Annotated in this window: 49 protein-coding genes; all 49 read right to left on the bottom strand. The window is 38.7% G+C overall.

The annotated features are described in order from the left end of the window. Window positions 1-139 precede the first annotated feature (139 nt). The 49 genes from AC4BHA_RS05860 to AC4BHA_RS05620 all read right to left on the bottom strand — a co-directional run bounded on the left by AC4BHA_RS05860 (window position 140) and on the right by AC4BHA_RS05620 (window position 57,639). A complete protein-coding gene (locus AC4BHA_RS05860; protein ID WP_066100241.1) occupies window positions 140-1,318 on the bottom strand; it encodes a glycine C-acetyltransferase in 1,179 nt (392 codons plus the stop codon). Between the two features lie 112 nt (window positions 1,319-1,430). Beyond that, on the bottom strand, window positions 1,431-2,471 hold the full coding sequence (gene tdh, locus AC4BHA_RS05855) for an L-threonine 3-dehydrogenase (RefSeq protein ID WP_148629585.1): 1,041 nt from the start codon (window positions 2,469-2,471) through the stop codon (window positions 1,431-1,433). A 343-nt stretch (window positions 2,472-2,814) separates the two neighbouring features. Then, window positions 2,815-3,681 (bottom strand): 2-oxoacid:ferredoxin oxidoreductase subunit beta, encoded by an 867-nt coding sequence (locus AC4BHA_RS05850; protein WP_066100243.1) that lies wholly within the window; start codon window positions 3,679-3,681, stop codon window positions 2,815-2,817. Further along, window positions 3,682-5,418: a 2-oxoacid:acceptor oxidoreductase subunit alpha gene (locus AC4BHA_RS05845; protein WP_490558280.1), complete on the bottom strand. Its 1,737-nt coding sequence runs from the start codon at window positions 5,416-5,418 to the stop codon at window positions 3,682-3,684. Between the two features lie 171 nt (window positions 5,419-5,589). Continuing rightward, window positions 5,590-6,510 carry a dipeptidase gene (locus tag AC4BHA_RS05840; protein WP_066100249.1) on the bottom strand — a complete coding sequence of 307 codons (921 nt, stop codon included), beginning with the start codon at window positions 6,508-6,510 and terminating at the stop codon, window positions 5,590-5,592. Window positions 6,511-6,629: 119 nt separating this feature from the next. Next, window positions 6,630-6,890, bottom strand: coding sequence for a stage V sporulation protein SpoVS (gene spoVS / locus AC4BHA_RS05835; protein WP_066100252.1), 261 nt, complete (start codon window positions 6,888-6,890; stop codon window positions 6,630-6,632). A 135-nt stretch (window positions 6,891-7,025) separates the two neighbouring features. Beyond that, the gene (locus tag AC4BHA_RS05830; protein WP_066100255.1) at window positions 7,026-7,823 is read right to left on the bottom strand and encodes a TIGR00282 family metallophosphoesterase; all 798 of its coding nucleotides are present in this window, start codon (window positions 7,821-7,823) and stop codon (window positions 7,026-7,028) included. A 111-nt stretch (window positions 7,824-7,934) separates the two neighbouring features. Continuing rightward, a complete protein-coding gene (gene rny, locus AC4BHA_RS05825; RefSeq protein WP_066100258.1) occupies window positions 7,935-9,494 on the bottom strand; it encodes a ribonuclease Y in 1,560 nt (519 codons plus the stop codon). Between the two features lie 535 nt (window positions 9,495-10,029). Continuing rightward, window positions 10,030-11,073, bottom strand: a complete 1,044-nt coding sequence (gene recA, locus AC4BHA_RS05820; RefSeq protein WP_066100261.1) for a recombinase RecA — start codon at window positions 11,071-11,073, stop codon at window positions 10,030-10,032. Between the two features lie 258 nt (window positions 11,074-11,331). After that, window positions 11,332-12,579 (bottom strand): competence/damage-inducible protein A, encoded by a 1,248-nt coding sequence (locus tag AC4BHA_RS05815; protein WP_066100267.1) that lies wholly within the window; start codon window positions 12,577-12,579, stop codon window positions 11,332-11,334. Between the two features lie 43 nt (window positions 12,580-12,622). Continuing rightward, entirely contained in the window at window positions 12,623-13,201 is a 579-nt protein-coding gene (gene pgsA / locus AC4BHA_RS05810; protein ID WP_066100270.1) for a CDP-diacylglycerol--glycerol-3-phosphate 3-phosphatidyltransferase, read from the bottom strand. Between the two features lie 81 nt (window positions 13,202-13,282). Beyond that, window positions 13,283-14,170: a helix-turn-helix domain-containing protein gene (locus AC4BHA_RS05805; protein ID WP_140461289.1), complete on the bottom strand. Its 888-nt coding sequence runs from the start codon at window positions 14,168-14,170 to the stop codon at window positions 13,283-13,285. A gap of 18 nt (window positions 14,171-14,188) precedes the next feature. Continuing rightward, a complete protein-coding gene (locus AC4BHA_RS05800; protein WP_066100277.1) occupies window positions 14,189-14,983 on the bottom strand; it encodes a DUF3388 domain-containing protein in 795 nt (264 codons plus the stop codon). A 114-nt stretch (window positions 14,984-15,097) separates the two neighbouring features. Beyond that, on the bottom strand, window positions 15,098-15,823 hold the full coding sequence (gene ymfI / locus AC4BHA_RS05795; RefSeq protein ID WP_066100280.1) for an elongation factor P 5-aminopentanone reductase: 726 nt from the start codon (window positions 15,821-15,823) through the stop codon (window positions 15,098-15,100). A 244-nt stretch (window positions 15,824-16,067) separates the two neighbouring features. Beyond that, window positions 16,068-17,354: an EF-P 5-aminopentanol modification-associated protein YfmH gene (gene yfmH, locus AC4BHA_RS05790; RefSeq protein WP_066100283.1), complete on the bottom strand. Its 1,287-nt coding sequence runs from the start codon at window positions 17,352-17,354 to the stop codon at window positions 16,068-16,070. Further along, on the bottom strand, window positions 17,354-18,631 hold the full coding sequence (gene yfmF / locus AC4BHA_RS05785; RefSeq protein WP_066100285.1) for an EF-P 5-aminopentanol modification-associated protein YfmF: 1,278 nt from the start codon (window positions 18,629-18,631) through the stop codon (window positions 17,354-17,356). The genes yfmH and yfmF overlap by 1 nt, the downstream gene beginning before the upstream one ends. Before the next feature lie 262 nt (window positions 18,632-18,893). Next, window positions 18,894-19,853, bottom strand: coding sequence for an ABC transporter permease (locus AC4BHA_RS05780; RefSeq protein WP_066100288.1), 960 nt, complete (start codon window positions 19,851-19,853; stop codon window positions 18,894-18,896). After that, window positions 19,854-20,906, bottom strand: a complete 1,053-nt coding sequence (locus tag AC4BHA_RS05775; protein ID WP_066100291.1) for an ABC transporter permease — start codon at window positions 20,904-20,906, stop codon at window positions 19,854-19,856. It abuts the gene before it with no gap. Then, window positions 20,906-22,432 carry an ABC transporter ATP-binding protein gene (locus AC4BHA_RS05770; protein ID WP_066100293.1) on the bottom strand — a complete coding sequence of 509 codons (1,527 nt, stop codon included), beginning with the start codon at window positions 22,430-22,432 and terminating at the stop codon, window positions 20,906-20,908. The genes AC4BHA_RS05775 and AC4BHA_RS05770 overlap by 1 nt, the downstream gene beginning before the upstream one ends. A 180-nt stretch (window positions 22,433-22,612) precedes the next feature. After that, entirely contained in the window at window positions 22,613-23,698 is a 1,086-nt protein-coding gene (locus AC4BHA_RS05765; RefSeq protein ID WP_066100296.1) for a BMP family lipoprotein, read from the bottom strand. A gap of 53 nt (window positions 23,699-23,751) precedes the next feature. Continuing rightward, the gene (locus AC4BHA_RS05760) at window positions 23,752-24,477 is read right to left on the bottom strand and encodes a GntR family transcriptional regulator (RefSeq protein ID WP_066100299.1); all 726 of its coding nucleotides are present in this window, start codon (window positions 24,475-24,477) and stop codon (window positions 23,752-23,754) included. A gap of 477 nt (window positions 24,478-24,954) precedes the next feature. Further along, a complete protein-coding gene (locus AC4BHA_RS05755; RefSeq protein ID WP_066102259.1) occupies window positions 24,955-26,040 on the bottom strand; it encodes a BMP family lipoprotein in 1,086 nt (361 codons plus the stop codon). A 443-nt stretch (window positions 26,041-26,483) separates the two neighbouring features. Further along, entirely contained in the window at window positions 26,484-28,817 is a 2,334-nt protein-coding gene (locus AC4BHA_RS05750; protein ID WP_490558279.1) for a DNA translocase FtsK, read from the bottom strand. Window positions 28,818-28,927: 110 nt separating this feature from the next. After that, window positions 28,928-29,137 (bottom strand): YlzJ-like family protein, encoded by a 210-nt coding sequence (locus tag AC4BHA_RS05745; RefSeq protein WP_066100306.1) that lies wholly within the window; start codon window positions 29,135-29,137, stop codon window positions 28,928-28,930. Between the two features lie 2 nt (window positions 29,138-29,139). After that, the gene (locus AC4BHA_RS05740; RefSeq protein ID WP_490551797.1) at window positions 29,140-29,877 is read right to left on the bottom strand and encodes a ClpP family protease; all 738 of its coding nucleotides are present in this window, start codon (window positions 29,875-29,877) and stop codon (window positions 29,140-29,142) included. 723 nt (window positions 29,878-30,600) lie between these two features. After that, window positions 30,601-30,759 (bottom strand): hypothetical protein, encoded by a 159-nt coding sequence (locus AC4BHA_RS05735; RefSeq protein ID WP_490551798.1) that lies wholly within the window; start codon window positions 30,757-30,759, stop codon window positions 30,601-30,603. Between the two features lie 23 nt (window positions 30,760-30,782). Continuing rightward, a complete protein-coding gene (locus AC4BHA_RS05730; protein ID WP_490551799.1) occupies window positions 30,783-31,235 on the bottom strand; it encodes a GNAT family N-acetyltransferase in 453 nt (150 codons plus the stop codon). A 156-nt stretch (window positions 31,236-31,391) separates the two neighbouring features. After that, window positions 31,392-33,059: a ribonuclease J gene (locus AC4BHA_RS05725; RefSeq protein ID WP_066100314.1), complete on the bottom strand. Its 1,668-nt coding sequence runs from the start codon at window positions 33,057-33,059 to the stop codon at window positions 31,392-31,394. A gap of 336 nt (window positions 33,060-33,395) precedes the next feature. Then, window positions 33,396-34,271 (bottom strand): 4-hydroxy-tetrahydrodipicolinate synthase, encoded by an 876-nt coding sequence (gene dapA, locus AC4BHA_RS05720; protein WP_490558278.1) that lies wholly within the window; start codon window positions 34,269-34,271, stop codon window positions 33,396-33,398. A gap of 26 nt (window positions 34,272-34,297) precedes the next feature. Beyond that, entirely contained in the window at window positions 34,298-35,551 is a 1,254-nt protein-coding gene (dapG, locus tag AC4BHA_RS05715) for an aspartate kinase (RefSeq protein WP_066100319.1), read from the bottom strand. Between the two features lie 73 nt (window positions 35,552-35,624). Further along, complete coding sequence (gene asd / locus AC4BHA_RS05710; protein ID WP_066100321.1) at window positions 35,625-36,668, bottom strand: aspartate-semialdehyde dehydrogenase; 1,044 nt, start codon at window positions 36,666-36,668, stop codon at window positions 35,625-35,627. Window positions 36,669-36,849: 181 nt separating this feature from the next. Then, window positions 36,850-37,443: a dipicolinate synthase subunit B gene (locus tag AC4BHA_RS05705; RefSeq protein ID WP_490558371.1), complete on the bottom strand. Its 594-nt coding sequence runs from the start codon at window positions 37,441-37,443 to the stop codon at window positions 36,850-36,852. Beyond that, window positions 37,443-38,342, bottom strand: a complete 900-nt coding sequence (gene dpaA / locus AC4BHA_RS05700; protein WP_066100326.1) for a dipicolinic acid synthetase subunit A — start codon at window positions 38,340-38,342, stop codon at window positions 37,443-37,445. Before dpaA ends, AC4BHA_RS05705 begins: the two co-directional genes overlap by 1 nt. 119 nt (window positions 38,343-38,461) lie before the next feature. Next, window positions 38,462-38,719, bottom strand: coding sequence for a YlmC/YmxH family sporulation protein (locus AC4BHA_RS05695; protein ID WP_139891221.1), 258 nt, complete (start codon window positions 38,717-38,719; stop codon window positions 38,462-38,464). 148 nt (window positions 38,720-38,867) lie between these two features. Continuing rightward, entirely contained in the window at window positions 38,868-40,100 is a 1,233-nt protein-coding gene (locus AC4BHA_RS05690) for a M16 family metallopeptidase (protein ID WP_066100332.1), read from the bottom strand. Window positions 40,101-40,207: 107 nt separating this feature from the next. After that, a complete protein-coding gene (locus tag AC4BHA_RS05685) occupies window positions 40,208-41,167 on the bottom strand; it encodes a polysaccharide deacetylase family protein (RefSeq protein WP_490558277.1) in 960 nt (319 codons plus the stop codon). Window positions 41,168-41,293: 126 nt separating this feature from the next. Next, a complete protein-coding gene (pnp, locus tag AC4BHA_RS05680; protein ID WP_066100333.1) occupies window positions 41,294-43,408 on the bottom strand; it encodes a polyribonucleotide nucleotidyltransferase in 2,115 nt (704 codons plus the stop codon). Window positions 43,409-43,614: 206 nt separating this feature from the next. Then, window positions 43,615-43,884: a 30S ribosomal protein S15 gene (gene rpsO / locus AC4BHA_RS05675; RefSeq protein WP_066100335.1), complete on the bottom strand. Its 270-nt coding sequence runs from the start codon at window positions 43,882-43,884 to the stop codon at window positions 43,615-43,617. Window positions 43,885-44,012: 128 nt separating this feature from the next. Next, a complete protein-coding gene (gene ribF, locus AC4BHA_RS05670; RefSeq protein WP_490558276.1) occupies window positions 44,013-44,957 on the bottom strand; it encodes a bifunctional riboflavin kinase/FAD synthetase in 945 nt (314 codons plus the stop codon). Between the two features lie 39 nt (window positions 44,958-44,996). Further along, on the bottom strand, window positions 44,997-45,923 hold the full coding sequence (gene truB / locus AC4BHA_RS05665; RefSeq protein WP_490558370.1) for a tRNA pseudouridine(55) synthase TruB: 927 nt from the start codon (window positions 45,921-45,923) through the stop codon (window positions 44,997-44,999). Window positions 45,924-45,993: 70 nt separating this feature from the next. Continuing rightward, window positions 45,994-46,353 carry a 30S ribosome-binding factor RbfA gene (rbfA, locus tag AC4BHA_RS05660; RefSeq protein ID WP_490558275.1) on the bottom strand — a complete coding sequence of 120 codons (360 nt, stop codon included), beginning with the start codon at window positions 46,351-46,353 and terminating at the stop codon, window positions 45,994-45,996. 14 nt (window positions 46,354-46,367) lie between these two features. Continuing rightward, window positions 46,368-46,646, bottom strand: a complete 279-nt coding sequence (locus AC4BHA_RS05655) for a DUF503 domain-containing protein (protein ID WP_490558274.1) — start codon at window positions 46,644-46,646, stop codon at window positions 46,368-46,370. After that, the gene (gene infB, locus AC4BHA_RS05650) at window positions 46,643-48,946 is read right to left on the bottom strand and encodes a translation initiation factor IF-2 (RefSeq protein ID WP_490558273.1); all 2,304 of its coding nucleotides are present in this window, start codon (window positions 48,944-48,946) and stop codon (window positions 46,643-46,645) included. The genes AC4BHA_RS05655 and infB overlap by 4 nt, the downstream gene beginning before the upstream one ends. A gap of 19 nt (window positions 48,947-48,965) precedes the next feature. Continuing rightward, window positions 48,966-49,268 carry a YlxQ family RNA-binding protein gene (locus AC4BHA_RS05645; RefSeq protein WP_139891224.1) on the bottom strand — a complete coding sequence of 101 codons (303 nt, stop codon included), beginning with the start codon at window positions 49,266-49,268 and terminating at the stop codon, window positions 48,966-48,968. Further along, entirely contained in the window at window positions 49,265-49,552 is a 288-nt protein-coding gene (rnpM, locus tag AC4BHA_RS05640) for an RNase P modulator RnpM (protein ID WP_066102270.1), read from the bottom strand. The genes AC4BHA_RS05645 and rnpM overlap by 4 nt, the downstream gene beginning before the upstream one ends. 19 nt (window positions 49,553-49,571) lie before the next feature. Further along, window positions 49,572-50,708 carry a transcription termination factor NusA gene (nusA, locus tag AC4BHA_RS05635; protein WP_490551804.1) on the bottom strand — a complete coding sequence of 379 codons (1,137 nt, stop codon included), beginning with the start codon at window positions 50,706-50,708 and terminating at the stop codon, window positions 49,572-49,574. Between the two features lie 32 nt (window positions 50,709-50,740). Further along, window positions 50,741-51,214 (bottom strand): ribosome maturation factor RimP, encoded by a 474-nt coding sequence (gene rimP / locus AC4BHA_RS05630; protein ID WP_066100348.1) that lies wholly within the window; start codon window positions 51,212-51,214, stop codon window positions 50,741-50,743. Window positions 51,215-51,368: 154 nt separating this feature from the next. After that, the gene (locus AC4BHA_RS05625; protein WP_490552001.1) at window positions 51,369-55,688 is read right to left on the bottom strand and encodes a PolC-type DNA polymerase III; all 4,320 of its coding nucleotides are present in this window, start codon (window positions 55,686-55,688) and stop codon (window positions 51,369-51,371) included. A 250-nt stretch (window positions 55,689-55,938) separates the two neighbouring features. Further along, the gene (locus tag AC4BHA_RS05620; RefSeq protein ID WP_490558272.1) at window positions 55,939-57,639 is read right to left on the bottom strand and encodes a proline--tRNA ligase; all 1,701 of its coding nucleotides are present in this window, start codon (window positions 57,637-57,639) and stop codon (window positions 55,939-55,941) included. Window positions 57,640-57,671 lie beyond the last annotated feature (32 nt).

Raw genomic sequence — 57,671 nt, 5'->3', positions numbered from 1 at the left:
AAAAAAAGCATTAATTCACGTTCTTCATGAATTAATGCTTTTCTGTATTACTATTAACTTGTTAATTAGAGATATCTGAAGTTCCCTCTAAGTAGCCTATTATTTTAAATAACTATTTTCGAAAGACCATTCATACAGTTTATTTAATAATCCCCAGCTCTTTACCAGCCTTTTCAAATGCATTTAATGCTTTAGCCAGCTCCTCTTTGGAATGTTCTGCTGTTACAATGGTCCTGACACGTGCATGACCCTTTGCAACAGTTGGGAATGCAATCCCCTGAGCAAATACACCATATTCCATTAATTTATTAGACAGCTTATTTGTCAAAGCCTCATCCCCAACGATAATGGGAGTGATCGGTGTTTCGCTTTTTCCGGTATTAAAGCCCATAAATTCTAGTCCTTCTTTGAAAAACTTTGTATTCTCCCACAAACGCTCAATTAATTCCGGCTCTTCCAATAATACATCAATTGCTTCTATATTAGCCATTGTCACTGCTGGCGGGTGTGATGTACTAAATAAGAAAGGTCTGCCTTTATGAATTAAATAATCAACCAATGTACGGCTGCTTGCCACATATCCTCCAAGAACCCCTATAGCCTTGCTTAACGTACCTACCTGAATATGAACACGTCCATCCAAACCGAAGTGATTGACGGTTCCACGCCCATTTTGGCCAAGTACTCCTGAGGCATGCGCATCATCGACCATAATAAGTGCATCATATTTTTCTGCTAACTCCACAATCTCGGGTAGCGGTGCGATATTGCCATCCATGGAAAAGACACCATCTGTTACAACTAAGCGTTTACGATAGGATTGAGTCTCTTTCAGGACATCCTCCAAGCTGTTCATATCGACATGCTTATAAACACGGCGTGTAGCTTTTGTTAGTCTTATTCCATCGATTATGGAAGCATGGTTTAATTCATCCGATATAACCACATCTTCCTGTGTAAGAATCGCGGATAGAACTCCTTGATTCGTTGTAAATCCAGATTGAAATACTAAAGCCGCTTCCGTATGTTTAAATTTCGCCAACTTCTCTTCTAACTCTATATGCATATCCATGGTACCGGCAATTGTACGTACCGAACCTGTTCCCACTCCATATTCTTCAATGGCATCAAGCGCTGCATCCTTTAAACGAGGATGTGAAGTCAATCCAAGATAGTTGTTAGATGATAATTGAATCAAATTTTCCCCATTAATCTTAACTTTTGTACCTTGTTCTGATTCCAGAGGAATTAATGGATGGAACAAACCTGTTCCTTTCATTTCGTCTAATTCTGTTTGCAAGTATTCAAACCCCTTCAAATCGCTTCCTCCTCATCCAATTGTTTACCTTATATTCCTTCTATTCCCTATATTTTTGCATTATATCAATAGTATTGAATAAATTTATTACTCTTCCTCATTCAGCACCCTTTTACGGCAGTAATATCACTTTTCCACACTCACCTTTGATCATAAGGTCAAAGCCTTTTTCATACTCTTCTAAAGGGAAGTGATGGGTGATTAATGGTTTAACATCAACCTGCCCTGATTCCAGCAATCGGGAAACCTGCTGCCACGTTTTAAACATTTGTCTCCCTGTAATTCCTTGAACCGTTATCCCCTTAAAAACGATATCATCAGTAATATTGAGAGGCACAGGCTTAGAGGGTAAGCTTAAAATAGAAAACCTGCCTCCATTCGTAATCATTTTAAATCCTTGATCGATGGCTATAGGATGACCACTCATTTCACAAACAATATCAACCCCATTGCCACCCGTTAAATCATAAACTGCCTGAACAGGATCTGTCTTCGATGAATTAATCATCACAGTAGCGCCCAATTTACCCGCTAGCTCTAAACGGTAATCATTAAGATCTAACGCAATGACCTGTGAAGCCCCAGCTGCTTTTGCCACTCCCACTGCCATAATACCAATTGGACCGCAACCGATAATAGCGACCGTTTTCCCGACTACTTCACCTGACAATACGGTGTGGACCGCATTCCCCATAGGCTCCTGTATAGAAGCTACATCTATAGGCATATCTACAGGATTTTTCCAAAGATTAGATGCCGGTAAAGCTACATATTCAGCAAAACACCCCTGTGTATCAACCCCAATTATCTTTGTGTTTTTACATATATGATATTGTCCCGTCATACATTGAGGGCAGATTCCACAAACTAAATGTGTCTCAGCGGAAACATAATCACCTATCTGGAAATCCTGTACTTTATTTCCCACTTCAACAATCTCTCCTGAGAATTCATGCCCAAATGCATAAGGAGGATTAACCCTATGTTGAGACCATTCATCCCAAGTATAAATATGGACATCCGTCCCGCATATGGACGTCGCCTTTACTTTAATCAACACTTCATCCTCTTTGATAGAAGGAATATCAATCAATTGGAGTTCTGCTCCATAACCTCTTTTATGTTTTACAACCGCTTTCATTTTTCCATCCACCGTATACACACTCCTGTCTAAAAAAACCTGGTTTATACCAAAATTTTAAATTTTTAACTTAATTATGTAAATAGGCTATTCCTCGTATGGCGGACAGTTGATTATAAGAAGAATATTTTTTTAAAAAAGTATACTAAAGTGAATATTTTTTCCGGACTAAGACAACCTACATTGTCATCTAAGAATGAATCCCCATGTATAAGTCGTTATCAAAGGTATCTGCTAATCATAATAAAAACCCCTGATATATCAAGGGGTTCATTCTTCAAGAGATTTCTCCATGAATATACCTCACATTACATAAAAATAATACCGACCGATTACTCGGCCGGTGTTTATTCAATTACATAAATTCTGCTGTCAATTTATCAAAATGTTCCTGAGTCAATTTCAAATCAGCAGAAGATAAAGGTTTTTCAGCATACCCCTGAATTAATTCCTGATAGGAAGGCTGAGCAGTATTTTGATAAATTAAGCCGGTAACTAAGCCTTTATGCTCCATTAACGTCTGCATCGCTGCTTCTTTATTGGATGGATCGTAACCTTCAATTGTTGAAAGCTTTGTTAAATTACCCTTGAACCAATCATACGTATTCACTTTATTATAGGTCACGCATGGACTGAAAACATTAATTAAAGAAAAACCTTTATGACGAATACCTGCTTCAATCAATGCTGTCAAATCTTTTAAGTCGCTGGAAAAGCTTTGCGCCACAAAAGTCGCACCAACTGACAAGGCCATTTCCATTGGAGATATCGCCTGTTCAATCGAACCTCCAGGCGTAGATTTCGTCTTAAAACCGGCTGCAGAGCGCGGTGATGTCTGACCCTTCGTTAAACCGTATATTTGATTGTCCATAACAATATAGGTTATATCAATATTTCTCCTAATCGCATGTACTGTATGACCCATGCCAATTGCAAATCCATCACCATCTCCACCTGAGGCAAGGACGGTTAAATCACGATTCGCCATTTTGACACCCTGTGCGATTGGTAAAGAACGGCCATGTATACTGTGAAACCCATAGGATTGGATATAACCGGAAATACGGCCTGAACAGCCTATTCCGGAAATCACAGCAAGTTGATCCGGTTCCAGACCTACATTAGCTGCTGCCCTCTGGATAGCGGCCTGAACAGAGAAGTCACCACAGCCGGGACACCAGTTTGGTTTTACATTATTTCTAAAGTCTTTAAATGTAGCCATTTAAACCAACTCCCTGCATTTTGTATACACTTCGTACGGCAAAAATGGATTGCCGTCATATTTTAAAAGCTTCGTAATCTTCTCGGCATGGCCAATATTCATTTTCAGAATGTTGGCAAGTTGTCCTGTTGCATTATTCTCGATAACAACTACCTTTTTCGCATCCTGAACATAGGGCAGTAACTCATGGGCAGGGAATGGATGAAGAAGCCTTACATGTACATGGTTGACTTTAATCCCGTCATCAGCCAGGTTTTTCATCGTCTCTTCAATGACACCTCTAGTAGAAATAAATCCGACCAATAGCAAGTCTGGATTCTCATGGACAGCATTTATATGGATTGGATCTTTAAATCTTACAGACTCGATTTTGCGCATTCGTTTATCCATTTGAGCTACACGATTGGAAGCAACCTCTGAGGGTTTTCCCGTCTCATCATGTTCAACGCCTGTAACATGATGGATTCCATTTTTCATTCCTGGAAGAGGTCTTGGTGATATCCCGTCTTCCGTTACAGCATATCTCTTAAAATAACTTTTATCAGTAGGCTCAGGTAACTCCTCAGAAATTAATTTACCTCTCCTAATCTCAACCCTGCTAAAATCTAAAGGCTCAACGGTTTGTTTACCCAATGATAATTGTAAATCGGAAAGGATAATCACCGGAACCTGATATTCTTCAGCTAAATTAAAAGCTTCTACTGTATCGTAGAATGCTTCCTCCACTGTACTTGGTGCAAGAACGATTTTTGGAATTTCACCATGAGTTCCATAAATCATTGCCATCAAATCGGATTGTTCCTGTTTTGTAGGCATACCTGTCGAAGGGCCTCCACGTTGTGTGTCGACAATTACAAGCGGAGTTTCTGTAATACCCGACAATCCAATTGCCTCCATCATTAGCGATAAACCTGGACCAGCTGAAGCTGTTAAACTGCGTACACCTGCATAATTTGCGCCAATTGCCATCGTACAAGCAGCAATCTCATCTTCTGTCTGTATGACGGCTCCTCCAAACTTTGGCAGTTGCTTAATTAAATACTCCATTATCTCAGAGGCAGGCGTAATCGGATAGGCAGCCATAAAGCGAGTTCCACCAGCCAGAGCACCCATGGCAATCGCATCATTACCAATCATGAATAAACGTTTTTTTCCATCAGCTTCTACTAGCTGCAACACTCCAGCCTTGTTACCCATTTGTTCCATTAAAAAGTCATAGCCAGCTTGAATCGCTTCTAAATTCTTTTCAACGACAGCGGCTCCTTTTCTTCCAAATATTTCCTCAACCACTTCTGAAAATACCTGAATATTTAAACCAAGCACAGCACTAGAAGCGCCGATAGCTACCATGTTCTTCATCAAAGATGTCCCAAGCTGAGAGGCTATTTCTGTAAATGGGACGGAATAGAGTACTGCTTCGCTATCTAAAGGAGCTTTGGGATCAAACTTGGTGTCGGCCAAAATAATACCGTCTTTATGTAATTCTTTATAATTCACATCAATGGTTTCTTGGTCAAATGCCACTAACACATCCAAATCGTCGGCTATTGATCGAACCTGTGTTGTGCTTACTCGAATTTTATTATTTGTATGGCCCCCTTTAATACGGGAAGAAAAATGGCGATACCCATACAAGTAATATCCCAGACGATTTAATGCAATAGAAAAAATTTCTCCAGTACTTTCTATGCCTTCACCTTGCTGCCCTCCAACTTTCCATGAAAGTTGTTTATTCATTTCCTTTACACCCCTTCGATTCCCTTATATGAAATATTGGTTTTTCATGTCAGCTATAAAACTATTAACAATAATTTTATTATTTACTAGAATATACCATTATGTCTACAATATTAAGCTTAAGTTTCTAAAAAAACCATAAATAAAGAAATAGCGTATTCAATTCAACCCCTATTGGCCATATCTTGATGCAAAATTATCAAATAAGAAGTGACGGACATCCTCTTCCTTATAATACTTCAGCAGCTCGTTAACCAGATTACTATATTGTTCCACTCTGCTGAGAGAATGTACGCTTGTTGTCGTCCCATCAAAGTCAGATCCAAATCCTACATGACGGGCACCTCCAAGTGAACAAACATGTTCCAGATGCCTCAATACATCAGTCAAGTTTGCCTGATTGGTACCTGTTAAAAATTCAGGGACAAATGTAAGTCCCATAACCGATTTTTTTTGAATTAATGCTTTAATTTGTTCATCACTCAAATTTCTTGGATGATCAACTAGCGATCGGCAATTTGAGTGAGAAGCAATTGGTCTGCTATGTATTTCCATGCAATCCCAAAATGCTCTCTCCGATAAATGAGATACATCACACCAGTTGTTCGTAACATTCAACAATTCAACTACCTTTTTCCCAAAGGCGGTTAGACCGGCAGCGCGTTTTTCCAATGCACCATCAGCGACCAGATTAGCCCAGTTCCATGTCAACCCTACCACTGTAACACCAAGCCTCAGTAATAGCTTCAACTTCAACATGTCGTCGCCAATACAGTCACAACCCTCCAACATGAGAATCGCACCTGTCTCTCCCTCTTTAAGCCTGCCAATATCCTTATACTTTCGAATGAATTTTAACTTCCCTGTGCCAATTATTTGGTCATAAAAAATATCCACCATGGCAAGAGCTGCATCAAAGCGGATAGAAGGATGTACATTTTCCGGTATATAAATAGCGAAAACTTGTACTTGTATATTAGCTGCTTTCAAACCAAGATTTGTTACCTCTAGCTCCCTGCTATGATAAAAGTCCAATTTTGGATTAAGAAACAGCTTCATTAACACATCACAATGTGCATCAAATATTCTCATTTAAGCTAATCCCCCATGTTATGTTAGCTTCGGTTAACAAAAAGGAGCATCCTCCCGGTCGGAGAATACGCCTACCGATCCCTTATCAGAGTCAGCTCCAGTTTTACTGCAGTTTCATTTCACCGTGGTTCTATAATTAGTTTTATGGCGGTACGTTCCTCACCATCAATTAAGATATCTGTAAAAGCAGGAATGCATATAAGATCCATCCCGCTGGGTGCGACGAATCCTCTTGCAATCGCTACGGCTTTTACTGCTTGGTTTAATGCACCTGCACCTATTGCTTGGATTTCTGCTGCTCCTCTTTCTCTAAGTACTCCAGCCAGCGCTCCAGCCACAGAGTTGGGATTAGATTTTGCTGAAACCTTTAATATTTCCATTTCTGGTCCTCCTCATCTTATTCCAAGACATGTCCCCTAGTGAGTATGTTTTTTCTGTTAACTATATTCATAATGAACAAAAGATATACCATACAAAAAAGCCAACCCCTATAGGTTGGCTCCTCGCAATCGTTTTTAATAAAAGAATGGATGATCTTCATTAATTAAAATTCTCTCAGTTTTTTTCGCTTTGCCCGTTTTAGGATCTAAATCAATAATTAAACCACTAAGTACAGCTCTTCCCTCTTTTGGTACTTCAAATCTCACAGGCAGGCTTGTTAAGAATTTCTTGATGACAGCATCGCGTTCCATTCCTAGAATACCATCATAAGGCCCTGTCATTCCTACGTCAGACATGTAAGCAGTTCCTTTAGGCAGAATTCGGTTATCAGCTGTTTGGACATGTGTATGGGTCCCAACTACCGCTGACACTCGTCCATCCAGATACCATCCCATTGCCTGTTTTTCACTGGTTGCTTCAGCATGCATGTCAACAAATATAAATGGCGTTCGCTTACTGGCCTCTTCTACCAATTTATCTGCACATAAAAATGGATCATCAAGCGCAGGCATAAAGGTTCTGCCCTGCAGGTTAATAACAGCCAATTCAAACTGATTCATCTTAACAAAGGAAAGTCCCGTGCCCGGTGTTCCCTCCGGAAAATTCCCAGGGCGCACCAGATATTTTGCTTCTCCTATAAATTCAAAAATATCACGATTGTCCCAGGAATGATTACCAAGTGTAATGATATTAGCTCCGTACTCAAGTAATTCTTTATAAATTTTTTGGGTAATCCCTCTTCCAGCTGCAGCATTTTCTCCATTAATGATGACAAACTGCGGTCTATATTTTTCCTTTAACTTCCCTAAATATTCTTTCACCATTGCTCTTCCAGGTGATCCAACAATATCCCCTATAAATAATAACCTCATTTTCGCTTTCCTTTCTTTGAAACTAGGCCAAGATTATCTTTGGTATAGTTTAACTTTTTTGTTTAAAAAAGTTTCGATCTCCAAAAAAATAAAGCGGTGAGGAACACCGCTTTATTTTGCATATTCAACTGCTCTGGTCTCACGAATAACCGTCACTTTAATATGTCCCGGATAGTCCAGTTCATCTTCAATACGTTTTCTAATATCTCTGGCTAATCGGTGTGCCTCTAAATCATCAATACTTTCAGGCTTAACAATAATACGAACTTCTCGTCCTGCCTGGATTGCAAATGATTTTTCAACACCTTCATAGGATTCAGAAATATCCTCAAGTTTTTCAAGGCGACGAATATAGTTTTCAAGCGTTTCACTTCTAGCTCCAGGTCTAGCTGCAGATAATGCATCAGCAGCTGCTACCAGAATGGCAATTATAGATTTTGGTTCGGCGTCTCCATGGTGAGAAGCAATACTATTAATGACAACAGGATGTTCCTTGTACTTCGTAGCAAGTTCCACTCCTATTTCCACATGGCTTCCTTCTACTTCATGGTCAATCGCTTTACCGATATCATGCAATAGTCCAGCGCGCTTTGCCAATGTAATATCTTGACCAAGTTCTGCTGCCATCAAGCCGGATAAATAAGCTACTTCCATCGAATGTTTAAGCACATTCTGACCATAGCTTGTACGGTATCTTAAGCGGCCAAGAATTTTTATTAAATCTGGGTGTAAGCCATGAACCCCAACTTCAAATGTTGTTTGCTCACCGATTTCACGGATATGCTCATCGACTTCCCTTCTTGCTTTATCAACCATTTCTTCAATACGAGCCGGATGGATACGCCCATCCTGAACAAGCTTTTCAAGGGCAAGTCTTGCAGTTTCACGTCTAATTGGATCAAATCCAGATAAAATGACAGCTTCAGGTGTATCATCAATAATTAAATCGATTCCCGTCAACGTTTCTAGTGTTCGAATATTACGTCCTTCTCGACCGATAATTCGACCTTTCATTTCATCATTTGGAAGATTAACAACAGAAACGGTCGTTTCGGCCACATGATCTGCTGCACAACGTTGAATCGCAAGTGACAAGATTTCACGTGCCTTTTTGTCTGCTTCTTCCTTCGCTCGGTTATCGCTCTCTTTCATCATGATTGCAATATCATGTGATAGCTCTTTCTCAACACGATCAAGGATAATGGCTTTTGCTTCTTCTCTAGTCAGGCTAGAAATACGTTCAAGTTCAGAACTTTGAGCTTGAATTATCTCGTCCACTTTGCTTTCCATCTGTTCAATATGCTGTTGTCTTTGGTTCAGAGAATCTTCTTTCTTCTCCAATAAAGCCTCACGTTTATCTTGAGAGTCTGCTTTACGGTCCAGATTCTCTTCTTTTTGTAGAATTCGATTTTCCTGTCTCTGTAATTCAGTTCGTCGATCACGAACTTCCTTTTCAGCATCAGTCCGAAGCTTATGAATCTCATCCTTTGCTTCAAGAAGGGATTCCTTTTTCAAGGCGTCCGCTTCACGCTTTGCGTCCTCAATAATTTTTTCAGCTGCGTTCGTTGCGCCGGATATTTTAGATTCAGCTATAGATCTTCTTAACAAATAGCCAACAACTGCACCAACAATTAGGCCAAGCAAAATGGAGATGATAGCGATTGGATCCATCATTACACCTCCTCTTGCTATTAACTTTTTTAATCTCTTTTACTACATTGTTTTCAATTCTGGCATGTACATCATCTAAAAATATACAGCACAATCGCTTTTAGGCATGTCATAAAAAAAGATATTAATACATTTCTATTGTAAAGTTATGAAAATTTGTTGTCAAGAGCAAGTCCTGACGCTCTTTTAATCGTTTTTAGAAAATACAGACAGATATACAATTTTCGTGACCCTATCCACCTAGGTCATAGTTTCTAATAATACTCTCCACTTTAAGACAGCCGCTTCCCATTAAGTTGAGTAAAAGTACAAAAGCCGAAGAAATTATTTGTTTTTCGCATCTTTTCTAATAAAGTTATAGATTTTTCTCAAACAACACTTACTGATTGATCATACTCTGCCAGTCACAATACTACCTAAATATTATTTCTTTCATGATTCTCTTCAGAAACAGCTAAATTTATAATAAAACACACCCTGAGGCCCACCTATAGAAAGAGCAAACCCATAATCAGGTTTGCCCATTACAAACTACTTATTCAGGTAAATCAAATTTATCCATTTCCTCTGCTGCTTCAACCACTTTCGCTTCACCGTTTAATCCATAGGCTGAGCGGATTTTAATGGAAATTTCATCCCGAACATCTGGATTTTCTTTTAAGAAGAGCTTCGCATTCTCTCTTCCCTGTCCTAAGCGATCTCCATTATATGAGTACCAAGACCCACTCTTTTCAATAATATCCAATTCAGAACCAATGTCGATGATTTCTCCTTCTTTGGAAATACCCTCACCATACATAATATCAAGTTCTGCCACTTTGAAAGGTGGAGCCACTTTATTTTTAACAACCTTTACTTTAGTCCTGTTCCCTACAATATCATTTCCCTGTTTCAGTTGTTCTGCACGTCTTACTTCAAGGCGAACCGTAGAATAGAACTTAAGAGCACGACCACCTGGAGTTGTTTCTGGGTTACCAAACATAACACCAATCTTCTCACGGATTTGGTTGATAAAGATTGCTATGGTGTTAGATTTATTAATGGATCCAGAAAGTTTACGAAGAGCCTGAGACATTAAACGGGCTTGTAGACCCATATGAGAATCTCCCATTTCACCTTCAATCTCAGCTTTTGGTACTAAAGCAGCCACTGAGTCAACAACGATAATATCAATTGCACCACTTCGTACAAGCGCCTCAGCAATTTCCAATGCCTGTTCACCTGTATCTGGTTGGGAAAGTAATAATTCATCTATATTTACGCCAAGCTTTTGTGCATATGCCGGATCTAAAGCATGTTCTGCATCAATAAATGCTGCTTGTCCACCCTGTGCCTGTACTTCAGCAATTGCATGTAAAGCTACTGTCGTTTTACCGGAACTCTCCGGTCCATAAATCTCAATTATTCTACCTCTTGGATATCCACCCACACCGAGGGCTGAATCAAGAGCAAGCGAACCACTTGGAATGGTAGAAACCTTTCTGTCTGCTCTTTCCCCCAGCTTCATTACTGAACCTTTACCAAATTGCTTTTCAATTTGTTTTAGCGCCATATCGAGCGCAGCTTGACGTTCACTCACAGTTTATTTCCTCCCCATATCTATATAAAAACATTACATGTATAATTTAGAACTTATTTATACTATACCTCATCTGTCCCCATTTAACAAGTAAAAAAGCGAACGTTTATTCGTATTGTTTTAATGGTAATTTTGCTAATAAATTTAAAGAAACTCTCTAGCAAACAGAATGCTTTTAGCAGTAATTAAAGTAAAACAAAAATTATCTCAATTTTATAAACAATAGAAATCCCCAACCATATAAGTTGGGGTTTTCTATTATGCATATAACTCTCTCAACTTTCGGATAAGAAAATGACAGCCATACTTCATGCTTCTTACCCGATTAACCTCACGCATACCGCCTAAGTCCAATCTCTTTGCGTACGTTTTCTGACCGGAAATGGCTATACCGATATAAACAGTCCCTACCGGATGACCTTCCAATTCATCTGGTCCAGCTACTCCAGTAAAACTAATCCCAATATCAGATTGGAGCATGGCTTTAATATTATCAGCCATTTCCATAGCACATTGCTCACTGACAACTCCATATTGGTCGATGGTTGATTGTTCGACCTTCAAAAGCTTTTCCTTTGCTTCATTGGTATAAACAACAATACCGCCCTTAAGGATTAAACCGGCTCCCTGTATATCCGTCATTTTTTCCTGAAACATTCCGCCGGTTAAGCTTTCTGCTGCCGATATTGTAAGCTCATTTTCTTTTAAAAGATTGATAAGTTCAGTCATAATAGTCGCATCATCATATCCGTAAAAATATTCTCCCACACGCGAAAGAATTTTTTCTTCTGTCTCTTTTAATAGTTTGTCAGCTTCTTCAATAGATTCATGTTTAGCTGTAATACGAAGAGTTACCTCTCCATCTGAGGCAAGAGGCGCTATTGTCGGATTACTTTGCTGATCCAGTAAATCTTCTATTTCTGTTTCAAGCTGTGATTCCCCAATACCAAAGAAACGGAGGACTCGGGAATCTATACGCTCCACCCTGTCCATTAATCTCAAAAGATAAGGAACTGCAAAATTTTGATGCATTGGCTGCATTTCACTTGGAGGACCTGGTAATAAAATGTGAAGAATATCCCCATGAGACACAACCATTCCGGGAGCCATTCCATTTTGATTAGGGAATACTTCCGATCCTCCAATAACCAATGCTTGCTTCCGGTTGTTTTCTGTCATCACCCGTTTTATTTTCTTGAAATATTCTTCAATATTTTCCATAGCTTTTTGGTCTGTTATTAATGTTTTACCTATATGGGCAGCTACAACTTCTTTTGTTATATCATCCTTTGTTGGTCCCAACCCACCAGTGTATATTATGAGATTTGCTCGGGATTCTGCAATTTCAATAGCCTTTTTTAATCGTACAGGATTATCCCCAACTACTGTATGGTAATATACGTTAATACCTATCTCTGCCAGGCTTTTTGATATAAACTGAGCATTGGTATTTGCAATCTGTCCAAGTAATAACTCAGAGCCTACCGCTATTAATTCTGCATTCATTCTGTCACCCGCCATTTAACAAGTTATATTTAGAATGATACCCTTATTTAGAATTTAAAAACGCATGTTTATTCTTAGCAAAGTAATCCCAGCCAGACCATAGAGTAAAGAATAAGGCTACGTAAAGAGCTATATCAGCAAACGGGAAATTAATCCACGCAAATGGTAGATTATGCAATAGTAATGCAGCTATAGCTATGATTTGAGTCCATGTTTTAATTTTACCCAATTGATTCGCTGCAACCACTTCACCTTCACCGGCTAGAACCAGGCGAAGACCTGTTACCGCAAATTCACGGCTGATAATTAAAATAACAATCCAAGCAGGGGCCAACTCGTATCCTACAAGGATAATTAATGCTGCAGATACAAGAAGTTTATCTGCCAACGGATCAAGAAACTTTCCAAGGGTTGTGACCAGATTATGTTTTCTAGCATAATATCCATCAATCCAATCAGTAGTGGAAGCAATGATAAAAATGATAGCTCCAACAAAATGAGAGATAGGCAACTCCACATCGTTAATCACCCACGTTCCCCAATCAATGGATGGAAGCATGATAATCATAAACACAGGGATCATGCAAATTCTGGAAATCGTTATCTTGTTCGGTAAATTCACTTGATGTTCCTCACTTTACTTTTAAATTTTATTTATAAAAGGATAGACGAGAGAAGGCCATCCATTGATGACCTTCCAATCTTACTCCTTCGTGTAATCAATCGTTATGTTTTGAACAATCAGTTCACTTTCATACTCCAGTTTTTCATCATTAACAAAAATTTCAGTGTCTGGAGTTTTCCCTATATTCATGACTATTTGATTATCATCTGAAAGATCAAAATCCTGGCTTTCTCCATTTTGAATCACCCCATTGAAGAGATTTTCTCCCTTGGAGTTTTTAACAGATACCCATGTCTCGCCGGTAGATTTTACTGATACCTTAAATTCATCTGTATTACTTAATTCATATGTTGTATTTTTTCCATTCGCGGAGGTCACTTTCAGCTCAGCAGAACCTGCTTCTTCCGGCTCTTTAGATTCTTCCTCAGCATTCTCTGGATTACTTTCTTCTTCTGTTTCCGTTTCTTCTTTCTCATTGGTGTTTTCTTCTTGGTTTGTGGATTCACCCTGCTCAAGTCTTACAGGGTCACCGTTTTGATTAACTGTCCCTGTGTCATCATTATTACCAATGGCTTTTGCTACAAAGTAATAAATAATAGCCACTACTGCAACAAGGAACACAGCTATCAAAATTTTAGGAAGTACTTCCATCCACTTTGAATGCTGTACTGGCAATGTTTTTTTCGATTGCACTCTAGATAATTTTTGAGGAATCTCCTCCTGCTGAACTGCCGCAGGAATATCCGTTTGATGCTCCGCAAAAAGCTGTTCAGGATCTAATCCAACTGCTTCAGCATATTGTTTAATAAACGCTCTGACATAGAATTTGCCCGGCATCATTTCATAATTGCCTTCTTCTATACCAACAAGATAACGCTTTTGTATTTTGGTTATCTGTTGAAGGTCATCCAGGGTTAATCCTTTAGACTCTCTGGCTTCCTTTAATACTTTACCTAATTCCGTCATATAAACACCTTCTAATCACTAAAAATCAAACGATCCAAATTCGGATCCTCCAAATAAAGAGGACTGTTGGTCTACTGCTTCATATGTGATCTCTTCGTTCGGGTCATTACGTAGTTCAATAATATAATCAAAATCGTTCATTGTATACTCTGAATTTTGTACAAACACATCAGGATGTTCAACAACTTTAATTGAATCAAGTCTCATGATCTCACGCACAAGCTGCCAATGCCTTTCATTGGCTCTGCGAGTTGAAACAATCCCATCCAGAATAAATAAGTTATCTTCATTGTATTCATCTTCAATTAATTGATTTCGAACGGTTTGTTTTAATAAGGTGGAAGATACAAATAACCACCGCTTATTCGCACAAACACTTGCAGCAACAATCGATTCAGTTTTACCAACCCGGGGCATACCCCTGATTCCAATTAGTTTATGGCCTTCCTGTTTAAAAAGCTCGGCCATAAAATCAACTAGAAGCCCAAGATCTTCTCTTACAAATCGGAATGTTTTTCGATCATCTGCATCTCTTTGTATATAACGACCATGTCTGACTGCTAACCGATCTCTTAATTTCGGCTCTCTAAGTTTAGTTACTTTTATCGTATCCATTGTTTGCAGAATTGATTCCAGGCGTTCAATTTGACGATTATCCTTCGCCAAGAGAAGCATACCTCTTCTCCCCTCATCCACACCATTGATGGTTACGATATTTATGGAGAGCATTCCTAGCAAAGAAGAAATATCCCCTAACAAACCGGGACGGTTAATTTTAATTTCATATTCAAAATACCATTCCTTCTTGTCCATACCGTTCCCCCTAAGAGAAATATTTGACAAATTCCTTCAATATTTTCCCTATATCCTATCATATCTGATTTACTGACGAGTGGAAAGCAAAATACATAGTGTAGCATTAAATACTTATGTATTCCATCCGCCATTCACACTGATAATCTGCCCTGTTATATAACTGGAGTCTTCTGAGAGGACAAAGGAAACAACTCCAGAGATATCCTTCGGATGCCCCAGCCGCCCCATTGGGATTTCTTCTTCCAATTCTCTAAGCTCTTCAGAATCGAATCGATTGAGCATAGGTGTGGAAATTGCACCGGGTGATATAGCATTTACACGGATTCCAGAAGGTGCAAGCTCCTTCGCAAGTGCCTTGATAAAAGAATTCTGTCCACCTTTTACCATTGAATAAAGAACTTCACAGGAAGCACCCACTTCTCCCCAAATAGAAGTAATGGCAATGATACTGCCATCTTTTTTTTGTATTAACTTAGGAACTAGTCCTTTAGTCAATAAAAAGGGAGATGTAATATGTAATGAAACCATCTGTTTGGCTCGGTCATCGGTTATATCTGTTATTAAACCAAAATGACTGTCACCGCTATTTAGTATTATCGTATCAATTTGATTAATTTCGTCAATTATAACTTGATGTCCGCCATCTTTACTTAGATCAGCCTGAATTACTTTCACCTGTATTTGAAATGGTTTTAACTGATCTAAAAGCGAATTAATTCCGCTAAGATTACGGTTATAATGGAGATATAGATTCCAGCCCTCTGCAGCCAAACGTAATGCAATTGCTTGACCAATTCCTCCACTAGCACCCGTAATGAGTGCATATTTTCCATTCATAATAAAAACCCCTTGCCGTAAATAACACTTACAATACTTTTCATTATAAAGCTTGAAGATAAAAAGTAAAACCACCAATTGAAAATAGTCAATTGTTTCTAATATAAGCTTCTTTAATCCTACCAAATAGTTATCGTAAACCAGTGAATCAGTTAAGCTGGTTAATTGTCCGTTTACCTTGTATTATATAAACAAATTTAAATACAAAAAGAGCCAAAACCATTACGGCTTGGCTCTTACCCATTCAGGATGGAAGTATTTGAAATACTGACATTCTATCCTCATCTATAAATTCCTGTACTGCTTTATTCACTTCATCATAGGTCAAAGCTTCCAAAACAGTCACAACATCAAATAGCTTCATGTCATTAAAAGCATATCGTGTAAATTGATTGGCTATCGATTCAGGTGAATTCAATGACCTGAGGAAGGCACCAATTTTCTTCTTACGAATTGAATTTAATTTTTCCTCTGTTACAATTTTTCCTTCGCGGGCCGCAAAAAGAATATTTTTCAATTCTTCCTCTAAATGATCCGGCTTATCTGTATCACTGCCGACCATTCCAAATCCAAATCCATATTCCTGTGTATAATCATAAAAGAATGAATGGTCAATTAACCCTTCAGAATATAGTTTTTCATAATACTCGGAGCTTTTTCCAAAAGTCATATCCAGAAAGAGGTTGATAGATAGCTCTTGTTTTAATAAATCAATCCCCTGGAGAGTTGGATTATTTGCCTTCAATCCAACCACACACTTAGGCGTCTGGACATGCATATTGGTTGAGCGTTTTTTAGTAGCGACATTAGCCGGCTCTGCATCAAATTTCCGTTCGATTTCCCCACGTTTATCGAAGTTTTTCTTAGCCTGGTTGTCACGAACTTGCTGCATGATTGTTTCCGGATCCAATGGCCCTGTAATAAACAGAAGCATGTTGCTTGGATGATAAAATGCATTGTAGCACTTATAGAGCAGTTCTTTTGTTATTCCTGAAATCGACTCAATGGTACCAGCTATATCAATTTTCACAGGATGATTATGATATAGATTTTCAATAATACCGAAATATAATCTCCAATCTGCATTATCATCATACATGGTAATTTCCTGGCCAATAATCCCTTTTTCTTTTTCCACACTCTTATCCGAGAAATATGGTTCCTGGACAAAATCAACTAATGTTTCTAAATTTTTCTCTACATCCGTTGTACTGGAAAAAAGGTACGCTGTTCGAGTAAAGGATGTAAAAGCATTGGCCGCTGCACCTTGTTTACTGAACTGCTGGAATACATCACCATCTTCTTTTTCGAACAATTTATGCTCTAGGAAGTGCGCAATTCCATCCGGGACCCTGGAATATTCATCTGCACCGGGCTCTTTAAAATGATTATCGATTGATCCATATTTAGTTGTAAAAGTGGCATAGGTCTTATTAAATCCTTTTTTCGGAAGGATGTACACAGACAAACCATTATCCATTTTTTCGAAATATAATTCTTCCTGAAGCTGGTCAAATAGTATTTTCTCCATTACTCAGTCACCTCATCTCCACTTAAAAAATAGATCGTATCCATTTGAATTTTTTCTCCACAAGCCACAATTTCATCCTTTGTTACTCTATCAATCGAAGACAACCAATCATCCAATGGTTTATCAACAGCGGCAACCACATTATGATATAGAACTTCTGTTAGACCACGGGAGGTGTCGATCGTTTCGAGCAATTGATTTTTAATGATTGCTTTTGTTTGTTCCATTTCTTGATCCGAAAATTCGCCCTTTTTCATAGCTTCCATTTGTTCTTTTATGATCGTTACTGCCTGATTATAATTTTTATTATCAATGCCGGACATAACCATTAAAAGACCTTTATGACTTTCAAGTCGTGATGCGGCATAATACGCCAAACTTGCTTTTTCACGAACGTTTATGAAAAGTTTAGAGTGTGAAAACCCTCCAAATATCCCATTAAACATTTGCAAAGCAAAATAATCTCGATCGCCATAAGTGATATTTGTTCGGTAGCCAATATTCAGCTTACCCTGTTTGATATCCTGCGTTTCTTTCAGTTCTTTCACTTCAAGGATATCATGTTTATTATGCATAACCCGTTCAGGTTTTCTCTCCGCGAACTGAAAGTATTCACTAGACATTTGCGTTACCCTGGCTTCATCCAAATCCCCAATTACATAGAGGTCCAATTCATCTTCGGCAAACGCTTTTTTATAATAATTGTATAGGGATTCAGGAGTAATTTCATCGACTTCGCTTATAATCCCGTTTGCTTCCAGCCGATAATTTTCTTCCATACACATTTCCTGAGTTAAGCGTAATGAAGAATAACGCATTTTATCATCATATACAGCCTGCAGCCTTTGTTTCAGAGCACGCTTTTCCTTTGCAACTGTATCCGCATCAAAAGCATCTCCCTTTACATTAGGATTAATCAAAACATCATGTAAAAGCTTAAACGCTTGTTCCAACAGCGGTTCAGGCTTGGATAAAAATCGTTCATTTACCATTTCCATTTGAAAACTCATAATATGATATTCGCCTTTTTTACTGACATCTGTAAAAAGACTGGCTCCATATAATTGATCTAGATGGGAGCGGAAAGCTGTAGATGTTGGATATGCAGCTGTATTACTTTGCAGGACATTTGGCAACAAAGCTCTATATGTAACGGTTTCTTCCTTTAAAGGTGCTTTCATCTTCCAAACAAGCGTCGTTGTTTTAAATTTCTTAGTTGGTACAAAATGAATCGTAATGCCAGCTTGTTTTAGTTTAATCTCATCAATAACTGCCATATTTTTGACCTCCCTTTACTCAATGTTATGCAGGTTCTTAACCATATTGTTCGTCTCAAGGATTTTTTTTAAACCTTTAGTTTGAATATACAGGTTAAATGGAATGTAAATCAAGGAACTGACCCTGACCTTCTTTCATTCTTTCTTCTAAATTCGATCTAATTAAAATCGACACGCTTTAGGTTAGAAAAAAAAAGACAAGGACTGCTCTTGCAATAAGAACAGCACTTGTCTTTGATTAAATCATGAATGAGTTTACCTTTTAACGTTTTCCTTTGATATATGGCGTACCGGATGCTTTTGGAGCATCTGCACGTCCAATAAATCCTGTTAAAGCCAGAATCGTTAATACATATGGCAAAATTAACATATATACATTCGGAATGTCACTAAAGAATGGCAGCATTGAGCTTACAATACTTAAACATTGCGCAAATCCAAAGAATAACGCTGCGCCCATTGCACCAATTGGATGCCATTTACCGAATATCATAGCTGCAAGCGCCATAAAACCTTGTCCGGATATTGTCGCATGAGTAAAGTCTAAAGCAATAGTCGAAGCATAAATAGCTCCACCCAACGCTCCCAGAATTCCACTTAAAATAACACCAATATAACGCATTTTATTAACGTTTATCCCCATTGTGTCAGCGGCCATTGGATGTTCACCAACTGAACGAAGGCGTAAACCAAACGGTGTTTTATAAATGGCATACCAGCAAATCACAGCAATCACAATCGCCAGAATCGAGGTTAAATATACATCTGAGAATAAAATTTTACCCAATACAGGTATATCACTTAAACCAGGTATATCAAAACTGTAAAATGGTTCAGCAATTTTATCAGTTTGTCCTTTTCCGTAAACTAATTTCACAAGGAACATACAAGCTCCAAGCGCCAACATATTAATGGCTACCCCACTGACTGTTTGGTCAGCCCTGAATGTTATAGATGCAACTGCATGCAATAGGGAGAAAATCCCACCAACTACCATAGCTACAACTAATGAAATCCAAGGAGTCCATTCATGAAATGTATCTGCAAATGTCAAGTTGAATACAATGCTTGTAAAAGCACCAACTACCATTAAACCTTCTAATCCAATATTTACTACACCAGAACGCTCAGAAAATACACCACCGAGGGCTGTCAGAATAAGTGGAGAGGCGTAAACAAGTGTAGAAGGAACAAGTATCGCTAGTATCTCTAAAAAACTCACTTATTCCACCCCCTTTTTCTTGCTAAACTTTCTCAGCATGAGACGAATAACATAACTGGATGCAACAAAGAATATGATTAAAGCTATAACTACATCAATGATTTCAGTTGGTATTCCAGTTTCCATTGGCATATTTAATGAACCATATTTCAATCCACCGAATAATAAAGCTGCAAGCACAACTCCAATCGCTGTATTAGCACCTAGTAATGCAACTGCGATTCCGTCAAAACCTACTCCTGTATGCGCCCCTTTTACACCAATATACTCGAATGTTCCAAGTCCTTCCATAGCACCAGCAAGTCCTGCAAAAGCACCAGAGATCAGCATGGCATAAACTATATTGCGATCTACACTGATACCTGCATATTTAGATGCATGCTGGTTAAAACCGACAGCTTTTAATTCGTAGCCTCTTGTTGTTTTCTCTAATAAAAACCACATTATGATTGCTCCAAGAATAGCTATCGCAAATCCCCAGTGTAATCTAGAGTTAATCGTCATTTCAGCTAAAAAGTCAGAACGTAAAGATGCTGATGGAGCAATCTTTTCAGTTTTGTCCATGTTATCTGTTAAAACGTAAGTGATAATATAGTTAACTACATGAAGAGAAATGTAGTTCATCATAATGGTTGTTATAACTTCATGCACTCTAAATTTAGCTTTTAAGAGACCTGGAATGAATGCCCATAAAGCACCAGCTAAAGCAGCAACAATGACCGCAAGCGGCAAATGGATGATTTTAGGAAGGTCAGTAAATAACGTTCCAATCCAAACAGCACCTAACCATCCCATTAAAAACTGGCCCTCAACACCAATATTAAAAAGTCCAGTCCTAAATGCAAAGGCAACGGCTAAACCTGCAAGTATATAAGGGCTCACTTGACGGATTGTCTCACCTATTGCATAGGAATCATAGAATATACCATCCCATAAAGCTCCATAACCAGCTATCGGATCATAACCGCTGACCCACATTACGATAGCACCTGCGATTAAACCGAGCAAGACAGCTATAACAGGGATTAATAAGTTCGATAATCTTTTATACATTAGCTTTTCCCCGCTTCCTTAACCTTACTTCCTGCCATTAATAATCCGAGTTCCTGTTCAGTCGTTTTCTTAGGATCAACAATAGCCACAATGGAACCTTCATATATAACAGCAATACGGTCACTAACATTTAAAATTTCATCCAGCTCAAAGGAAACAAGCAATACTGCTTTCCCCTGATCTCGTTGCTCAATTAAACGTTTGTGAATGAACTCAATAGCTCCTACATCAAGGCCACGTGTTGGCTGAGCAGCAATTAACAAATCAGGATTTCGATCTATTTCACGAGCAATGATCGCCTTTTGCTGGTTTCCTCCAGACAAAGCTCTTGCCGGAGTATACTCACTTGGAGTACGAACATCAAACTCTTTAATTAAAGTACGAGCTTTATTAAAGATATTTTTATAATTTAAGATTCCCCATTTTGAAAGTGGTTTTTGATAATATGTTTGGAGAACCATATTCTCGCCAATTGAATAGTCTAGTACAAGACCATATTTATGTCGATCCTGAGGAATATGCCCAATTCCTGTTTCTGTAATTTTCCTTGGACTCTTCTTCTGGATTTCAGTCCCATTTATAGAAATGGTACCGGATTCTGGTTTTCTCAGGCCAGTGATTGCTTCAATCAGCTCAGATTGTCCATTTCCATCGACACCTGCAATCCCCACAATTTCTCCTGCACGAACGGATAGGTTAAGGCTTCGAATTGCTTCAACACCACGGGAGTCTTTAACTACAAGATCTTGTATATTCAATACCTCTCCACTTGGATTTGCATCCTGCTTCACAGTTGTAAAAACCACTTCTCGCCCTACCATCAGACTCGCTAATTCATTAGGATTCGTTTCACTGACATTTACAGTACCAATTCCTTTTCCTTTACGAATAACCGTACAACGGTCACAGACTTCCATAATCTCTTTAAGTTTGTGAGTAATCAGTATGATGGATTTACCTTCAGTGATCAAATTTTGCATGATCTGTATTAACTCTTTGATTTCCTGTGGTGTCAATACGGCTGTAGGTTCATCAAAAATAAGAATGTCAGCTCCACGATATAGAGTTTTAAGGATTTCAACCCTTTGCTGCATACCTACAGAGATATCAGAAATCTTGGCATCCGGATCAATTTTCAATCCATATCTTTCTGATAACTGCCTAACTTCCTGGGCAGCCTCTTTTAAATCAATTTTTCCACCTTTGGTGGGCTCCTTACCAAGAATAATGTTTTCTGTTACTGTGAACGTATCAACAAGCATGAAATGCTGATGCACCATTCCTATGCCCAAGTCATTTGCAATATTTGGGCTTGTAATTTTTACTTCCTTACCATTTACACGGATTTCCCCTTGTTCTGGCTGGTAAAGACCGAACAAGACATTCATTAACGTGGATTTTCCTGCACCATTTTCTCCCAACAACGCATGAATCTCACCTTTTTTTAATTGCAAGGTGATATCATCATTTGCGACGATGCCCGGGAACTCTTTACGGATGTGCAACATCTCAATAACATAGTCCACAGTTTTTTCACTCCTTTTTCCAGAGAAGATTCATAAGTAAGATGACAAAAGAAAAGTTGCCAATCTAGTTTTAGCAACCTTTCCTTTACCATATTGCTTAAAGGTCTGATGTCAGACTGACATCAGCCAAGGTAATCGCAAGGGATAAGGATCACATCCTCATCCCTTACTAGGAAGTGCTTATTTTAAGAATGTATCTAAATCTTCACGAGTAGATGGTACTTTAATTTCTCCACTCTTAATCTTTTCTTTATATTCTGCAACTTTAGTTTTAATTTCATCTGACAAGTTTTCTTGTGAAGGTGCGATATCAACTGCATCATTTTCTAAACCAAATTCAACATTTTCTCCGCCAGGGAATTTGCCTTCCTTAGCAAGATTGGATACTTCCACAACTGCCAAATCAACACGTTTAATCATAGATGTTAATGTGATATTTTTGTCTGTACCAGGTACATCACCTAATGCTGCTTGGTCAGAGTCAACCCCAATAACCCAGATTTCTTTGCTTGGATCATTTTTAGTGATGTTAACTGCTTCTGTAAATACGCCTTTACCTGTTCCGCCGGCTGCATGGTAGATAATATCAATACCGGATTTATACATTGCTTGTGCTGTAGCTTTACCAATATCAGCTTTATTAAAATCACCTGCATATTTTACCTGAACATCTGCCTCAGGTTTAACTGATTTAACACCTGCTATAAATCCGCTCTCAAATTTTTTAATAAGTTCACTTTCAACTCCACCAATAAATCCAATTTTATTGGATTTAGTTTGCATCGCGGCTACTACACCTACCAGGAAGGATCCTTCATGCTCTTTGAATGTGATACTTGCCACGTTATCAACATCTACAACAGAATCAATTAATGCGAATTGGCTCTTAGGATTTTGCTCGGCAACTTCTGTAATGGAGTCAGACAATAAGAAACCTACCCCATAAATAAGGTCAAATTTTTGTCGTACCAGCTGATTTAAGTTAGTAGTGTAATCAGCATCAGATTTGGACTGGAGGTAATCATAACCGTTTTTACCTTTTTCAAGATTGTTATCTTTACCAAACTGTTGTATACCTACCCAAGCGGATTGGTTAAAGGATTTGTCATCAACCCCGCCTGTATCTGTTACCATGGCAACTGTGAAATTGTCCTTACCTTCTGTTTCACTGCTGTTACCTTTCTCTTCTTTGTTTCCACAAGCACCTAAAATTGTGCCCGCAGCCAGAACTAGTGACAATGCCATTCCAAATTTGCGTTTTTTCAAGGTCTTAACCCCCTATATTTTTTTGGCAGTAGTTCTCTTATTTTGCGCATAAATTATGTTCTTTTACGCAAAATATGAAAGCGAAATGTATCCGCTTTAAAGAAGTTGGCCGAGTATAGATATGGTTTGTCCTTACTATCATAGTGAGTTTGTTTTAGTAAAAGCAGAGCAGTGTCCAATTTGCAATTTAAAATAGGTGAAATCTTTTCGTGATAGCCATGTGGTTCGATATCAGCCACAGCGTATGTAATTTGTATACCGGCAGTTCTTTCTAAGACATGAAGTAATGATTCCTCTTGATAAAGAGATGGTTCCGGTAACACACGAACAGGTATCTTGTCCAAGCAATAAACGACAGGTTCCCCATTAGCAGTTCTGACTCGCTCGATTACTAAAAACTGATCCTCAATTTGACAGTCGAACCTTCGCATATCTTCTTCTGTTGCACCCTCTATGAATGAGTTTAAAAAAATTGTTCCTGGTTTCATGTTCGCTTCGCAAATCATATCTGTCACACTCTTTAATTGTTCAATTCCCGAAGAGAATAAAGGAGTGGAATTCACAAAAGTACCTACCCCATGCCTGCGTATAATCACATTATCCTCTTCCAAAATTCTGAGTGCTTCTCTTAATGTCGCTCTACTCACACCGAGTATTTTGGCCCATTCAGACTCAGATGGCAATTTTTCATGCTCCTTATAGATACCGGTTCTTATGTCCTGTCTAATCTTGTCGATTACTTGCAGATATAATTGTCGGTTGTCGTGTCTGATAGACATACTCTTTTCCCCCAGGAAATTTCCCACTCTCATTCTATTGATGTTATCTACTAACCACTCATAATTTATCATGTATTTCCAAAGAAAGAAATAGCTATTCACAAAAATATCATATTTTGGAAGCGTTACCTTATCCGTTTTTTTCCACGGAAATGTCGAAAAAACCCTGGTATATCTGACTTTTTTTCACGTAAGTCTTTTTTCCTACAAAAAAAGTTTATATATTATAAATATTCTGTTAAAACATAAACTGAAAAAAAATTCAATAAATATCTATTTTCCATCTAATCGCTAGGCTACCCTTTTGTACCATGTGACTGACTTTTAATATTTTTCTAAAATACCTTTCATATTCTTCTAGCCTAATTACGAAAGACTGGCATCGTGGTCCATCCTCAAAACTATTTCCCTTTGCTAAGTCCTAATAGGTCCTTTAGAGATTAAAGGGATAAGGACCGAGGCCCTTATCCCTTTATCTTATTTTAAAAATGCATCAAGTTCTTTTTGAGTAGATGGTACTTTTATATCACCATTCTTAATTTTACCTTTATATTCATCAACTTTTTTAAGTATATCGTCAGATAAGTTATCTTTAGTCGGTGCAATATCAACACCGTTATTTTCAAGACCAAACTCTACGTTCTTTCCTCCTGGGAAGGATCCTTCCATCGCTTGTTTTGAAACTTCTTGTACAGCTAAGTCAACACGCTTAACCATGGAGGTGAGCGTTACGTTCATGTCTGTACCGCTGATTTCACCTTCATCAGCTTGGTCTTTATCTACACCAATTACCCATATATCTTTTTCAGGATTGCTTTTCTTAATGTTTTTTGCCTCAGTGAAGACTCCTTTACCACCATTTCCTGCTGCGTGATAAATGACATCAATACCTGATTTATACATAGCTGATGCTGTTGCTTTACCAAGAGATGCATCACTGAAACTTCCTGTATATTTCACTTGTACTTCAGCATTAGGATTTACTGTTTTAACACCAGCAATAAAGCCCTTTTCAAATTTTTGAATTAGCGGGTTCTCTATTCCACCTACAAAGCCAACTTTATTGGATTTTGTTTGCATACCGGCAATAACACCTACAATAAATGAACCTTCATGCTCCTTGAATGTGATACTTGCAACGTTATCAGCTTCAACCACTGAGTCGATAATTGCAAATTTCCCATCCGGATTTTGATCAGCCGCTTCTTTAATTGCATCCTCCATTGTGAATCCGACACCATATATTAAATTATACTTTTGGCGTACAAGTTGGTTTAAGTTTGTGGTGTAATCAGCATCTGATTCAGATTGCAGGTAGGTATAGCCGTTTTTACCTTCTTTTAATCCATTCTCTTTACCAAAAGCTTGAATACCTTCCCATGCAGATTGATTGAAGGATTTGTCATCAATACCACCTGTGTCACTAACCATTGCGACAGTGAAATTATTTTTCTCATTGGCCGTGCCGCCTTCATTGCTCTCCTCTTTGCTTCCGCAAGCACCAAGAATGGTACTAGCAGCTAGCACAAGAGACAAAGCCAGTCCAAATTTACTCTTTTTCAACATAACAACCTCCAAAATAATTAGTCGGTGCTCCATATAGTATGAGCTTTTCCCTATCCTTTTACACATAACATCGTTTTAGATGAATCTGTTAAATGATTATAGAAAATCCATACTTAAATGGTGCATTGTGTACTTGGGTACAATTTTTCGCTTTTGTATTATACAAATATGTACAATAAATAAGTGCATGTACTTCTTATCCGGAAAAATTATTTCCTGATAATTATATATATATATGTTTGCTAATTCGATTTTAATTTAACATGAATTTAAGTAAAAATAAATAAATTATCCTAATATAAAATTATTGATAACTTTTTGAAAAAATACTCACTTATAAAATTTCTTTACAGTTCAAAATTCAGTTATTTAACATACTAAAAAACCCAAAAGTTAGTTTTTTAATCTAACTTTCGGGTTTGGTATCTATACTGCTCTTTTTATGAATTACTAGCTTGATCGAAGTCCTTGGGAACAAGTACAGTTCTTGGTTTGCTTCCTTCATACGGACCAACGACACCGCGAGCTTCCATCTCATCGATCAAACGTGCAGCCCTTGTATACCCAATCCTGAATCGTCTTTGGAGCATCGAAACAGAGGCGGTTTGCATATCAGCAATTAATTTGACGGCTTCATCATATAAGTCATCTGTTGATTCACTTACTGTTTCCTGAACTTCATCCGGAATCATATTCTCTTGATATTGGGCTCTTTGCTGAGAAATCACGAAGTCTACTACATCTTCCACTTCCTGATCTGATAAAAAGGCACCTTGTACCCGTACTGGCTTTGACGCACCTACAGGCAGGAATAACATATCCCCGCGACCGAGAAGTTTTTCTGCCCCTCCCATATCTAATATGGTTCTTGAATCAATTTGGGAGGAAACACTAAAGGCAATCCTTGATGGTATGTTAGCTTTTATAACTCCTGTTATAACATCTACAGATGGCCGCTGGGTTGCAATAATCAAATGTATGCCTGCAGCCCTTGCCATTTGTGCAAGCCTTGTTATCGCATCCTCCACCTCGCTGGACGCAACCATCATAAGGTCTGCCAACTCATCCACAATGACAATAATATATGGCAATAAAGGATTTTTTTCGCCTTCTTCTAAATTTTGTCTCGTCACTAAGTCATTGTACCCCTCAATATTTCGAGTTCCTGAGTGGGAAAACAGCTCATAACGTCTTTCCATTTCCATAACAACTTTCTTTAATGCCTGAGCTGCTTTTTTAGGATCCGTTACAACTGGAGCTAATAGATGAGGAATTCCATTATAAACATTTAACTCCACCATTTTTGGATCAATCATCATCATTTTAACTTCATGTGGTTTTGCTCTCATGAGTACACTAGTAATGATTCCGTTAATACAGACACTTTTCCCGCTTCCGGTTGCTCCGGCTACGAGTAAGTGAGGCATTTTATTCAGTTCAGCAGAAACTGCTTCACCTGATATGTCTCTACCCAAAGCAATTAATAGTTTAGAACCGCTTTTTTCAGAAGGCTGTACCTCGAGAACCTCTCTTAATGAAACGACTGCTACATCTGAATTAGGCACTTCTATCCCAATCGCTGATTTACCTGGGATTGGTGCTTCAATACGTATATCCTTAGCAGCGAGCGCTAATGCCAGATCGTCTGATAATGACACAATCTTACTAACCTTTACACCTACATCAGGATGTACTTCATATTTCGTAACTGCAGGTCCTAAGTGAACTTGAGTGACCCTAGCTTTCACTCCAAAGCTTTTAAAAGTACTCTCTAATTTCTCAGCATTTGTATGTATTAATTCATATTCTCCACTTTGATCTGCTTTTTTTGGTGACTTCAATAGCGATAATTTTGGAAGTTTATAGTCCACATTTTCAACTTCTGTAAAATTCATATGTGGCACAGGTTCAGCAGGAGCTTCTGTGCTATCATTTGGTTTACTTATCTGATCATCATTTTTCTTATCATCAATTTCCTCATCCAAATAGGCACGATCAGCAAAATTCGAAATAATTCTTTCTTCAAGTGTATCTTCTTTTTCTGGATTACTTCCCTCATCTTGTAGTACTGAGGAAGCTTGTACCGATTCACTTTTACTTTTAGCTTTCTGGTTTTTGTTTTTATTCTTTGAAGTCTTAGGCTCTCGCAGTTCAGCCATAAACGATTTCCACTGGCTGACGATAAATCTTCCAATCGCACCAAGTACTTTGCCAATTGAATCACTTAAGCCTTTACCGGTTATAAGAATTAAACCTGCAACAATCAATAAAAATGAAATAAATTTACTGCCGGCATCTGCAAATAAAAAATGGAAGACGGCATAAAGGATTGCACCTATCATCCCACCGCCAAGATCAATGGTACTTGCAGTTCCCTGTAATTCCATCCAAAAGATTTCCCAGGTATTTAAAATGACACTTGGCTGGGTAAATCCATTATTAGAGGACAAATTCTCAAATAAAATAATATGTGATGAGAGTAAGATTGCTAAAATAATGAAGTATATACCGACCAGCTGGCGTTTAAAAAAGAACGGAATCTCTCTTTTCCACATTAGGAACACACCAAAGACCATTAAGCCAAGCAGAAGTAAAATGTACCACTCACCCATAAAAAACCTAGAAAGAAACACGAATGAAGTACCTACTGCCCCAAGCTTTGCCATCGCAATCGCAGAAAACCCAAATATAGAAAGTCCCGATATTTCATATTTTAAAGTTGACTTTATTTGGTCACCTTTTTTGGAGCGAGATTTCCTTTTTTTCTTACTCATTCGACCACCCGTATTTCATATAGAATTAAAAACGAAAGAAAGCAGCCAACTTGGCTGCCTTTACCCCGTTCACCTTTTATTATAGCATAAATAATACACACTGACTGCTATTACAGGTTGTTAATTACCGCTCCTGGCGCAAGTGTCTCTGATAAGAAATCATTCGGATCTGTACTGATAATCCGGTTAACCTTTACTGATCCATTAGGTAATCTTTCACCAATAAACGGAATACCATCCTTCTTAAACATTTCATGGCTGGCTTGATATAATTCTTCATACATCAAAGTATCTAAAGGCATAATTGTATAAAAAGTCATACTTAATCTCCTTTCGAAGGATCACTCTTTTCTCTTATCATCTCGTTAAGCTTAGAAATCGCTGCACCGATTCCGCCAACCTCATCAATTAAACCTGTATTCACAGCATCTTCACCCACTACATTTGTTCCAATATCTCTCGCAAGGTTACCTCTCGCAAACATCAAATCCTTAAATGTGTCTTCATTAATTTCTGAGTGCTTGACCACAAAATTCACAACCCGATCCTGCATTTTATCAAGATATTCAAATGATTGGGGTACTCCGATTACAAGTCCGGTAAGACGAATAGGGTGAATTGTCATAGTAGCTGTTTCTGCTATGAAAGAATAGTCACAGCTAGTTGCAATAGGAACGCCAATACTATGACCTCCTCCCAAAACGATAGATACAGTCGGTTTTGATAGAGAAGCAATCATTTCTGACATAGCAAGCCCTGCTTCGACATCACCCCCAACGGTATTTAAGATAACCAATAACCCTTTAATATCAGGATTTTGTTCAATTGCCACCAGCTGTGGAATAACATGTTCATATTTTGTTGTTTTATTTTGTGGAGGTAATTGTACATGACCCTCTATTTGCCCTATAATCGTTAAACAATGGATGGTTGAATCTTTTGGCAACTGCGGCACATTGGTTTGTCCCAAAGCCTGTATCTTATCTACAAGTGCACTGGCAGCTCCCTTATTATCATCCGCTGGCTTTTCCTCATGAGGTACCTCTAACTTTTTATCCACTCTTAATCCCCCTCTACAAAAACGCTCTCCCCTTTAGTATGTACAGCGGAATCATTTCCATTCAATTTGAGGGGCACTTAGTACATACAAAAAAAAGAATCCTATTTTTAGGATTCTTTAGGAGAAACAATCGTTTAACACCTTAGGAGACTCAACCATGCATCAGCTGATTAAAACTTAACTGCCCGGTACTTCTGGTACAAACTTTTCAGCTGAAGTGTGTTAGTTCCGCATTATAAAGGTTTCTTTACACCTTTTACGTTTACCTTTAAAAACACACTGCATATTCAATTATTGGTTACTCATACCCGATTTTCTATTTCAATCAATCCTGATTATGTGGAACTAAACAACCATTCCACTCTTATCCAATTGTGACCATCACCTTGCCTTTTTTGGTTTTTCATTTGGTAAGAATCCTATTATTATTAACTCCACCCTTTTAAAAAATATCCGATGAAAGGCTTTTGGTTAAAGATATCTGGACTTTTTTATACTGAAACTTCTTACTATCCAGTATAAATCTGTCTTTCGATCCTTCCCCATTTGAGTTAATTTCCTAAGAATTCACCATTAGAATTAAACCACATTATCACATTTGTTTAAGATTCACATAATCCTTTTTAGAAATAGTTTCGATAGTTTCGATCATATATCGTTCACTCTTATTACTTAAGCTTCATTTTACGGAACGAACACTATATGATTGAGTCACCTGAAGTGTTAAACTCTATTGTTTCCTCCTTTCTTATTTATATAATACCCATTTTTAAAAGAATAAACCGCTTTCATTAAAATTTTTTTATTTTTTTTAATTGGTGAAGTTACTTCCATATCATCAGTCTTAAATGTGAGCAGAAACAAAACAAGGCGGCTTTCCATAGCAAGCCGCCTGTAACCTAAAACTAAACAAGATGCTTTTCGTAATGAACTCTATCTTTCCCATTACTTGTATCTTGTTCACTAGCTGTATGCCCATTTCTCTCCCAAAATAATTTGATCCTGCTGTCATCACTTCTCACATTCAGTGTGATTTTTTTAAATCCACGCTTGATAAATAGATCCTCTAATTCATAGTAGGCTGTAGTACCATAACCAAATCCCTGGTAATCTGCATGAATGATCATCAGATTAATCGTAACGAGCTGCTCCTCTTTATACTCCCTAAAAGCAGTTAGTCCAATATACGTATCATCGGCTTTAATCAAATAATCACCTTGGTTTAGAGACAATGATTCTAATATTTCCTCCCTATTTTGCGATATACCATACTCCTTATCAAAATAGGAAGAATTAGAATCCATCATTTCTTTTGCTATATATAAATTCTCTTCTGTTACGCGTTCAAATGTAATCACTATGTATCACTCTTCCATTCTTCTTTTAATTCAATAAACTAGCTTATCTTTAAAGGTTCCCTCAAGGGGTTACAAATTCATCAATCTGCTTTTTCAACAGGAACTTACCCGAATAAGAAAAATGGCTATCCGCTGGATAGCCATTTACGTCCTTTATTACACTTCCATAATAATTGGTAAAATCATTGGGCGTCGTTTTGTTTTATCGAACAGATAATGATTTAGACTATCTCGGACTTCCTGTTTCATTCCGGCCCAGTCAAAATGATCTTTAGAAGTATTTTTGATTACAATCTCACGCACAATATTTGTTGATTGTTCCATTAATGATTCTGATTCTCGAACATACACAAATCCACGTGAAATGATTTCAGGACCTGCTACTATACTCTTATCCGCACGGCTTAAAGTCACAACTACAATTAGAATTCCGTCCTGAGATAGCAAACGGCGGTCACGCAAGACAATATTTCCTACATCCCCAACGCCACTTCCATCAATCAAAACATTCCCAGCAGTCACTTTTCCAGCGCTTTCAATCGCGTCATTTGTTATTTCAATAACCTCACCATTTTCTGGTATATGGATTTGATTTTGGTTAAAGCCAATTGATTTTGCAATGCGCATATGAGCAATTAGCATTTTATAGTCACCTTGGATGGGAATAAAATACTTCGGTTTCATGAGGTTAAGCATCATTTTTAGCTCTTCCTGGCTGCCATGGCCCGATACATGGATTTGATTTTTACCAGCTACTACCTTTGCACCTGCTCTAAATAATAAATCGATAGTCCTGGACATAAGCAATTCTCCGCCATGGACAGCATTAGCCGCCAATAATACAGTATCACCTTGCTTAATATTAACTTGTTTATGACCATGCTTAGCCATTTTTTGCAGTGCTTCAAATGGCTCTCCCTGCAATCCAGTCGCAAGGATAATTATTTCACGATCTTCATATTGGTCGATCTCAGTTATCGGAATCAACACATCCTCATGGACATCCAAATAATTAAATTCCAAGGCAATTTCCAATACTTTTTCCATGGATTTACCGACAACCGCTACTTTTTTATGATTATCAAACGCAGCATTGAACACTTGCTGAAGACCGTTAAGATTAGATGCATAGCATGCTACAATAATTCTGCCTTTTGCATTGTAAAATTCATCAGACATATTTCTTGCAACAAGGGATTCAGAAGGTGTAAATCCAATCCGTTCTGCTCCTGAGCTATCTGATAATAGACAGAGAACTCCTGACTCACCGATTGCTGCCATTTTGCCAATTTCCGCTTTGTAAAGTCCCTGGGCAGCCTGATCAAATTTAAAATCACCCGTATAAACGATTGCACCATCTTTTGTTTCAATACAGATTCCAACAGAATCAGGAATGCTGTGATTCGTTTTAAAAAATGTGATTCTTGCAGAAGAAAAACGCAGGGATGTATTTGAATCTATTACTTCAAAGTCAACATTTAAATTTTCGTTAATTTCTGCGATTTTGGATTTTGTTAATTCTATGCTCAATCTTGTACCATAAACCGGTGCATCCAATTCCTCAATAATATAAGGGAGTGCACCAATATGATCCTCATGACCATGGGAAAGAAAAATCCCCTGAATTCTTTCTTTATTTTCGATAAGGTAAGAGATATCTGGAATTACTACATCTATTCCAAGCATTTCGGTTTCCGGAAACATTAACCCGGCATCCAGCACAAATATATCTTCGTCTACTTCGACGAGATACATATTTTTTCCAATCTCTCCTGCTCCGCCTAATGCAATTACTTTGATCTTCTGTCTAATTTGTTTAACCAATTTATTGTTCCTCCTGTTATCAACTACTCGTCCATTTTCCAGTTGAATCCATTATAACCGATAGTGTATCGGCATGCCACTGACATCATCTTTTTAGATTTATCTATGAATTCCGACTATCGTTCTTTTTTTGAAAATATGCTTTTCTTTAGGTTCATAATATATATACACTGCTGTTTGTTTGCTATAGGCATAACAAAAAAAGCAGACATCTTCAATGCTAACTAAACATGTATAAAAAAGAATATGTATAAAATTGTACTAAATAGATAGATAAGCCAATCGCATTGGATTGGCTTATCCTCAGGCAGACTCTAAAAACAGACAAACTAAGCATTATTTTAATGTATTTAATAGATTTATCAATGTGTTCCGTTCAACTTCATTCATTGGTACAAGAGGCAAACGAACAGACCCAACGCTCATACCCTTGATTTGCAAGGCTGTCTTTAAAGGAGCTGGGCTTGGTGTCAAAAATAACCCCTCAATGACTGGCAGTAATTTCTGGTGCATTTGGGCTGCCTCAGCCATTTCACCAGCGTAGAAATGTTCAATCATTTTTTGGATGTCACGTCCGATTATATGGGAGGCCACCGAGACCACACCTGCTCCTCCAATTGAAAGTACAGGTAAAGTTAAACCATCATCTCCACTGTATAAATCGAAATCATCCGGTGTGTTGGCAATAATTTTTGTCATTGCATTTAAATTACCGCTGGCCTCTTTTACAGCAACAATATTCGGAATCTCTGACAGGCGAATAACGGTTTCCGGATGAATATTCGTCACCGTTCTGCCTGGCACATTATAAATCATGCACGGCAGATTAGTAGCATCCGCCACAGATTTGAAATGTTGATATAGCCCCTCTTGGTTTGGTTTATTATAATAAGGCGCTACAAGCATAATCGCATCTACACCGGCCGCTTCCGCCTTCTTTGTTAAATGGATGGACGCATACGTATTATTTGAGCCAGTTCCTGCTATCACAGGGATGCGTTTGTTTACAATTTTCACGACATATTCAAATAATGCCACTTTTTCTTCTGTTGACAAGGTTGGGGATTCACCAGTAGTTCCTGAAACCACCAGTGAATCTGTGCCTGTTTCAATTAAGTAATCTATGAGTTTTGCAGTCTTACCAAAATCAATATTTCCTTTATTATCAAAAGGTGTAACCATCGCGGTGGACACGCGTCCAAAAAGACCCATATTTCCACTTCCAATCTTATATTTTATTATTCAGCAAGTTCTTCCCATTCAAACAGATCATCGTCCATTAAATGGAGATTAAAGGCATTATGAAGAGCATTTACAGCTTCTACTAAATCTTCTTCTTTAACTAATACCCATATCGTTGTGTGGCTATCTGCGGATTGCAGAATCTGTATGCCTCGTTCTGATAATGGAGTAACAATTTTCGCTGTTACTCCCGGCACTCCCGTTATCCCGGCTCCAACGACAGACACTTTGGCACAGTTTGATTGGATACCAGGCTCATATCCTAATTCACGTAATACCGAAATTGCCTTATTAGCATCGTTGTTGGAGACAGTATACACAGCACCATTTGGATAAATATTAATAAAATCAACGCTTATGCCTGAATTCGCCATCGCTGTAAAGACTTCCGCCTGCAGATCATACTGATCTTCCTTAGCCTTTACTTTTATCTGAGTGATATTGCTTACATGGGCAATACCAGTAACAAGACGTTCCTGTATATCACTGCCTCGACGGTGTTTCGGATGACCTGTAACCAGCGTACCCTCACCTTCAGCATAGGTTGAACGGATTCGCATCGGCACCTTTGCCTGCATCGCAATTTCAACAGCACGTGGATGAATGACCTTAGCCCCCTGGTAGGCCATGTTACATACCTCTGTATAGGTTACTACTGACAGCGGTCTGGCTTGTTCCGCAATACGGGGATCAGCTGTCATAATTCCCTCTACATCCGTAAAAATGTCAACATACTCTGCCTTCAGTGCAGCTCCAAGGGCTGCAGCAGATGTATCACTGCCGCCGCGCCCTATCGTTGTAATATCGCCATTTTCAGCAATACCCTGAAAACCGGTCACAACGATAACGTCTGATTTTCCTAGCTCATCAATCAGTCTATCGGTCTTCATTTCCATTATTTTTGCATTTGTATAGTCATTATTTGTTCTGAAACCGGCCTGTCCGCCAGTTAAGGCAGTCGCTCGAATTCCTTTTTCTAAGAGCATATTGGTAAATACAACCGCTGAGATTATCTCTCCGCAAGATAATAGCAAGTCCTGCTCACGTTCCCCCAAGTACATTCCTTTTTCATTAACAAGTGAAAGTAAGGAATCCGTTGCATATGGATCACCTTTTCTTCCCATTGCAGATACAACAACCACTATTTTGTACCCTTTGTCTATACCTCTTTTTATATGTTGAAACGCATACTCTCTGCTCTCTGCATCTTTTACAGAGGTACCGCCAAACTTTTGAATGATGATCTTCACTTTTTACACCCCAAAATGAGCCTTCCTACTTTAGAGAAAATAAGAAGGCCAAGATATCCTATCATTTCAATAATTACACTAGCCCTAATCGAATAAGGCTCTCTGCAATTTGAACAGAATTCCAGGCGGCCCCTTTTAATAGGTTATCGGAAACAACCCACATATGGAACCCGGCATCTTCGTCCAAATCTTTCCTTACTCTCCCAACAAAAACTTCATTCTTCCCAACACAATCTGCCGGCATTGGATAGACTTGATTGGCGGGATCATCCTGAAGGACAATTCCAGGAGCATTTAGTAATATTTCTTTTACTTGCTCAGCACTGACACCGTTATTTTCAATTTCTATATACACGGATTCTGAATGACCAACTGCGATTGGAAGGCGAACGCATGTTGCTGCTACCTGCAGTGACGGCAAATGCATAATTTTCTTCGTTTCATTTACCATTTTCATTTCTTCAAATGTATACCCATTCTCACCGAAAACATCAATCTGAGGAATAGCATTAAAAGCTATCTGATAATGTTTTTCCGCACCTTTAACAGGTAATATAGATGGATTAACAGTCTTACCGGCTAAAATATCGCTTGCTTGCGTATTTAATTCCTCAACAGCTGCTGCACCCGCTCCAGAAACAGCCTGATAAGTGGAAACAATAATTTTTTTAAGTCCATAGGCTTTCCTGATTGGTTCAAGTGCTGCTACCATTTGGATTGTCGAACAATTAGGGTTAGCTATGATTCCCTGATGCTTACGAAGATCATCCTCATTCACCTCAGGAACTACAAGCGGAACATTTTCGTCCATACGGAAGGCACTTGTATTATCCACAACGATAGCACCCCTTTTAACAGCCTCAGGAGCTAATGCTTTAGATATACTTCCGCCAGCACTAAACAGGGCAATGTCTACCCCTTCAAAGCTCTCTGGCTTTGCTTCCTGTACTGTTATGGTCTCTCCATTAAATTCGATTTGTTTACCTGCTGAACGAGAAGAGGATAACAGACTTATCTTCCCAATAGGGAAATTCCTTTTTTGAAGAGTGTCAATCATTTGCTGTCCAACTGCACCAGTAGCCCCGACTACAGCTACGTGTAATTTTTTTTCATTCATGTTTGTTACCCCTTCCTATAAAATTAGGTATTTATTTTCATGTAAACTACTAGAAATAATAAGATATGCTGTCATAGCTATTTATATATTTTTTATAAAAGGAGCAACCTTCTTTTCAGAACAATGAATATATTCTTCTATAAAATATATCATAAGATATCTTTTTTTTAAATCATGCACTTTAATCTCTGTATTTTTCGATGATAATAGGCTGGATTTGTTTTGCCTCAAGAGCATATTCCACCGTTTCCACGAGACTTTCCATTCGGGCAACCATAGAATTTGGTTTTTTTTCAGGATCATCCTGGCCAAATGGAATGAAGTATATGTCCTTAGTGCTTAAGAGTCTCATTAAATTCACACCATTTAAACCTAGGGCATCATTTGTCGATATACCGAGAACAACTGGGCGATGATTCCGAAGTGTAGCTTTTGCAGCCATTAAAACGGGTGAATCATTTTGTGCATTTGCAAATTTACTCATCGAAACACCTGTCATGGGTGCAATCACCATACAATCCAACGGATATTTGGGACCTAAAGGCTCCGCATCGACGATGGTATCAATCGCTTTTCTGTTTGTCAGTTTTTCTATTCTTGCTATCCAATCCTCTCCCTTGCCAAATCTTGTGTCGGTATTTTTAACAGTATAACTGACAACAGGGACAACCTCGGCTCCTGCATGTACCAGCTTTTCAATTTGTGGATATACTTCATCATACGTACAGTGCGATCCTGTCAATCCAAACCCTATTCTCTTCCCCTTAACATCCATCATGGTGTCTCCCTTCCATTTCCTAAATCATCCAACAATAACTGTCCCAGCACATTTGCAATAATCTGACCGGCTGTCTTTGGGGCCACTATACCGGGTAACCCTGGTGCTAATATGGCTTTAACTCCACGTTTTTCTGCATATCTAAAATCTGTTCCGCCCGGTTTCGAAGCCAAATCAATAATCAACGTTCGGGACGGCATCCTTGAAATAATTCCTGCGGTAATGATTTTGTGAGGAATCGTATTAATGCAAATATCCACATTTTCAACCACAGATTCCAACGCAGATAAATGGAAGGGAGTTAACCCCATTTCCTCTATTCTGGCTATATGTTCTGATTTACGGGCACCAACTTGAACTTTGGCCCCCAGTCCATGGAAAGCACGTGCCACACTCATTCCCACTCTTCCTAATCCAAGAACAATCACATTTGATCCGTGTATCGTAAAATCTGTATGCTGAATGGCCATCATAATGGTACCTTCTACTGTGGGAATAGAATTATAAATAGCTACATCATCTCGTTCAAATAATTGAACTAGTTTACGGTTTGCCTGTTTCGTTATATTTATTAAATAATCATTGCTTATACCGGAATAGATTGTACAATGTTCCGGTGTCTCCTTTAAAAAAGCTTCTGTCAGGATGACTTGCATATTTGAAAAAATGGTATCCAGCTTACCTTCCATATTTGTGCCAGCAACAGGCAAAATAATCGCATCCAGCTCTTTTACCGGCAAATCTTCCAGTTTTTCCTTTACTGCTCCCGTGTATGCATGTGCTAACTGTTCAAAACCTGTTAAATATACCTTTGCGTCCAACTCGGTTAATTTTCGAATCACTTCAAGCTGCCTGGCATCTCCACCAAGAACGGCAATATTCATTCCTGTGAGCATGGAAGATTTTCACCTTCTTTATTTTTTAAAGATCAATTCATACAACCCATAGTATGAAATACAGGAACCAGACGTGATAAAAACGAGGTAAACAAAAAAAAAACGCCCTTCGGCGTTTTTTAAGTTTCCTTTATTGAATTTCCGTCAGGAATATCAATGATGACCATATCCGTACCAATCTTTTTTATTTGACTCCATGGCACACGGACCTCATCACCATTCTTTCTAAAACCAAACCATTTTCCAGATGGGATTAAAAGGGCGGTTATTTGTCCGGTTAACTCATCGATCTCAAGGTCTGTTTGACCAAGGACGCCCAATCGTTCTGCTTTTTTTACATCCACAATTTCTTTGCCACTTAATTCGCTCAGCTTCATTTTAGGACACTCCTATCACATTCTGCTTAATCTCACTATATGAATGAGTGACATCCTTTTAGAAGAAAAAGTTGTTCCAAACACGCAAAAAAACAAGCCAGCGCAAAATCCAATGGATGTTCACGCCAGCTTGCCAGAGATTTATTTTTTAATCTAAGTTCCACTCATCTTGCGGACCCAATAAAGCTGCTGCATAGGAGTCTGTAAAAATATCTTCTATACACTGATTTACGCTGTTAAGCGAAACAGCATCGATTAATTCAACTATGTCATCAAGAGTTCGATGTCTACCCAATAACAGCTCATTTTTACCGTTACGGCTCATTCGGCTGTTTGTGCTTTCTAAGCTTAGCATCAAACTTCCTTTCAGCTGCTCTTTACAGTTATCAAGCTCTTTGGCAGTAATGCCGTCATTACGCAATTCAGTAAGAGTTTCCTGTATTGTATCATAAAGCTGATGAACTTGGTTTGCCCCTGTTCCACCATAAATAACCACCATACCATTATCCTGATAGGAGGTATGATAGGAATAGACACTGTAAGCAAGCCCTTTTTCTTCTCGCACATTTTGGAATAAACGGCTGCTCATAGATCCTCCAAGTACATTGTTCAGAGTGATTAAGCTATAAATATTTTCATTGCCTATATCATAACCGTTGTACCCAAGACATAAATGGGCTTGTTCGGTATCTTTTTTTCTGACAATCTTATTGGTATGGAAAGTTGGTTTTTCCAATTCAGGACGTGCTGTACCGCCTTCATAGCTTCCAAATAAACCTTCAACCTGCTTGATAAAACTCTCATCCACATTCCCTGCAATCGAGATTACCACTTTATCAGGTGTATAGTGATTATAGACATATTGTTTCAATGTCTCTGAATTAATGGTATCAAGAATTTTATCTGTACCTAAAATAGGGTAACCAAGCGGGTGTTTTTCGTAAACAGCCTGGCTTAAAATATCATGAACAATATCATCAGGTGTGTCTTCATACATCTTAATCTCTTCGCAAACTACATTTTTTTCTTTTTTCAATTCCTCTTCAGCAAATGTAGAATTAAAGAACATATCACCAAGAACATCCAGCGCATAAGGTGCATGATCGTCCAATACTTTGGCATAGTAGCACGTATATTCTTTTGAGGTGAAAGCATTTACCTGACCGCCAATCCGATCAAATGATTCGGCTATTTCTTTGGCAGATCTTGTTGTTGTTCCTTTAAAAAACATATGCTCCAAGAAATGCGAAATTCCATTATTCAAGGAATCTTCATTTCGGGAACCGGTTTTAATCCAAATACCAATCGCCACTGACCGAACAGTAGGGATTGTTTCCAATACGATACGGACCCCATTTTGACAAGTATATTTTTTTATCAACAAATGTTCCTCCTATTCATGATGCCCCTCTTTATTACCATACCCAATATGTATACATTTTTATAGCATAGAGAAACTTTCCCGCCAAAATAAAGGCAGGAAAGTCTTCAGGGACTTATACGTTCTTCTTTGAATGCCTCACTGACAGGTACAATTTTATATTCCTTCTCAATGTTCTTGATTAATATATCCATTGATTTTGATGTTGATTCTGTTGGGTGCATAAGAATAAGCGCACCTTTATGTATGTGGTCAAGGACCCTTTTTGTTAAGACTTCCGGTGTGGGTTTTTTCCAATCTACTGTATCAACTGTCCATAATATAGTTTCCATTCCAAGACTTGCTGCAACCTTAACTGTACGATCATTAAAACTTCCGCTCGGAGGTCCAAATAGCTTAGGAGTATATCCTGTTACCTCCTGGATGACCCGGTTTGTTTCGCTGATTTCTTTCTCGGCAGCCGCAGCTGATAATTGTTGCATATTTGGATGAGTATATGAATGATTCCCTAATTCATGACCGGCTGCTGCTATCCGCTTGGCTAGATCCGGATTATTCTTTACCCAGCGTCCTTCCAATACAAATGTAGCATGAATCTTATGTCTCTTTAAAGTGTCCAGCATTCCTTCAATATACTCATTACCCCAGGCTACATTAATAATAAAGGATACAACGGGTTTATTTGGATTCGCACGGTATATTGGCGATGGTGGCAAGTCTTGTAAATGAACATTAGGGCTGATTTCTTTGAAAATGAGTTGGGCTTCCTGAAATTTACCCTTAGTTTTCATCTTTTTATAAGATTTCTCAATGTTGACCTGAATGCCATTGTATCCGGGTGTTTTCTTCCACACCTTATCTATAACAGCGTCTACAGGCTCTTGATTATATGTTTTAGCTGCTTGTTCAATTTGTTGGTACAGTTCATCATTTGTATTTGTAACATAAGCGACAGTTCCATTTGGAATACCTTTTACATATTGGTCCATAAATGAGCTTTGCACCAACACCCATGATATAACGCAAATGGTACAAAATGCAAGAAATTGCAACAATTTTTTATCCATCTCTTCTCCTCCTCACACAAAATGTATGAGCGGGTAGGACGGGTTAGAACTGCTAGGCTCCATAATTAGAAATGAACATTATTAAAAGACTAGGAAACCAATGTCTCCTAGCCGACCAAGTCATGTTTATTTCTGTTCTGCTTTTTCTTTTTGTTCTTTTAGAACTGCTTTACGAGATAGGTTGACTCTTCCTTGTCTGTCTATTTCAGTTACCTTCACAAGGATCTCATCACCAATTTTTACTACATCCTCGACTTTTCCTACACGTTCTTCTGCCAGTTCAGAAATGTGGACAAGACCATCTTTTCCTTTGAAGATTTCAACGAAGCATCCAAATTTCTCAATACGTTTAACCGTACCAAGATAAATTTGGCCAACTTCAACTTCGCGTACCAAATCTTCAATAATCGTTTTAGCCTTTTCATTCATTTCCTGATCAGTGGATGCGATGTAGATTGTACCATCCTGCTCGATATCAATTTTTACACCGGTTTCTTCAATAATTTTATTGATTTGTTTTCCACTTGGTCCAATAACGTCTCTGATTTTGTCAGGTTTAATAGCCATCGTTAAAATCTTAGGCGCATATTGAGAAAGATTTTTTCTTGGCTGCTCTAATGTGCTTGTAAGGTGATTCAGAATATGATTCCGGCCCTTTTGAGCTTGCATTAATGCTTCCTCTAAGATTTCACGAGTCAGACCTGCAATTTTTATGTCCATTTGAAGTGCAGTTACACCTTTTGCTGTACCGGCTACTTTAAAGTCCATATCACCCAAGTGGTCTTCCATTCCTTGAATATCGGAAAGAACTGTATAATGTTCTCCCTTTTTAATAAGACCCATTGCAATTCCTGCTACCGGCGCTTTAATTGGAACACCGGCATCCATTAATGCCAATGTGCTTGCACAAATACTTGCCTGAGACGTAGAGCCATTAGATTCAAGTACTTCTGATACAAGACGAATAGTATATGGAAAATCATTTTCATTTGGAATAACCGGCTCAAGCGCTCTCTCACCTAATGCACCATGTCCGATTTCACGTCTGCCTGGTCCTCTGATAGGTCCAGTTTCACCAACGCTGAAATGCGGGAAATTATAATGATGCATGAAACGTTTAGACTCTTCAAGGCCAAGCCCGTCCAATATCTGAACATCTCCTAATGCACCCAGTGTAGCAATAGAAAGGGCTTGAGTTTGTCCACGAGTAAATAATCCGGAACCATGAGTACGAGGCAATAAGCCAACTTCAGAGGATAATGGGCGAATTTCTTCAGGACTTCTTCCATCAGGGCGGATTTTCTCTTCCGTAATTAAACGGCGAACTTCATCCTTCACCAATTTACTCAAGATTTCATTTACTTGCTTAAGCTTCTCTTCATCAGCTTCTTTTTCTTCAAAGACAGCAACAACTTTTTCTCTTACTGCTTTGATTGCATCTTCACGAGCATGTTTTTCTTGAACTTGCACAGCAGTGTTCATTTCTTCTAAACACATACCTTTAACTTCCTCGATTAATTCTGCATCTAGCTCATAAAGAGTTATTTCACGTTTTTCTTTACCAACTGCAGCCACAATCTCATTTTGGAATGCAATCAGTTTCTTGATTTCATCATGTCCAAACATGATAGCTTCCAGCATGGTTTCTTCCGGCACTTCCTGTGCTCCTGCTTCAACCATGTTAATAGCATCCATTGTTCCTGCAACAGTTAAATGAATATCACTGTTTTCAAGTTGTTCGATCGTTGGGTTAATGACAAACTTACCATCAACGCGACCTACAATAACACCGGCAATTGGTCCTTCAAACGGGATATCAGAAACACATAGCGCCAATGAGGATCCGAACATAGCTGCCATTTCAGTTGGGCAGTTTTGATCTACACTAAGAACCATACTCACTACTTGTACATCATTACGGAACCCATCTGCGAACAGCGGGCGAATTGGACGGTCGATTAGACGACTTGTAAGTACCGCTTTTTCACTTGGTCTACCCTCACGTTTAATGAACCCTCCAGGGATTTTACCTACTGCGTATAATTTTTCTTCATAGCTTACAGTTAATGGGAAGAAATCTAAATTCTTCGGTTCCTTTGAAGCTACAGCTGTACTTAATACGGCTGAATCGCCATAGCGAATCAAAGCAGCACCATTAGCTTGTTTTGCTAATTGGCCGATTTCAACCGTTAATGGACGTCCTGCCCAATCTAAAGAAAATGTGCGTTTTGTTTGCTCCATATCTTCATTGCTCCTCTCTACTTACAATAATCTACAAAATTTATCCTGTTTCTCATCATTTTGACAAGATCTGTTGGATTTCAATCAAATTAATATTAGTATACTCCATAGTTGTCGAGTTAAAAAGCGACATTACCCTTTAACTTTCCTCTTTCTCCTCTATGTATAACAAAAAAGCGGGAAAAATCCCGCTTTTTCTGAGTAGTTTATCGACGTAAACCAAGCTTGTTGATTAATTCGCGATAACGAGTAACGTCTTTATTACGCAGGTAAGTAAGTAAGTTACGACGTTTACCTACCATTTTCAAAAGACCGCGACGTGAGTGGTGATCTTTCTTGTGAGTGCGTAAGTGTTCGTTAAGTGTGTTGATTTGTTCAGTAAGGACAGCGATCTGAACTTCTGGAGAACCAGTGTCGCTCTCATGAGTTTTGTACTCATTAATGATCTCATTTTTACGCTCTTGCGTTAATGCCATCCTAATTCACCTCCTAAAATTTTCAAAATCCCCTATTCCTGAGCGAACGTTGGTGATGCGCTTAGCCAAGGAAAGGTTCTTTTCATACGATATTAAGAATACTACTTCTTGGTTAAAAAAGCAAGTACTTAATTCACTCCAAAATATTCTATTGCGAATTGTTTATCTTTTTCAAGCTGAGTAACCAATTGTTCCACAGAGCTGAATTTCTGTTCACTCCGTATGCGTTTATGCCACTCTACCACAACTCTCTCTTGATAGATATCAGCCTCAAAATCTAATAGATGTACTTCTATAGTGGGAATCTCTTCTTTTTCCGTATGAAAAGTAGGTTTATAGCCTACATTACATATACCATTATACCAATTACCGCGTACTTTCATACGTACGCAATAAACTCCGGTACCAGGAAGATAATAATCGGGGTCCACTTCTATATTGGCAGTAGGAAACCCTAATAACCTCCCGCGTTTCTCTCCATCTACAATACATCCTTTAACAGTGAAATCCCTGCTTAATAATTGATTAATTGTTTCAGTATGGCCGTTAATTAATTCCCCTCGAATACGAGTTGAACTGATTTTTTCCTCTCCAAGATCTTGCTTTGACACGGTTGTTACATCAAACATACCCTTTGCATGGTGCGGAAGAGTTTCCATAGTTCCTCTTCCGTATTGTCCATATGAATAATCAAAGCCGGCAACCACATGCTGAATATGCAATGAAATCAAATAATCATCCACAAATTTTTGTGGTGAAAGACTTGAAAAATCAGGTGTGAATTGGACAATAAAAAGATAATCCAACCCCAAGTTCTTCATTAATTTAATTTTATCCTGCAATGGTGTTAAGAGCCTCACGTGCTTAATATGTTTATTCAAAATAACAGATGGGTGAGGATCAAATGTCATCACCGCTGTTGCCAGCCCTTTTTCTTCACCAATTTGTTTTACCGTTTCAATAACCTTTTGATGGCCAATATGAACGCCATCAAAATAACCAAGAGCTACTGCTATTGGCGGAAAGTCCCCCCGCTTATAGTCATGGGGATGTGTAATATTGATTATTTTCATCTCTATTCCCCTCTAATTTCAATCTCCATCCATATCATACTATATAAATGGAATAACTTTAACCGGTTTACACAATCCTTTTTTCTCTGGATGATGCTGATAAATTGCCATTAGTTCTTCTTGTTCATTAAAAATAGCAAAAGGACTCTCCGTATTTTCGGCAGATAGGTTGTCAGAGGTCAGTACAGCACCATTACGGACTTTTTCTGCAATTTCACTGGAAACCTTAATAATCGGCAGATTGGGAACCCCTTCTTCTATAGGCTTCAGTACGTCGCTTACAGTGCCCTTCTCCGCATGTAAAGCCAGCTGTTCAAGTGTAATTGCATCACGAAGGGTGAAAGCCGCTGAGCGTGACCTGATGAGCTTAGACATATGGGCTGGATAGCCTAATTGGTCACCTATCATGCAGGAGAGCGTTCTGATATACGTTCCTTTCCCACAGGAGACACGAAAAGAAAACGAAATAGATTCACCTTCAAATTGTTCTCTATCGTCCAAAAGCTCGATTTCATAAATATTCACCTTGCGCGAGGGGATGTCTACCTTTTCTCCCTTTAACGCGTACTCATACAAGCGCTTTCCATTTACTTTAACAGCTGAGTAGATTGGGGGTGTTTGAACAATCGTTCCTGTGAGCGAGTTCAAAATCTCGATAATCTCAGTACGTTTTATCGGCTTCTCAATTACCTTCTTATCCACCATGTCGCCCGAAGCATCTTCTGTGGTTGTGGACCAGCCAATAGTCACTTCACCTATGTATTCTTTACCAGCATCCGTTATGTACTCCGCAACTCTGGTTGCTTTTCCAAGACATATAGGCAGTACACCTGTGACATCCGGATCCAACGTTCCTGTATGGCCGACTTTTTTCATCCTCAGTATTTTTCTGACTTTCATAATACAGTCATGAGAAGTAAATCCTGCCGGTTTATTGAGAATCAGGATTCCATTTAACTCTTCCATCACTATCAATCACCCTGTTCTCCAAATTTTTTATATAAAAAGGGGATAGACATAACGTCTATCCTAGTCCTTATTCATTGGGTTCTTTATTTTCCTGATGAATTTGATGCAATAGATTTTCAATTCTGTTTCCATAGTCAATCGACTCATCAAATTCAAAAATAATTTCCGGAGTTTTTCGTAATCGAATACGCTGGCCCAGCTCAGAACGAATAAATCCAGTAGCTTTAGCAAGACCTTTAAGTGTATCTTCTCTTTTTTCGGCATCACCGAGAACCGATATATAGACTTTGGCTTGCTGAAGATCACCAGAAACTTCAACATCTGTGACAGTCACAAATCCAACTCGTGGATCCTTGATTTTTCTGCCAAGTATTTCACTGAGTTCTTTTTTCATTTGCTCTCCCACACGGGTAGCTCTAAGGCTCATATTTTTCACCTCTTTTAAAGCCATTCTATATTTGTCGCAATCCTTTCCAATTCAGGAAAAGAATCGAGGTAGGATAATGCTTTTTGCAATTCCCTTTCAGAACTGGTTCTGGACGACGAGACAACCACGATTGCGATAACCGTGCGTTGCCACATGTCCTGATAGTCAACCTCTGCGACAGAAACATTAAATTTTTGTTTTAATCGCGTCATAACGCGCTGCAGAATCGCTCTTTTTTCCTTTAAGGATTGAGCATTAGGAATCAAACATTCACATTCTGCCGCAGCAATCATGCTCTTTTAATTTCTTCCATTACATATGCTTCGATAACATCGCCTTCTTTAATATCATTAAAGTTTTTGATCGTTATTCCGCATTCGTAGCCTTGAGCTACTTCTTTCACGTCATCTTTAAAGCGTTTAAGTGTATCCAGTTCACCTTCAAAGATTACGATGCCTTCACGGATCAGACGGATTCCACTGTTACGTGTAATCTTACCATCTGTTACATAGCTTCCTGCAATTGTTCCTACTTTGGAAATTTTAATGGTTTGACGAACTTCAGCCTGACCGATTACTTTCTCCTCATACTCAGGATCAAGCATCCCTTTCATCGCTGCTTCAATTTCTTCGATTGCTTTATAGATAATTCTGTGCAGACGTACATCTACTTTTTCAGCTTCAGCAGCACGCTTAGCATTAACATCCGGACGCACGTTGAAACCAATTACAATTGCATTAGAGGCAGTCGCTAAAATAATATCGGATTCAGTAATTGCACCAACACCCGCGTGAATAATTTTAACTTTTACGCCTTCAACCTCAATTTTTTGCAAGGAAGCAGCTACCGCTTCAACAGAACCTTGAACATCACCTTTTACAATGATATTAATTTCTTTTACTTCCCCTTGTTTTAATTGATCAAACAAGTTTTCAAGTGTTACACGGGAGCTTTCATTACGTGAAGCTAGGATATGTTTTTGAGCACGAGCTTCCCCAACCTGACGTGCTGTTTTTTCATCTTCAAATACAACGAAGCGATCGCCTGCCTGAGGCACATCGTTTAATCCGGTAATTTCAATCGGAGTGGATGGGCCCGCTTCTTTAACACGGCGGCCTAAATCATTTACCATCGCACGTACTTTACCGAAAGTATCTCCAACAACTATTGGATCTCCTATACGCAGTGTTCCATTTTGAACAAGTAAAGTAGCGACTGATCCACGTCCTTTATCCAATTCCGCTTCAATAACCGTACCAATTGCTTTACGATTAGGATTTGCCTTATATTCATTTACTTCACTTACAAGTAAAATCATTTCAAGCAGTGTTTCGATACCTTCACCTTTTTTCGCAGACATTGGTACAAAAATAGTATCCCCGCCCCACTCTTCTGGTACCAGGCCATTTTCAACCAATTCCTGTTTTACGCGATCAGGATTAGCTCCTTCTTTATCCATCTTGTTAACTGCCACAATAATTGGAACCTCTGCTGCTTTAGCATGGTTAATCGCTTCAACTGTTTGTGGCATTACTCCATCGTCAGCAGCTACAACGATAATTGTAATATCCGTTACTTGAGCACCACGCGCACGCATTGTAGTGAAGGCAGCATGTCCCGGTGTATCAAGGAACGTGATTCTCTTGCCATCTACCTCAACTTGATAAGCACCGATATGCTGCGTAATTCCGCCTGCTTCGCCTTCAGTAACTTTTGTATTTCTGATTGCATCCAGCAATGTTGTTTTACCATGGTCAACGTGACCCATAATCGTAACTACTGCCGGTCTTTCCACTGTATTTTCATCTGGATTTTCATCATCCGCAATGACAGCTTCAAGATCTGTTACATCAATTTTAATGATTTCTTCTACTTCTACGCCATAATCAGCACAAATAAGTTCAATTGCATCTTTATCTAATTCTGCATTAATCGTTGCCATGACTCCAAGCATAAATAGTTTTTTGATAATTTCACTTGGTTCACGATAAATCTTTTTACTTAACTCCTGCACAGACAGAGATTCGGTGAATGTGATTTTCTCCGGTAATTCTCTTTCTTTTCTAGGTGTTGGTTGATAAGTTGACTTACTTTGATGACGTTGGTTATTTTTTTTATTTCGATTATTTCTGAAGTTACCTCTTTTTTGATTATCTTGCACGCTTTTTTTCCCTTCATTACCCTTAGATGCCGGTTTATTCTTTGTATTTTGATTAGTTCCCTGGTTATTCCTCGTTGCTGTAACACCAGGATTAGGTCTTGCGGAACTTTGAGATTGCCTTAAAGCTTGCTGGCCACCTCTTTGCTGGTTACTATTTGTTTGCTGTTTTTGTTGTTGCCCGTTTATATTTCCTCGGTTTTGGTTCTGGTTCTGATTTTGACTAGTTCTAGTTTGGTTAGTATTTTGAGGTTTCTCGGTATTTGTCTTTTCCGATTTAGGATTAAACAGTTTTTCTAATTTTTCTACTGCCTGATCCTCTAGAGCCGTCATATGATTATTGACGTCAATCCCCATATCTTTAAGTTTATTAATTACCACTTTACTAGAAACATTGTTCTTCTTCGCATATTCATATACACGTACTTTACCCATTCCTTCACCCCCGAATTAGTTAATCGAGCAAGGAGATTAATTTCTTTGCAAATCCATCATCAAGTACAGCGACTACCACTCTTGAATCCTTGCCTATTGCTTGACCAAGCACGGTTCGGTTTTCAACTCGGCATATCGGTACTTTGTAAAAATGACATTTGTCGGTGATTTTCTTTTCCGTGTTTAAAGAAGCATCTTTTGATAATAAAACTATTTTCGCTCGACGAGAGCGTATTTCTTTTATAACCAATTCTTCCCCGGAAATAACTTTTCTCGCTCGATATGCGAGTCCCAAAAGGGACATCCATTGTTTTTGCATCATGGTCGTGATTTGTTCTCCTTAGCAGCCAGCTTTAAAAGTTCTTCGTATATAGAAGAATCTACATCTGCCTCCAGATGATTAGATAGGCTATTCTTCTTTTTGGCAGCGTTAATGGCTTCCTCAGATAGGCTCAAATAGGCCCCGCGGCCTGATTTCTTGCCGGTCGGATCTATCGAAACCTCTCCTTCCTTGGAGCGAACAATCCGGATCATTTCTTTTTTTGGTTTCATTTCACCGGTGCCGATACATTTTCTCAGCGGTACTTTCTTTCGGTTGTTCACCATTTTCACCTCACCAATAGGATCATTCTTCTGTTTCATCATCGAGTCCGAATGTAAAGCCTTTAAATTCGAGCTCGTCATCATCACTTTCTTCAGTCAGGCGATTAACAGGATAGATTCCCGCTTCACGCGCATCTGTTTCACTCTTAATATCTATCTTCCACCCAGTAAGCTTTGCAGCAAGGCGAGCATTTTGCCCACGTTTACCAATTGCCAGGGAAAGCTGATAGTCAGGTACAATAACTGTTGTTGCTTTCTCTTCTTCATTCACAATGACTTCAAGAACTTTTGAAGGACTTAAAGCATTGGCTACGAAAACAACAGGGTCATCTGACCATTTTACGATATCAATTTTTTCGCCTTTTAGTTCGTTTACAATCGCTTGAACACGTTGGCCTTTAGGACCTACACAAGCACCTACCGGATCCACCTCATGATTATCAGTGTGAACTGATATTTTTGAGCGGTCTCCTGCTTCACGGGCAACAGATTTAATTTCAACTGTTCCGTCAAAAATCTCAGGTACCTCAAGTTCAAATAATCTCTTTAAAAGGCCCGGATGTGTACGTGAAACGAAAATTTGCGGCCCTTTTGAAGTTTTTTCTACTTTTGTTAGAAATACTTTATAACGTTCATGCGGTTGATAGGATTCATTCGGCATCTGCTCGTTGGCTGGAAGCAATGCTTCTGTTTTACCGAGAGCTACATATATATATTTAGAATCACGGCGTTGGACAATTCCAGTCATAATATCTTCTTCACGGTCAATAAATTCATTGTATACAATGCCTCTTTCAGCTTCACGGACACGTTGAGTTACAACTTGCTTAGCTGTTTGAGCTGCGATACGACCAAAGTTTTTTGGTGTAACTTCAAGCTCCAGAACATCTTCTACTTCATAGTTTGGATTGATGCTTTTTGCTTCTTCCAAAGAGATCTCAAGGCGGGAATCAAAAACTTCATCAACAATTTCTTTACGAGCAAATACACGCATGGATCCATTCACCAAATTAAAATCCACACGGACATTTTGAGCCTGGTTAAAATTTCTCTTATAGGCTGATACAAGAGCGGCTTCAATCGCCTCAACGAGCACATCCCTTGAAATTCCTTTTTCCTTTTCTAAAATGGTCAGTGCATCGAGTAATTCATTACTCATTTTACTAATCCCCTCCTTACAATCTTAAACCCTTATGAAAAACTAATCGCTAATCTTGCCTTGGCAATCTTATCATAAGGAATAGTTATTTCCTTTTTACGTGTTTTAATTTTAATTTCGATTATAACGGTGTCACCATCAAAATCTTTTAAGATACCTTCAAACTCTTTTTCATTATCAATCGGTTCATATGTTTTAATATGTACATTTTTACCGACTGCCTTCATAAAATCGCTATCTTTTTTTAATGGGCGTTCAGCACCTGGAGAAGAAACCTCCAGGAAATAGTTATTGGAAATTGGATCTTTTTCATCGAGCTTCTCGCTCAACCTTTCAGAAACAATACCGCATTCTTCAATGTCCACACCGTTTTCCTTATCGATATACACTCTAAGGAACCAGTTTCTGCCCTCTTTTACATACTCTACTTCAACGAGCTCGAGGTTTAATTCTTCGAGGATCGGGGCAGCCATTTCCTCGACAATCTCAGTGACTTTCTTGCTCATGCTTTCACTCCTTTACGTCTATGTAAACGACTGAATATCATCCTAATACAAACGAAAGAGTGGGTTTCCCCACTCTTTAGCACATACGTATCAGCAGTAATTCTTACTTGAATATAACATAAAGAGTTGGTTTTTGCAAATTAGCGATTCTGTATCAGAATAAAGAAAGTTGGTTTTGATCAGGCATATCTCCCAAGCAACCATGATTATCCAAGTATTCTAATATAGTTTTGGAAACTTTGCCTCTTTGCTGCAAATCTTCTTTAGATAAAAATTCGCCGTTTTCTCTAGCTTTCACAATATTGAAAGCCGCATTCGTTCCAAGTCCTGGGATTGCATTGAACGGTGGAATTAAAGTATTTCCGTCAATAATAAATTCATTTGCACTGGATCGATATAAATCAACTTTTTGGAAGCTATATCCGCGCTCACACATTTCAAGTGCTATTTCAAGAACAGTCATCAAGTTTTTCTCTTTAGTAGAGGCTTCGAGACCTTTTTGATTGATTTCATCAATGCGGGAACGAATCATTTCTGATCCTTTCACCATCGCATCAAGGTCAAAATCATCTGCACGAACCGTGAAATAAGCTGCGTAGTACAGGAGTGCATGGTGCACTTTAAAATAGGCAATACGGACAGCCATTAATACATATGCTGCCGCATGGGCTTTCGGGAACATATATTTAATCTTTTTACATGAGCCAATATACCATCCTGGTACATTGTTCTTCAGCATTTCTTCTTCCATTTCCTCGGAGAGCCCTTTCCCCTTACGGACAGACTCCATAATTTTGAAGGCAAGTGATGGATCAAGACCCTGATAAATTAAATACACCATAATATCATCACGACAGCCAATTACCTGGCTTAGATTACAAATATTATCCTGAATCAATTCCTGTGCATTGCCGAGCCACACATCCGTACCGTGTGAGAGCCCGGATATTTGAACAAGCTCTGCAAAAGTGGTTGGCTTAGTATCCTCAAGCATTTGCCTTACAAAACGAGTACCAAATTCCGGTACACCGAGTGTACCTGTTTTGCAATTGATTTGTTCTGCAGTAACACCAAGTACTTCCGGTGTACTGAAAATCTTCATGACTTCAGGATCGTCTGTAGGAATCGTTTTTGGATCTATTCCGCTTAAATCCTGTAGCATCCGGATTACAGTTGGATCATCATGACCCAGAATATCAAGCTTCAAAATATTATCATGGATGGAATGGAAGTCGAAGTGAGTCGTTTTCCATTCAGAGTCACTCGCATCAGCCGGGAACTGGATAGGAGAGAAATCATAAATATCCATATAATCTGGAACTACAATAATTCCGCCCGGATGCTGCCCGGTTGTACGCTTAACCCCTGTACATCCACTTACTAAACGATCTGTTTCTGCTGAACGGAAATGCAGATTATTTTCCTGTGCATATCCTCTAACATATCCATATGCCGTTTTTTCAGCTACCGTACCAATCGTTCCTGCTCGATATACATAATCTTCACCAAACAGAACTTTTGTGTAATTATGAGCCTGCGGCTGATATTCACCTGAGAAGTTTAAGTCAATATCTGGAACTTTGTCTCCCTTGAAGCCAAGGAATGTTTCAAACGGAATATCATGTCCATCTTTCACATAGCTTACAGCGCAGTCCGGACAATCCTTATCTGGAAGGTCAAAACCTGACCCGACCGATCCATCATTAAAGAATTCAGACTTCTTACACTTCGGACATACATAGTGAGGAGGCAATGGATTTACTTCCGTTATTTCAGTCATCGTTGCCACAAAGGATGAACCTACGGAACCACGGGACCCAACCAAGTATCCATCATCAAGTGATTTCTTAACCAGCTTATGCGAAATTAAGTAAATAACCGCAAATCCATGACCAATGATACTCTTCAATTCTTTTTCAAGACGAGCTTCCACAATCTCCGGCAAATTTTCACCGTAAATCATCCGTGCTCTTGTATAGCTCATTTCCCGAATATCCTCTTCGGCACCCTCGATTTTCGGTGTATATAAATCATCTTTAATCGGTTTGATTACATCAATTAAATCGGCAATTTTATTGGTGTTTGTTACAACAATTTCTTTTGCTTTTTCTTGCCCAAGGAACGAGAAGCAATTCATCATCTCATCCGTTGTACGGAAATGTACATCAGGCAAGCTGTGACGATTTAGAGGGTTTGCTCCCCCTTGTGAATTGATTAATATTTTTCGATAGATTTTATCATTTGGATTCAGGTAATGAACATTGCCTGTCGCCACAACTGGTTTGTTTAATTTCTCTCCCAGCTTTACAATATTGGCGATTATAGATTCAAGAGCCTTATCGCTTTGAACCAATTCCATTTCGATAAGAGGAGCGTAAACTTCTTTTGGATGCACCTCAAGATAATCATAGAATTCAGCGACACCCTCTGCCTCTTCAAATGATTTTTGCATCATATTTTCAAATACTTCGCCGCGATCACAGCCGGATCCAACCAAAATCCCTTCTCGATATTGCATAAGGACGGATCTTGGAATCCTTGGGACACGGTAAAAATAATCAATATGAGCAATGGAAACAAGCTTAAATAAATTCTTTAAGCCTTCCTGTGTTTGCGCGAGTAATGTGCAATGATACGGACGCGCTCTCTGGAATGCTTTCCCTTTTCCCATATTGTCATTTAATTGATTATGATTCGTAATGCCTTTTTCATTAGCATCCTTTAACATTTTCATTAACAAATGACCGGTCGTTTCAGCATCATAAATCGCACGGTGATGCTGAACAAGCTCTACATCAAATTTTTTCGCCAAATTGTTCAGGCGGTGATTTTTCATATCCGGATAGAGGAAACGAGCCAGCTCCAGTGTATCTATGACCGGGTTGGTAGCTTTACCAAAACCGAGCTTTTTATAACCCATATTCAAGAAGCCCATATCAAAGCTCGCGTTATGCGCAACAAAAATTGCATCCTCAGACCAATCCCTGAACTTCGTCAAAACTTCATCGACTTCAGGGGCATTCTCTACAAGGTCATCCGTAATCCCTGTTAAATTAATGGTTGTAGAAGATAATTTATGATGTGGATTGGCAAAAGACTCAAAGCGATCTATAATCTCACCATTTCTCATCTTAACTGCCGCAAGCTCGATAATGGTGTCATATATGGCAGAAAGTCCTGTTGTTTCCACGTCAAATACAACATAAGTGCTTTCTTCCAAATTTAAATCTGCCGTATTGTAAGCAATCGGCACACCATCATCCACTAAATTTACTTCTACGCCATATAAGATTTTAATATTATTTTTCTTTCCGGCAGCGTAAGCCTCAGGGAATGACTGTGCGACCGCATGGTCTGTTATAGCAATCGCTTTATGTCCCCACTTAGCTGCCTGGGACACTAGTGTAGAGACCGGTGTAACAGCGTCCATTTGGCTCATTGGTGTATGCAAATGTAATTCAACACGCTTTTCATCTTCAGGGGCTGTATCCTTACGATTTTTACCTGCTATTTCATTAATATCATTTGCAATCATTACTAAGTCACGGACGAATGTATCATTTTGTACACTTCCCTGTACACGTACCCACATACCTTTTTTCACACGTGCCAATTGGCTTGCATCTTCTCTGTCGCGTGAGAACATTTTAACAAGAATGCTATTTGTATAATCCGTAATTTTAAAGGTTAATAAGGTGCGTCCGCTCTTTAACTCTCTTGTTTCAGCATCAAAGACATATCCTTCAACGGCAATACGACGTTCTTCTTCAACAATCTCATCAAGTGTCTTAAAGTCAGCATCCGGCTTGATTTTGTACCCGATAACCAATGGACCTTCAGGTACTCCGCCATCATCCTTTGCCTCTGCGGCCTTCTTCATATCCTGAACAGCCTGCAGAGCTTTTTCTTCATCTTCTATTTGCTTTTGCTTTTTGAATGTCTCCATTGCCTCACTGTATGCATCTTTATCTACAATGGCATCGAGCTGCAATGGCGGAAAACCAAAACGCTGATAAACTTCTGAAATTAAGCCGGTATATTTCCGTTTAAGCTGGCCAGCCTCTGCATCGTTACGAGCAGTTACAATCAGCTTATTCCCTTCAACCTTTGGAACTTGTCCATGCAATAATTCCAGAATTGCCGGAGAAATTCCATCGATTTCGCTAATACAGTTTTTCCAATAATCCGTAATCAATTCATTCGTAATGAGTGGATTCCTAACCTCAACCGAATACCCGACAGTGGCTATTGGAGAAAAGACCTGCATTAATTGTGTCGTAAATCTGGTCCAAATACTGCAAGGAATTATATGTTCAAATCTGAAAAAGAAATGCCATTTGCGGGCAACTTTTTCAATGATTACTTTATCAATTTCCGCATTGGAAAAATGCACAACAACCGCATCTTCCGTCAGCTGAAGTTGCTGGAGCAACGTTCTGAATTTATCTTGTTTAATACGAGAATTTTCTTCCATTTCTATCTCTCCCAAACGTCATTCTCCTTTTCCGTCTTGTAATTATAACACAACTCTTTTTTATTCAAATCCCTTCTTGCAAAGATTAATGCTTTTATCAATTCAGAAAACACCTTTAGCCATACTTATTAAAGACCGGTATTGGGAGTAAAAAGCATAATCCAAACCTTAAAACAACTTATCAAAAAAAATTTAGCACGTAAAAAACAAGCTCTCCCCATTGCAAAAGGGAGAGCTTGTACTTAATATTTTACAGGATTTCTTTTAATCGATCAGCAAGATCAGTAACAGGCACTTCAAAACTTTCCCCTGTTCGTCTCACTTTAACTTCTACGATTCCTTCGGCAGCTTTTTTACCAACCGTTACTCGAACAGGTAGACCAATTAAATCAGAATCAGCAAATTTAACACCTGCACGTTCATTACGGTCATCCATTAATACATCATATCCAGCTTGCATAAGCTCGTCATATAATTTCTCACCTAGATTCCGCTGATTTTCATCCTTCATATTAACCGGAATAAGATGCACTTGATATGGAGCAATATTAGCAGGCCACATCAAGCCTTTTTCATCATTAAATTGCTCAGCAATCGCCGCAACGGTTCTGGATACTCCAATTCCATAGCACCCCATAATCATCGGCTGACTGCGACCATTTTCATCCAAGTACGTACCGTTCATTGCTTCACTGTATCTTGTTCCTAACTTAAATACATGACCCACTTCTATTCCTTTAGCAAACTGAATGGTGCCTTTTCCATCTGGCGAAGCATCACCAGCCTGTATAAAACGAAGATCTTCATATTTCACATTAGAAAAATCACGGTCAGGATTTACATTAATGTAATGTACCCCTTCTTCATTGGCTCCACACACCGCATTTTCCAAAACTTCAACAGCGAAATCAGCAATAATTGTCACGCGGTTTTCGTCCACTCCAATTGGTCCAATAGAACCAACGCTGCAATTCAGTATATCCTTTGTCTCCTCCGGACTTGCAGGTTCAACGATTGTAGCATTAAAGATATTTTTTAGTTTAATATCATTTAATTCATGATCTCCTCTGATCAATACAAGCACGAACTGATCGTCCACTTTCCAAAGAAGTGATTTAATACACTTATCATTAGTTGTATTTAAATATCTTGATACTTCTTCGATTGTTTTTTGATCAGGTGTTGATACTTTAGTCAGTTCTTTAAGCTCTTCACCAGTTTTTACAGCCGTGTTAACAACAGGCGCCATTTCAATATTAGCTGCAAAGTCAGATGTATCCGAATAAGCGATTGTGTCCTCACCTATTTCAGAAAGCACCATAAATTCATGTGTATCTTTTCCGCCCATAGCTCCTGAATCTGCTATAACCGCTCTGAAATCAAGCCCGCAACGGCTGAAAATATTGGAATAGGCTGTAAAGATACGATCATACACTTCATCCAGGCTTTCCTGGCTGGAATGGAATGAATACGCATCCTTCATAATAAATTCACGGCCGCGAAGCAAACCGAAACGGGGACGCTTCTCATCGCGGAATTTTGTTTGAATTTGATAAAGAGTTAGAGGTAAACGCTTGTATGATTTCACCTCATCACGAAGTAAGCTTGTAATGACTTCTTCATGGGTTGGTCCCATTGCAAATTCACGATTATGGCGGTCATGCATTCTCATTAACTCAGGACCATAGGAATACCATCTGCCGGATTCCTGCCATAGCTCTGCCTGCTGCAGTGTCGGCATTAGTAATTCTACCGCTCCTGCGCGCTCCATCTCTTCTCGAATAATTTTTTCAACATTTTGGATTACTTTTAAACCAAGTGGAAGATAACTATATATTCCACTTGCATTTTGGCGCATAAATCCGGCACGAAGCAATAATTGATGACTTTTTACTTCAGCGTCTGATGGCACCTCTCTTAATGTTGGAATCATCGTCATACTTTGTCTCATATCTATTCACCTTTCTATCCTAATCACTTTAC

This window comes from Pradoshia sp. Z3_51 (genome assembly GCF_058215915.1).
This window is presented reverse-complemented; position numbering and strand designations above follow the sequence as displayed.

Coding starts and splice junctions, on each gene's coding strand:
- AC4BHA_RS05625 (WP_490552001.1), bottom strand. CDS start 55,688: ATGGAAGAAAATTCTCGTATTAAACAAGATAAATTCAGAACGTTGCTC.
- dapA (WP_490558278.1), bottom strand. CDS start 34,271: ATGGGTCTTTTTGGACGCGTGTCCACCGCGATGGTTACACCTTTTGAT.
- AC4BHA_RS05760 (WP_066100299.1), bottom strand. CDS start 24,477: ATGTCTATCAGACACGACAACCGACAATTATATCTGCAAGTAATCGAC.
- AC4BHA_RS05735 (WP_490551798.1), bottom strand. CDS start 30,759: ATGGAAAGCCGCCTTGTTTTGTTTCTGCTCACATTTAAGACTGATGAT.
- truB (WP_490558370.1), bottom strand. CDS start 45,923: ATGGAAGAGTTAAATGGAATCCTGATTCTCAATAAACCGGCAGGATTT.
- AC4BHA_RS05695 (WP_139891221.1), bottom strand. CDS start 38,719: ATGAAGCTGAGCGAATTAAGTGGCAAAGAAATTGTGGATGTAAAAAAA.
- spoVS (WP_066100252.1), bottom strand. CDS start 6,890: ATGGAAATATTAAAGGTTTCAGCAAAATCTAATCCCAACTCTGTGGCT.
- yfmF (WP_066100285.1), bottom strand. CDS start 18,631: ATGGCAGTTATTGATGAGATTAAACTAAAACAAGCTGGCATTACGATT.
- rpsO (WP_066100335.1), bottom strand. CDS start 43,884: ATGGCATTAACGCAAGAGCGTAAAAATGAGATCATTAATGAGTACAAA.
- AC4BHA_RS05620 (WP_490558272.1), bottom strand. CDS start 57,639: ATGAGACAAAGTATGACGATGATTCCAACATTAAGAGAGGTGCCATCA.
- ribF (WP_490558276.1), bottom strand. CDS start 44,957: ATGAAAATAATCAATATTACACATCCCCATGACTATAAGCGGGGGGAC.
- yfmH (WP_066100283.1), bottom strand. CDS start 17,354: ATGGAGAAAATACTATTTGACCAGCTTCAGGAAGAATTATATTTCGAA.
- rnpM (WP_066102270.1), bottom strand. CDS start 49,552: ATGGTGAACAACCGAAAGAAAGTACCGCTGAGAAAATGTATCGGCACC.
- rbfA (WP_490558275.1), bottom strand. CDS start 46,353: ATGAGCCTTAGAGCTACCCGTGTGGGAGAGCAAATGAAAAAAGAACTC.
- AC4BHA_RS05705 (WP_490558371.1), bottom strand. CDS start 37,443: ATGGATGTTAAGGGGAAGAGAATAGGGTTTGGATTGACAGGATCGCAC.
- AC4BHA_RS05655 (WP_490558274.1), bottom strand. CDS start 46,646: ATGATTGCTGCGGCAGAATGTGAATGTTTGATTCCTAATGCTCAATCC.
- AC4BHA_RS05830 (WP_066100255.1), bottom strand. CDS start 7,823: ATGAGGTTATTATTTATAGGGGATATTGTTGGATCACCTGGAAGAGCA.
- asd (WP_066100321.1), bottom strand. CDS start 36,668: ATGAATGAAAAAAAATTACACGTAGCTGTAGTCGGGGCTACTGGTGCA.
- AC4BHA_RS05800 (WP_066100277.1), bottom strand. CDS start 14,983: ATGGACAAGAAGGAATGGTATTTTGAATATGAAATTAAAATTAACCGT.
- AC4BHA_RS05750 (WP_490558279.1), bottom strand. CDS start 28,817: ATGAGTAAGAAAAAAAGGAAATCTCGCTCCAAAAAAGGTGACCAAATA.
- AC4BHA_RS05745 (WP_066100306.1), bottom strand. CDS start 29,137: ATGACTTTTTATACAATTATGCCTTTAGATACTTTGATGTATGAAGAA.
- nusA (WP_490551804.1), bottom strand. CDS start 50,708: ATGAGTAATGAATTACTCGATGCACTGACCATTTTAGAAAAGGAAAAA.
- rimP (WP_066100348.1), bottom strand. CDS start 51,214: ATGAGCAAGAAAGTCACTGAGATTGTCGAGGAAATGGCTGCCCCGATC.
- AC4BHA_RS05805 (WP_140461289.1), bottom strand. CDS start 14,170: ATGACGGAATTAGGTAAAGTATTAAAGGAAGCCAGAGAGTCTAAAGGA.
- dpaA (WP_066100326.1), bottom strand. CDS start 38,342: ATGCTCACAGGAATGAATATTGCCGTTCTTGGTGGAGATGCCAGGCAG.
- AC4BHA_RS05845 (WP_490558280.1), bottom strand. CDS start 5,418: ATGAATAAACAACTTTCATGGAAAGTTGGAGGGCAGCAAGGTGAAGGC.
- pnp (WP_066100333.1), bottom strand. CDS start 43,408: ATGGAGCAAACAAAACGCACATTTTCTTTAGATTGGGCAGGACGTCCA.
- AC4BHA_RS05815 (WP_066100267.1), bottom strand. CDS start 12,579: ATGAATGCAGAATTAATAGCGGTAGGCTCTGAGTTATTACTTGGACAG.
- AC4BHA_RS05775 (WP_066100291.1), bottom strand. CDS start 20,906: ATGTATAAAAGATTATCGAACTTATTAATCCCTGTTATAGCTGTCTTG.
- AC4BHA_RS05840 (WP_066100249.1), bottom strand. CDS start 6,510: ATGAGAATATTTGATGCACATTGTGATGTGTTAATGAAGCTGTTTCTT.
- AC4BHA_RS05685 (WP_490558277.1), bottom strand. CDS start 41,167: ATGGATAAAAAATTGTTGCAATTTCTTGCATTTTGTACCATTTGCGTT.
- AC4BHA_RS05645 (WP_139891224.1), bottom strand. CDS start 49,268: ATGATGCAAAAACAATGGATGTCCCTTTTGGGACTCGCATATCGAGCG.
- rny (WP_066100258.1), bottom strand. CDS start 9,494: ATGGATCCAATCGCTATCATCTCCATTTTGCTTGGCCTAATTGTTGGT.
- infB (WP_490558273.1), bottom strand. CDS start 48,946: ATGGGTAAAGTACGTGTATATGAATATGCGAAGAAGAACAATGTTTCT.
- AC4BHA_RS05850 (WP_066100243.1), bottom strand. CDS start 3,681: ATGGCTACATTTAAAGACTTTAGAAATAATGTAAAACCAAACTGGTGT.
- ymfI (WP_066100280.1), bottom strand. CDS start 15,823: ATGAATGGAAAATATGCACTCATTACGGGTGCTAGTGGAGGAATTGGT.